This is a genomic window from Micromonospora sp. CNZ303 (genome assembly GCF_004345505.1).
The window spans coordinates 426894-484564 of sequence record NZ_SLVT01000003.1; the positions used below are offsets into that span (position 1 = coordinate 426894).

At 74.1% G+C, this 57671-nt stretch carries 47 protein-coding genes and 1 pseudogene (1 of these 48 only partly in view); 19 read left to right on the forward strand and 29 right to left on the reverse strand.

Annotated elements, in window-relative coordinates; all coding sequences use genetic code 11:
• Positions 1–105: 105 nt before the first annotated feature.
• A complete protein-coding gene (locus EV374_RS08025; RefSeq protein ID WP_132233113.1) occupies positions 106–558 on the reverse strand; it encodes a GNAT family N-acetyltransferase in 453 nt (150 codons plus the stop codon).
• 77 nt (positions 559–635) lie between these two features.
• On the opposite strand from EV374_RS08025, the gene EV374_RS08030 reads away from it, so the two are divergent.
• Complete coding sequence (locus EV374_RS08030) at positions 636–1148, forward strand: potassium channel family protein (protein ID WP_132233115.1); 513 nt, start codon at positions 636–638, stop codon at positions 1146–1148.
• Here EV374_RS08030 and EV374_RS08035 read toward each other — a convergent pair.
• The gene (locus EV374_RS08035) at positions 1075–2664 is read right to left on the reverse strand and encodes an alpha/beta hydrolase (protein WP_132233117.1); all 1590 of its coding nucleotides are present in this window, start codon (positions 2662–2664) and stop codon (positions 1075–1077) included. The two genes, EV374_RS08030 and EV374_RS08035, sit on opposite strands and share 74 nt — an antisense overlap.
• Positions 2665–2697: 33 nt before the next feature.
• Positions 2698–3810, reverse strand: a complete 1113-nt coding sequence (locus EV374_RS08040; protein WP_132233119.1) for an ATP-dependent DNA ligase — start codon at positions 3808–3810, stop codon at positions 2698–2700.
• Between the two features lie 136 nt (positions 3811–3946).
• On the opposite strand from EV374_RS08040, the gene EV374_RS08045 reads away from it, so the two are divergent.
• A complete protein-coding gene (locus EV374_RS08045; RefSeq protein WP_132233121.1) occupies positions 3947–4159 on the forward strand; it encodes a hypothetical protein in 213 nt (70 codons plus the stop codon).
• A 156-nt stretch (positions 4160–4315) separates the two neighbouring features.
• Positions 4316–4738, forward strand: a complete 423-nt coding sequence (locus tag EV374_RS08050; RefSeq protein ID WP_132233123.1) for an SRPBCC family protein — start codon at positions 4316–4318, stop codon at positions 4736–4738.
• Here the strand turns inward: EV374_RS08050 and EV374_RS08055 are convergent.
• Entirely contained in the window at positions 4713–5201 is a 489-nt protein-coding gene (locus tag EV374_RS08055; protein ID WP_486485642.1) for a GNAT family N-acetyltransferase, read from the reverse strand. The two genes, EV374_RS08050 and EV374_RS08055, sit on opposite strands and share 26 nt — an antisense overlap.
• 88 nt (positions 5202–5289) lie before the next feature.
• Here EV374_RS08055 and EV374_RS08060 point away from each other — a divergent pair, with 88 nt between their 5' ends.
• Positions 5290–5793 (forward strand): DUF1990 domain-containing protein, encoded by a 504-nt coding sequence (locus tag EV374_RS08060; RefSeq protein ID WP_486485633.1) that lies wholly within the window; start codon positions 5290–5292, stop codon positions 5791–5793.
• A 33-nt stretch (positions 5794–5826) separates the two neighbouring features.
• On the opposite strand, the gene EV374_RS08065 is transcribed toward EV374_RS08060, so the two are convergent.
• The 10 genes from EV374_RS08065 to EV374_RS08110 all read right to left on the reverse strand — a co-directional run bounded on the left by EV374_RS08065 (position 5827) and on the right by EV374_RS08110 (position 17435).
• Positions 5827–6747, reverse strand: a complete 921-nt coding sequence (locus tag EV374_RS08065) for a DNA glycosylase family protein (protein WP_132233129.1) — start codon at positions 6745–6747, stop codon at positions 5827–5829.
• A 113-nt stretch (positions 6748–6860) separates the two neighbouring features.
• The gene (locus EV374_RS08070) at positions 6861–7496 is read right to left on the reverse strand and encodes a COG4315 family predicted lipoprotein (RefSeq protein WP_132233131.1); all 636 of its coding nucleotides are present in this window, start codon (positions 7494–7496) and stop codon (positions 6861–6863) included.
• A 221-nt stretch (positions 7497–7717) separates the two neighbouring features.
• Positions 7718–8497 (reverse strand): zf-HC2 domain-containing protein, encoded by a 780-nt coding sequence (locus EV374_RS08075; protein WP_132233133.1) that lies wholly within the window; start codon positions 8495–8497, stop codon positions 7718–7720.
• Entirely contained in the window at positions 8494–9189 is a 696-nt protein-coding gene (locus EV374_RS08080; protein ID WP_132233135.1) for a sigma-70 family RNA polymerase sigma factor, read from the reverse strand. The genes EV374_RS08075 and EV374_RS08080 overlap by 4 nt, the downstream gene beginning before the upstream one ends.
• Before the next feature lie 108 nt (positions 9190–9297).
• Positions 9298–10155 carry a fused MFS/spermidine synthase gene (locus tag EV374_RS08085; protein ID WP_132233137.1) on the reverse strand — a complete coding sequence of 286 codons (858 nt, stop codon included), beginning with the start codon at positions 10153–10155 and terminating at the stop codon, positions 9298–9300.
• Positions 10155–11117, reverse strand: a complete 963-nt coding sequence (locus EV374_RS08090; protein ID WP_132233139.1) for a hypothetical protein — start codon at positions 11115–11117, stop codon at positions 10155–10157. Before EV374_RS08090 ends, EV374_RS08085 begins: the two co-directional genes overlap by 1 nt.
• A 37-nt stretch (positions 11118–11154) precedes the next feature.
• Positions 11155–13629 carry an AAA family ATPase gene (locus tag EV374_RS08095; protein WP_132233141.1) on the reverse strand — a complete coding sequence of 825 codons (2475 nt, stop codon included), beginning with the start codon at positions 13627–13629 and terminating at the stop codon, positions 11155–11157.
• The gene (locus tag EV374_RS08100) at positions 13629–14777 is read right to left on the reverse strand and encodes an exonuclease SbcCD subunit D (protein WP_132233143.1); all 1149 of its coding nucleotides are present in this window, start codon (positions 14775–14777) and stop codon (positions 13629–13631) included. Before EV374_RS08100 ends, EV374_RS08095 begins: the two co-directional genes overlap by 1 nt.
• A gap of 12 nt (positions 14778–14789) precedes the next feature.
• On the reverse strand, positions 14790–16544 hold the full coding sequence (locus EV374_RS08105) for an ATP-binding protein (RefSeq protein ID WP_132233145.1): 1755 nt from the start codon (positions 16542–16544) through the stop codon (positions 14790–14792).
• Between the two features lie 138 nt (positions 16545–16682).
• The gene (locus EV374_RS08110; RefSeq protein WP_132233147.1) at positions 16683–17435 is read right to left on the reverse strand and encodes a pyrimidine reductase family protein; all 753 of its coding nucleotides are present in this window, start codon (positions 17433–17435) and stop codon (positions 16683–16685) included.
• A 150-nt stretch (positions 17436–17585) separates the two neighbouring features.
• Between EV374_RS08110 and EV374_RS08115 the strand changes: the two genes are divergently transcribed.
• The 6 genes from EV374_RS08115 (at position 17586) to EV374_RS08140 (ending at position 24429) form a co-directional block, all read left to right on the forward strand.
• Positions 17586–18131: a plasmid pRiA4b ORF-3 family protein gene (locus tag EV374_RS08115; protein ID WP_132233149.1), complete on the forward strand. Its 546-nt coding sequence runs from the start codon at positions 17586–17588 to the stop codon at positions 18129–18131.
• 464 nt (positions 18132–18595) lie between these two features.
• Positions 18596–19888: an ABC transporter substrate-binding protein gene (locus EV374_RS08120; protein WP_132233151.1), complete on the forward strand. Its 1293-nt coding sequence runs from the start codon at positions 18596–18598 to the stop codon at positions 19886–19888.
• Between the two features lie 153 nt (positions 19889–20041).
• Positions 20042–21013 carry a carbohydrate ABC transporter permease gene (locus tag EV374_RS08125; RefSeq protein WP_132233153.1) on the forward strand — a complete coding sequence of 324 codons (972 nt, stop codon included), beginning with the start codon at positions 20042–20044 and terminating at the stop codon, positions 21011–21013.
• Positions 21014–21024: 11 nt separating this feature from the next.
• A complete protein-coding gene (locus tag EV374_RS08130) occupies positions 21025–21867 on the forward strand; it encodes a carbohydrate ABC transporter permease (RefSeq protein ID WP_132233155.1) in 843 nt (280 codons plus the stop codon).
• A complete protein-coding gene (locus EV374_RS08135; protein WP_132233157.1) occupies positions 21864–23297 on the forward strand; it encodes a GH1 family beta-glucosidase in 1434 nt (477 codons plus the stop codon). The genes EV374_RS08130 and EV374_RS08135 overlap by 4 nt, the downstream gene beginning before the upstream one ends.
• Positions 23298–23382: 85 nt before the next feature.
• Complete coding sequence (locus EV374_RS08140; protein ID WP_132233159.1) at positions 23383–24429, forward strand: LacI family DNA-binding transcriptional regulator; 1047 nt, start codon at positions 23383–23385, stop codon at positions 24427–24429.
• Between the two features lie 142 nt (positions 24430–24571).
• Here the strand turns inward: EV374_RS08140 and EV374_RS32445 are convergent, their stop codons facing one another.
• From EV374_RS32445 to EV374_RS08170, 5 genes and pseudogenes are all read right to left on the reverse strand, one after another.
• Complete coding sequence (locus EV374_RS32445) at positions 24572–24736, reverse strand: hypothetical protein (protein ID WP_165947725.1); 165 nt, start codon at positions 24734–24736, stop codon at positions 24572–24574.
• A gap of 937 nt (positions 24737–25673) precedes the next feature.
• The gene (locus EV374_RS08155; protein WP_132233160.1) at positions 25674–31805 is read right to left on the reverse strand and encodes a DNRLRE domain-containing protein; all 6132 of its coding nucleotides are present in this window, start codon (positions 31803–31805) and stop codon (positions 25674–25676) included.
• A 359-nt stretch (positions 31806–32164) separates the two neighbouring features.
• A pseudogene (locus tag EV374_RS33285) lies at positions 32165–32501 on the reverse strand (ISL3 family transposase); the annotation flags it as partial.
• Between the two features lie 88 nt (positions 32502–32589).
• Entirely contained in the window at positions 32590–33804 is a 1215-nt protein-coding gene (locus EV374_RS08165) for an acyl-CoA dehydrogenase family protein (RefSeq protein ID WP_132233162.1), read from the reverse strand.
• Positions 33804–34889 carry a phosphotransferase family protein gene (locus tag EV374_RS08170; RefSeq protein ID WP_132233164.1) on the reverse strand — a complete coding sequence of 362 codons (1086 nt, stop codon included), beginning with the start codon at positions 34887–34889 and terminating at the stop codon, positions 33804–33806. The genes EV374_RS08165 and EV374_RS08170 overlap by 1 nt, the downstream gene beginning before the upstream one ends.
• Positions 34890–35040: 151 nt before the next feature.
• On the opposite strand from EV374_RS08170, the gene EV374_RS08175 reads away from it, so the two are divergent.
• Together EV374_RS08175 and EV374_RS08180 are read left to right on the forward strand one after the other, a co-directional pair.
• Positions 35041–35745: an ACT domain-containing protein gene (locus EV374_RS08175; RefSeq protein WP_132233166.1), complete on the forward strand. Its 705-nt coding sequence runs from the start codon at positions 35041–35043 to the stop codon at positions 35743–35745.
• Between the two features lie 184 nt (positions 35746–35929).
• A complete protein-coding gene (locus EV374_RS08180) occupies positions 35930–36982 on the forward strand; it encodes a GNAT family N-acetyltransferase (protein ID WP_132233168.1) in 1053 nt (350 codons plus the stop codon).
• 130 nt (positions 36983–37112) lie between these two features.
• Here EV374_RS08180 and EV374_RS08185 read toward each other — a convergent pair whose 3' ends face one another.
• A complete protein-coding gene (locus EV374_RS08185) occupies positions 37113–38678 on the reverse strand; it encodes an aldehyde dehydrogenase family protein (protein ID WP_132233170.1) in 1566 nt (521 codons plus the stop codon).
• Positions 38679–39131: 453 nt separating this feature from the next.
• On the opposite strand from EV374_RS08185, the gene EV374_RS08190 reads away from it, so the two are divergent.
• The gene (locus EV374_RS08190; RefSeq protein WP_132233172.1) at positions 39132–42062 is read left to right on the forward strand and encodes a glycoside hydrolase family 9 protein; all 2931 of its coding nucleotides are present in this window, start codon (positions 39132–39134) and stop codon (positions 42060–42062) included.
• 140 nt (positions 42063–42202) lie between these two features.
• Here EV374_RS08190 and EV374_RS08195 read toward each other — a convergent pair whose 3' ends face one another.
• Positions 42203–42994: a PDDEXK family nuclease gene (locus EV374_RS08195; RefSeq protein WP_486485634.1), complete on the reverse strand. Its 792-nt coding sequence runs from the start codon at positions 42992–42994 to the stop codon at positions 42203–42205.
• A 257-nt stretch (positions 42995–43251) separates the two neighbouring features.
• On the opposite strand from EV374_RS08195, the gene EV374_RS08200 reads away from it, so the two are divergent.
• Complete coding sequence (locus tag EV374_RS08200; protein WP_132233174.1) at positions 43252–43776, forward strand: DUF488 domain-containing protein; 525 nt, start codon at positions 43252–43254, stop codon at positions 43774–43776.
• A 25-nt stretch (positions 43777–43801) separates the two neighbouring features.
• Here EV374_RS08200 and EV374_RS08205 read toward each other — a convergent pair whose 3' ends face one another.
• Genes EV374_RS08205 through bioB form a run of 3 tightly spaced genes read right to left on the reverse strand, consistent with a single transcriptional unit; the run spans position 43802 to position 45575 of the window.
• Positions 43802–44308 (reverse strand): GNAT family N-acetyltransferase, encoded by a 507-nt coding sequence (locus EV374_RS08205; RefSeq protein ID WP_132233176.1) that lies wholly within the window; start codon positions 44306–44308, stop codon positions 43802–43804.
• 5 nt (positions 44309–44313) lie between these two features.
• Positions 44314–44553, reverse strand: coding sequence for a biotin synthase auxiliary protein BsaP (gene bsaP / locus EV374_RS08210; protein ID WP_132233260.1), 240 nt, complete (start codon positions 44551–44553; stop codon positions 44314–44316).
• 26 nt (positions 44554–44579) lie between these two features.
• The gene (bioB, locus tag EV374_RS08215; protein ID WP_132233178.1) at positions 44580–45575 is read right to left on the reverse strand and encodes a biotin synthase BioB; all 996 of its coding nucleotides are present in this window, start codon (positions 45573–45575) and stop codon (positions 44580–44582) included.
• 154 nt (positions 45576–45729) lie between these two features.
• Here bioB and EV374_RS08220 point away from each other — a divergent pair, with 154 nt between their 5' ends.
• From EV374_RS08220 to EV374_RS08235, 4 genes are read left to right on the forward strand one after another with little or no spacing between them, the layout of a single operon-like run.
• Complete coding sequence (locus EV374_RS08220) at positions 45730–46866, forward strand: 8-amino-7-oxononanoate synthase (RefSeq protein ID WP_132233262.1); 1137 nt, start codon at positions 45730–45732, stop codon at positions 46864–46866.
• A gap of 14 nt (positions 46867–46880) precedes the next feature.
• A complete protein-coding gene (bioD, locus tag EV374_RS08225; protein ID WP_132233180.1) occupies positions 46881–47609 on the forward strand; it encodes a dethiobiotin synthase in 729 nt (242 codons plus the stop codon).
• Positions 47610–47663: 54 nt separating this feature from the next.
• Positions 47664–49382, forward strand: a complete 1719-nt coding sequence (locus tag EV374_RS08230; RefSeq protein ID WP_486485635.1) for a sensor histidine kinase — start codon at positions 47664–47666, stop codon at positions 49380–49382.
• The gene (locus EV374_RS08235; protein WP_132233182.1) at positions 49379–50056 is read left to right on the forward strand and encodes a response regulator transcription factor; all 678 of its coding nucleotides are present in this window, start codon (positions 49379–49381) and stop codon (positions 50054–50056) included. The genes EV374_RS08230 and EV374_RS08235 overlap by 4 nt, the downstream gene beginning before the upstream one ends.
• Positions 50057–50078: 22 nt before the next feature.
• On the opposite strand, the gene EV374_RS08240 is transcribed toward EV374_RS08235, so the two are convergent.
• The 4 genes from EV374_RS08240 to EV374_RS08255 form a co-directional block, all read right to left on the reverse strand.
• Positions 50079–50831: an ABC-2 transporter permease gene (locus EV374_RS08240; RefSeq protein ID WP_132233184.1), complete on the reverse strand. Its 753-nt coding sequence runs from the start codon at positions 50829–50831 to the stop codon at positions 50079–50081.
• On the reverse strand, positions 50828–51760 hold the full coding sequence (locus tag EV374_RS08245; RefSeq protein WP_132233186.1) for an ATP-binding cassette domain-containing protein: 933 nt from the start codon (positions 51758–51760) through the stop codon (positions 50828–50830). Before EV374_RS08245 ends, EV374_RS08240 begins: the two co-directional genes overlap by 4 nt.
• A gap of 603 nt (positions 51761–52363) precedes the next feature.
• Complete coding sequence (locus EV374_RS08250) at positions 52364–53527, reverse strand: cytochrome P450 (protein WP_132233188.1); 1164 nt, start codon at positions 53525–53527, stop codon at positions 52364–52366.
• Positions 53528–53536: 9 nt separating this feature from the next.
• On the reverse strand, positions 53537–54205 hold the full coding sequence (locus tag EV374_RS08255; RefSeq protein WP_132233190.1) for a class I SAM-dependent methyltransferase: 669 nt from the start codon (positions 54203–54205) through the stop codon (positions 53537–53539).
• Positions 54206–54526: 321 nt separating this feature from the next.
• Between EV374_RS08255 and EV374_RS08260 the strand changes: the two genes are divergently transcribed.
• Positions 54527–55408: a hypothetical protein gene (locus EV374_RS08260; protein ID WP_486485636.1), complete on the forward strand. Its 882-nt coding sequence runs from the start codon at positions 54527–54529 to the stop codon at positions 55406–55408.
• 128 nt (positions 55409–55536) lie between these two features.
• Here the strand turns inward: EV374_RS08260 and EV374_RS08265 are convergent, their stop codons facing one another.
• On the reverse strand, positions 55537–57671 hold the 3' portion of the coding sequence (locus EV374_RS08265) for a M36 family metallopeptidase (RefSeq protein WP_486485637.1). The gene runs 769 nt beyond the window's last position; only the last 2135 of its 2904 coding nucleotides appear in the window; its start codon lies beyond the right edge, outside the window; the stop codon is at positions 55537–55539.

Consider the following 57671-nt stretch of genomic DNA (forward strand, 5'->3'; position numbering starts at 1 on the left):
CGTGGGGCGTGGGGCGTGGGGCGTGGGGCGTGGGGCGTGGGGCGTGGGGCGTGGGGCGTGGGGCGTGGGGCGTGGGGCGTGGGGCGTGGGGCGTGGGGCGTGGGGTCAGAGGGGGAGTTTCATGCCCTCGTGGGTGGGGAGGAAGCCGAGGTTGACGTAGAAGCGGTGGGCGTCGTGGCGGGTCTTGTCGGTGGTGAGCTGGACCAGGGCGCAGCCACGCTGCTTCGCCTGGTCGACCGCCCAAGTGATCATCTGCCGGCCGAGGCCCCGCCCGCGTAGGTCGGAGCGGACCCGGACCGCCTCGATCAGCTGCCGCTCCGCGCCGTGCCGGCCCAGGCCGGGGATGTACGTGAGCTGCATGCAGCCGAGCAGCTCCCCGTCCGCGTCGGCCACGATCAGCTGGTTGCGCGGGTCGGCGTCGATGTCGGCGAACGCCTTCTCGTACGCGGCGTCGACCTCCGTGAAGTCGCGGGTCCTGCCGAGCACGTCGTCGGCGAGCAGGGCGATCACGGCGGGCAGGTCGGCTCGGACGGCCTCGCGGAAGACCACGTCACTCATGCCGCCCAGCGTGGCACAGCGAGCGGAACCGATGGGCGGGCGGCGCTTGCCCGGAACGGGGGGCAACATGACTGTTCATGGACGTCCTGCTGCTGCCGTTCCGGTTGATCTACCGGGGGCTGGTCTGGTTCGCCAACTCGCCCCGTACGTTGATCATTTCCTACCTGTTGATGATCGTGGTGGCCGGCGTGATCTACGGCCACGTGGAGAACCGCAGCCCGGCGGACGCCGTCTGGTGGGCGGTGGTGACCGCGTCCACCGTCGGCTACGGCGACATCTCGCCGGTGAGCTGGCAGGGCCGCACCCTCGCCGCGCTGCTCATCTCCACCATGGTGCTGCTGGTCATCCCGTTGATCACGGCGCACTTCGCCAGCCAGCTCATCGTCGACGACGACGCCTTCGAACACGAGGAGCAGGAACAGCTCAAGGCCGACGTACGCCGGATGCGGGCGCTGCTGGAGGAGATGGCCGCCCGGCAGGGCATCGACCTGCCCGACCTGCCGCCGGAGCGGCCGGTCAGCGGGCCGGGCAGCGCAGCCCCTCCCTGGGCACGGTCAGGTCGATCAGGTAGGCGTCGACCGCCTCGGTGATGCAGGAGGTCTGCGGGTACGCGGTGTGCCCCTCGCCCTCCCAGGTGAGCACCCGGCCCACGCCCAGCATCGCGGCCAGCGCCGGGGTCTGCTCGTAGGGCGTCGCGGGGTCGCCGGTGGTGCCCACCACCAGGATCGGCGGCGCCCCGTCGGCCCGGCCCGTCGGGTACGGGTCGCGACCGCCGGGCCACTCGGCGCAGGAGAGCAGGCCGACGGCCAGGGCCGGCCCGAACAGCGGGTACTTCGCCCGCCACTGCGACTGGAGCTGCCGGATCCGCTCCCGGCTCGGCTTCTCCTCCTCGTCGGCGCAGTTGACCGCCAGGTTGGCGTCGAACATGTTCGAGTAGTGCCCGTCGGCGTCCCGGTCGGCGTACGCGTCGGCGAGGCGGAACACGTCGCCCGGGTCGCCGCCCTCCAGCTTGTCGATGGCGACGGCCAGCTCCTGCCACCCCGACTCGGTGTAGAGCGAGGAGATGATCGCGTAGAAGACCCAGCCCGCGGTGGCCTCCCGGCCGTCGTCCCCGCGTACGGGGGACACCCGCGCCTTGTCGATCGCCGAGGTGACCGCGGCCCGGGCGTCCGGGGCGATCGGGCAGCGCCCGGCGTTGGCCGCGCACCACGTGGTGAAGTTGCCGAAGGCCCGCTCGAAGCCCTTGGCCTGGCCCTCCGAGCCGGCGATCAGGCCCTGTCGCGGGTCGACCGCGCCGTCGAGGACCAGCGCCCGCACCCGCTGCGGGTAGAGCTGGGCGTAGGTGGCCCCGAGCAGGGTGCCGTAGGAGTAGCCGAGGTAGGTCAGCTTGTCGTCGCCGACGGCGGCGCGGACCGCGTCCATGTCCCGGGCGGCCTGCTCGGTGCCGTAGAGCGGCAGCTGGTCGCCGTAGCGGTCGCCGCAGCCGCGCCCGATCTTCCGGCTGAGCGCGACGAAGCCGTCGAACGCCTCCTGGCTCTCCGGGTCGGGGTCGTAGCCGAAGCTGGCGTCCAGCTCGGCGTCGGGGATGCACTTGACCGGGCTGGAGCGGGACACCCCGCGCGGGTCGAAGCCGACGATGTCGAACCGGTCGGTGATCGAGGCGGGCAGGCCGCCGAAACCCGGGCCGAAGGAGAGGTAGACGGCGGTGTCCACGCCGGAGCCGCCGGGCCCACCCGGGTTGATCACCAGCGAGCCGATCCGGTCGCGCTGCTTCGTCGACCGGGCCCGCAGCAGCGCGATCTCGAAGGTCTGCCCGGCGCCCGGCCCGGCGCTCGCCCCGCCACCCGCGCCCGTGCCCCAGTCGCGCGGCACCTTGATCCGCGCGCACTCGTAGCGCATGCCCGGCGCCCCGCGCCCGACCAGCTCCTCGGCCACCTCCGGGCAGGCCCGCCAGGTGGGCGCCGTGCCGGGGGCGGCGGCCTCGCCGCCGGCCTCCGTCCGGGGCGCGATCGCCGGAAGGGTGCAGCCGGCGGCGACCAGCGCGGCGGCGGCCAGCCCGGCGAGGGTGAGCCGGAACCGGCGGATCCGGTCGGGGGTGCGGGTCACGAGCGAGCCTCCGTGATCGAGTCGACGGCCAGGCTACGCCGGACCGGCGGCGGACCCCACGGTCACCGTGGGATCGCCGCGCAGCACCTGGTCCACATCGAACCGTACGGGCCGGTCGAGCTGGTCGTAGCGGCAGGATTGCGGTTCGCGGTCGGGCCGCCAGCGGACGAACCGGGCGGTGTGCCGGAACCGGTCGCCCTCCATGGCGTCGTAGCCGACCTCGACCACCAGCTCCGGGCGCAGCGGCTCCCACTCGAGGTTGCGGGCGCCCGTCCAGCGGCTCACCCCGCCGGGGAGGCGCTGGCCGCGCTCGTGGTCGCCGTGCACCCACGGGTGGTCGGCGCCGACGTCACGGTAGGGCTCCAGCTCCTCCAGCAGCTCCGCGCGGCGGGCCATCGTGAACGACGCGCTCACCCCGACGTGGTGCAGGACCCCGTCGTCGTCGTGGAGGCCGAGCAGGAGCGAGCCGACCACCGGGCCGGACTTGTGCCAGCGGAAGCCGGCCACCACCACGTCGGCCGTGCGGGCGTGCTTGACCTTGAACATGAGCCGCTTGCCCGGCTCGTAGGGCAGGTCGGCCGGCTTGGCGATCAGGCCGTCCAGGCCGGCGCCCTCGAAGACGTCGAACCAGCGGTGCGCGGTGTCGACGTCGGTGGTGACCTGCGTGACGTGCACCGGCGGCCGGACCCCGGCCAGCGCCGCCTCCAGCCGGGCCCGGCGCCGCGGATAGGGCTCGTCGAGCAGCGTCTCGTCGTCGAGGGCGAGCAGGTCGAAGGCGACGAAGTCGGCCGGCGTCGTCTCGGCCAGCAGCCTCACCCGGGAGGCGGCCGGGTGGACGCGCTGGGCCAGCAGCTCGAAGTCCAGCCGGGGCTGCCCGCCCGGGCCGTCGCGCCGGATCACGATCAGCTCGCCGTCGACCGCGCACCGCTCGGGCAGCTGGCGGCGGGCCTGCTCGACCACCTCGGGGAAGTAGCGCGTCATCGACTTGCCGCCCCGGCTGGACAGCTCCACCTCGTCGCCGTCGCGGAACACGATGCACCGGAAGCCGTCCCACTTCGGCTCGTAGGTCATCCCCGGCGCGGTGGGGACCCGCGGGACGCTCTTGGCCAGCATCGGCTCGACCGGCGGACTGATCGGCAGCTTCACGGCGACCAGTCAACCAGACCGCACCGACAGTCGTGAGGCAGATCACGTCCGCGCGGCGGGTGGCGTGTCCGGCCGCGCGCCGCTCGTACCGCACCGGGCGAATGATGAAAGCGCAGGTCAGAGCTACCTTCGCGGGGTGTCGGAGTGGGTTTGCGGGTGCTGCGGGCGGTGGCGGGTGAGCGTCGAGCTGATCCGGGGGCGCTACCGGTACCGGCTGGTGCGCCGCTATCCCCGCCAGTTCGGCGGGGGCAAGGACGTGCTCGGCGAGGCCGGCTCGGTGGCGGAGCTGGAGGAACTGCTGCGCCGGCGTACCCCCCTCGGGCTGGCCGACCTGCGCGAGGCCGCCTGACCCGGCGGCGGCCGAGCCCGGCGGACGCCGCCGGCCCGGCACCCCCGCGTGCCGGCGGACACGGACCGGCCGGCGGGCGCCTCGTCACGATCCCGGGCGCGGCGTCGTCGAGACTGGCAGCGGCGCCGCCGGGCGCCGACACGGGGAGGGGGCGCGATGCGGTTCGAGGCCGGTACGGAGGTGGCCGCCGAGGCGGAACGGGTCTGGGCGGTGCTGGTCGACGTCGAGCGGTGGCCGGAGTGGACGCCCTCGGTGCGTCGGGCGCTCCGGGGGGAGGTGGGACCGCTCGCGGTGGGCGCCACCGCCCGGCTCGCGCAGCCGAAGCTGCGACCGGCGGTGTGGCGGGTCACCGAGCTGACCGAGGGCCGGTCGTTCTCCTGGGTCTCGGGCAGCCCGGGGGTGCGCACGCTCGGCGGGCACCGGGTGCTGCCGCTGCCCGACGGGCGCAGCCGCGTCGAGCTGACCCTCACGCAGTCCGGGCCGCTCGCCGGGCCCGTCGGCTGGCTCTACGGCGACCTGATGCGCCGCTACCTGCGGATGGAGGCCGACGGGCTCAGGCGCCGCTGCGAGCGGGACTGACCGCCTTCTCCAACTGGGCGAGCCGGATGCCGTTCGCGTCCGGTCGGTGTCCGACCACCTGGTAGCCGTGCCGGTGGTAGAACCGCAGGTTCTGCTCGGTGTCCGCGCCCGTGAAGAGCGCGAAGCGGCGCACCCGGGCGGCGCAGGCCGTCTCCACCGCGCGCAACAGCCGCCCGCCGACGCCCCGGCCGTGCTGGTCCGGGGCCACGGAGAGCCGGCCGATGTGCGCGGTGTCGCCGTCGACGTGCGCCCGCACGGAGCCGACCAGCCGGTCGCCGAGCCGGGCGGTGAGCACCGTCGCCGGGCCCGCCAGCGCGGCCCGCACCTCGTCCAGGGTCTCGGTCAGCGGGGGCAGGAACGGGTCGGCGTAGCGCTGCGCCTCGGTGACGTACGCGGCGCGCTGCACGGTGAGGATCTCGCCGGCGTCCGTGAGGTCGGCGGGGGCGATGCGCGGCTCGATGATCACTCCGACAGCCAACCACAGGCCGTCGGGCGGGTCGCCCGCGCCGCCCGTACGCTGGCGGTGTCCCGTCGAGCCGTGGGGGTGCGCCGTGCCGGCACTGACCTATCCGCACGTCGGCGCCACCGAGACCGGCGAGCTGCCGGCCGGCTGGCGGCACGTGCGGCACCGGGTCCGGCTGCCCGACTCCTGCTTCCCGGCGGCCGGGGACGCCGTGCTCGGCTGGCGCCTGCACCGGGCGGCCGGCATCCGGATCGACGCCGCCGCCGAGCGCGCCGCGCCCGGGGTCCGGGTGGTCTCCGGGCTGGGCGTCGGCCCGCTGCGGCTGGCCGCGCCCTGCGAGGTGGTCTGGGCCGTCGACGACGGGCGGCGGGCCGGCTTCGGGTACGGCACGCTGCCCGGGCACCCGGCGCGCGGCGAGGAGGCGTTCGTGGTCAGCCGCGACGCCGCCGGCCGCGTCTGGTTCGAGGTGGTCGCGTTCAGCCGGCCGGACCGCTGGGTCATGCGCGCCGCGGGGCCGGCCGGTCGGGCCTTCCAGCGGGCGTACGCCTGGTGGCTCGGCCGCACCCTGCGCCGCCTCTGCACCCGACCCTGACCCGCACCGTCGTCACCCGTCGCGGGACCCCGGTCAGAACCGGGCGAAGGAGCGGATCGGCATCCGCGGACCGTACTTCGGCGCCTGGACGCCACCGGCCGCCAGCAGCACGCAGACCCGCCCCCGATGCCCCCGGAACGGCTCCAGCAGGGCCAGCATCCGGGCGTCGTCGCCGCGCGGCTCGCCCGCGAGGGCCCAGGCCACCGTGTTCGGCACGTGGAAGTCGCCGACGCTGACGGCGTCCGGGTCCCCGTACGCGATGCGCACCACCTCGGCGGCGGTCCACGGGCCGATGCCGGCGACGGCGGTGAGCCGGCGGGTGGCCTCGGCGGAGTCCGCGCAGCGCTCCAGCCGGTCGGCGACGGCCGCCACGCGGCGCAGCGTCTCGGCCCGGCGCTGCTCCACGCCGAACGGGTGGAACACCCAGTACGGGGTGGCCGCCACCGCCGCCGGCTCGGGCGGCAGCAGCAGCGGCTGCATCGGCCCGGGCGCGGCCTCGCCGAAGTGCCGCACCGTCGCCGCGTACGCCCGGTAGGCCTCCTTGCCGGTCACCTTCTGCTCGAAGACCGCCCGCAGCAGTTGGCGGAAGACCTGCCCGGTGGCGGGCATGCGCAGCCCCCGGTGCTGGGCCGCGAGCCGCGCCACCACGGGGTGGGCGGCGGCGAGCGCCCCGAACCCGCTCACGTCGTCGCGGAGCCCGGCGACCGCGTCGGCCCACTGCACCACCCGGTCGGCACCCGGGCCGTAGCCCTCGGCGAGCAGGGCGCCGCCGGCCGGCCGCAGGGCTAGGGTGGCCGGACCGTCCGGGGTGCGGGCGGCCCACCAGAACGTGCCGGCCGCGACGCGCGCGCAGGGGTCGTACGGGCTGAAGGTCAGGGCCCGGACCGACGCGGCCAGCCGGTATCCGGCGGGCGGGTGCAGCTCCCGACGCGCGGTGGGTCCGGTCCCGGTCACCCGCACATGCTGTCACGTCCCCGCCCCGTGACCGGCGACACCGCCGGGCGCACGCTCGGCCCGGTGCCGTCGCCGGTCCCGGGGCGGCGACCGGCCGCGCCGGGACCGTGACGTCAGTACGAGTAGTCCGAGTCGCCCTGCCCGGCCTTGTCGTCGGCCGGCGGGGCGACAGGCTTCGGGGTGCCCGGCGGCAGGCAACTCAGGTTCTTCCTGCCGTCCGGCGCGACCACGAACCAGGTGCCCCCGACGCCCTGGCCCTTCCACTGGCCGGGCTTCTTGTCCCCGACGTAGCGGTAGAGCGGCCAGCCGCCGAGGGTGATCTGCCGGGTGCCGTCCTGGCGGGTGACGGTGCCGACCTTGTCGTCGGAGACGCCGTTGAGCTCCGGGTCGCCGTCGGTCAGCGCCGGAGGCCACAACCGGGCGCACTTGTCGACGCAGTTCGACGAGGGCGGGTCGTTGGTGTCCTTGTCGAAGCGGTAGAGGATCCACCCGTCCTGGTCGGTGACCACGCTGCCCATCCGGGCGACCTTCCGGCCGTTGAGCTCCTCGGTCAGGTCCGCGTCGGCGGGCGGCGCGTCGGCGGCCGGGGACGGCGGGACCGAGGGCTCGGCCGCCGCGGTGGGTTCGGCGGCGGTCACGGCGACCGGGTTGGCCGCGCCCGGGTTCGCCCCCTCGTAACCGGCGGGAGCGCAGGCCGTCAACGCGACCATCGCGCTCGCCACGATGACGGTTCGCTTCATCTGTGCCACGTGCCCTCCTCGTTGATGCGGTTCACCGGTCAATACGGATAGAGAGTTGTCAAGGTTGAATGCGAAAGCGTGGTCGATGTCACGGGAATCCGTTGAACCGAAGGGGTCAGAAATCCGTTTCCCGCGACGAGTGCGGTTTCCGCCAACAGCATTCGTGGAAACGGCACGCGGAATCGGCACCGGTCGTCTAGGGCTGACCGGCGCCGATTCCGCGACGGGCGCTACATCTGCACCGTGACCAGCGGGCTCGCCACCCCGCCGGCGTCCACCGACTGCACCTGGAACTGCTTGATGTCGTCGAGCCGCGTCGACGTCGACGCCGACAGGCTCAGCTTTTCGGGGCGCGCGCTGGTGCCGTACCCGGTGCCGGGCACCGACCAGGTGGAGACCACCTCGGTGCTGTTGTTCCTCCGCACCACGACGAGCCGGCACGTCCGGGGCCCGGGCAGCTTGGCGAGGATGAAGTCCACGCCCGTGCCGAAGTCCTTCGACACGACGAAGAAGCTCGCCTCGACGCCGGTGGTCGGGTCGACGACGTTGACGGGATCGCCCTCCGGCAGCGTCCCGCCGATGTCCGGGTCGTTCGGATCGCTGGAGCGGCTGGCCGTCGGCGGGGCGACCTGCGCGGTGGCGGTCGGCTCGGCCACCACCTCGGGGGCACTGTCGCCGGCGATGCTGGCGAAGCCGAGCCCGGTCGCCCCACCGAGGACCAGCACCGCCGCCGCCGTGGCGAGCAACTGCCGGAACCGGTTGCGCCGCCGGTGGGCGCGGACCGCGACCAGCGTCCGGTCCAGCAGGGCCGGGTCGGTGCGGGTCTGCTCCAGCGCGGCCATCGTCTCGCCGTCGATGTCGGAGAGCAGGCCCACGACCGGCACCATCGTCTCCAACTCGGCGGCGCACGCCCAGCAGGTGGCGAGGTGCTCCTCGAACCGTTCCGTGTCGCGCTCGTCCAGCACGCCGAGCGCGTACGCCGCGACGTCCATGTGGTCCGCCCGGCTCATTCCGTCACCCCCCGTTCCTGCAGAGCCGTGCGCAGCGCGCGCAGCGCGTAGTAGACCCGCGACTTGGCGGTGCCGAGCGGAAGGCCCAGCTCCTCGGCCGCCTCCGGCACCGTCCGACCCCGGAAGTACGTGGCCACCAGGATCTCCCGGTGCGACTGGCTCAGCGTACGCAGCGCGTCCGCCACCGTCATCGTGCGCAGCACCCGGTCGGTGCTGTCCGCCTCCGCGAACGCCGTGAGGTCCCGGTCGTACGTCTCGGCGGGCCGGGCCTGCACGCTGCGGTGCTCGTCGATGGCGATCCGCCGGGCCACCGTGACCAGCCACGGCCGCAGCGAGCCCTGCCCCTGCACGCCCAGCCGGTGCGCGTTGCGCCAGGCCCGCAGCAGCGTCTCCTGGACGATGTCCTCCGCCCGCTGCCGGTCGCCGCCCGTGAGCCGCATGACGAATGCCAGCAGCGGCCCGGCGTGCTCGGCGTAGAGCAGCCGGATCAGTCGGTCCGAGTGACCCGCCTCGGTGGAGGGTGCCGCCTGGTGGCGCCCCGGGGCGGAGTTCGGCGTCACCGGCCCATTCTGGCGAGGCGCCTGGCGGGCGTCGACCCCGCGTGCCGCCGCGTCCGGCCGGGACTGGGACCGCGCGGACATCCAGTCCGGTCGCGCCCTGTCGCCGTGCCAACCGGCCGCCACCGCGTGCATGCAGACCTCCGGGTGTCCGATGACATCGACCGCCTCCCACGGGCACGGCCGCCCGTTGGTACGCAGCGCCCACGCCAACGGATCAACGGCACGCGGAAAAGATTCCGCTCAGCGGCGCACGGAGAAGATCCCGGGCGGCGGCGGGGTCGAGTCGGTGGCGTCGGCGTCGCGGACGACCGGCGCCCCGCCCGCGAAGCGGTCGAGTTCCCCGCCGGCCAGCACCCGGCCGGGGAACCAGTCCCCGGCGGCGCGCCGGGTCAGCTCCGGCACCGGCGGCTCGACCCGGCCGGCCACCAGCACCAGGTTGCCGTAGCGCCGCCCGCGCAGCACCGCCGCGTCGCCGACGAGGCAGGCCCGGGGCAGCACCGACCGGAGGGTGGCGACCTGCGCCCGGGCGTGGCGCAGCGGCGGGCCGTCGGCGACGTTTGCCAGGTGGAAGCCGGTGGGCCGCAGCACCCGGGCCACCTCGGCGGCGTACTCCACCGAGGTCAGGTGGGCCGGGGTGCGGGCACCGGCGAAGACGTCGGCCACCACGACGTCGTAGCTGGCGTCCCGGCTGGCGGCGAGCACCGCGCGGGCGTCGGCCACCCGCACCTTGAGTCGGGGATCCGGCTGCCACGGCAGGGCCTGGCGGACCAGCTCCACCAGCGCGCCGTCCACCTCGACCACCCGCTGGGTGGAGCCGGGCCGGGTGGCCGACACGTAGCGGGGCAGGGTCAGCGCGCCGCCGCCGAGGTGCAACACCCGCAGCGGCGCGCCGGCCGGCGCCACCAGGTCGATCGCGGCGGCGAGCCGCCGGACGTACTCGAACTCCAGGTGCGTGGGGTCGGACAGGTCCACGTGCGACTGCGGGGCGCCGTCCAGCAGCAGGGTCCACGATCCCGGCCGGTCCGGATCGGGCACCAGCTCGGCCTGGCCGGTGTCCACCCGCGCGGCCACCGTGTCGGCCGCCCGCTTGCGTCCCATCAGCGCCGTCCCCGGGCGGCGGCGGTGAGCACCCGGTGCAGCAGCCGCGCGTCGCCGAGCAGCGCCCGCAGCCGGCGCTCCAGGCCGGCGATCGGGATCAGGTTCTGTGGCGCCCGCGGGTCCTTGTAGGGGGTGGAGGCGAAGCGGGGCAGCGTGACCAGCGACAGGTCGGCCAGCCCCACCGCCTCGTCGACGCTGAGCTCGGCGGAGCACTCCATCCGGACGATGCCCGCCCACGGCGCGCCGAGGGCCACCGGCAGCCGCAGATACCACGACCAGCCGCCCCAGGCCGTGCCGAGCTTGAACACCGGGGAGCGCTCACCGGCCGCCAGCTGAGTGACCACGGCGGTCAGCCGGGCGTCCAGGTACTGACTGTGCTGGGTCTTGATGTAGCCGACCGTGCGCGGCAGCTGCCGCCGGTTGCGCAGCGGGCCGTCGACCACCAGCAGGTCGCCGTCGGTGCGGGCCGCCCCCGAGACCTCCACCTCGAGCGCGGTCAGCGGCCCCTGCACGGCGGCCGGGAGCTTGTTCAGCTCGCCCGTGCCGCTGACCCGGTGCACCGGGTAGCGGACGCTGCCGGCCACCACGTCCACCGCCGAGGGGCTGGCCGTGAACAGCCCCCGGCCGACCCGCGCGCCGGCCAGCTGCGCCGCGCCGCGCTCCAGGTCGCAGCGGACCACCCCGGCGGCGTACGACGCGGCCAGGCCCGGGAAGGAGGCCCCGTCGTCCTCGGCCGTCCACACGCTCGCGTCGATCCGGCGCACCCCGTCGACGAGCAGCACCACGTCGGGGGCCCGTACGCCGGGACGCGGCCCGATCGCCCGCCAGTCCACCGCCGGCAGTTCGGCGTCCGCGTCGACCTGGGCGCTGCTCGGCGCCGCGGGACCGCCGCCGCCCGCCGCCTCGAACGAGGCGCCGTAGGCCGGGTCCCACGCGTCGACGAAGAACCGGGGATCGGTCACCGCAGCGGACCTCCCGTCGCGCGCGCCGGGGCCCCGCTCACCGGCCGGTCCGCTCGACGCGCGCCGACCGGGCGTCCTTGCTGACCTCGAAACGGACGGGGATGCGTTCGGCCAGGGCCGGCACGTGGGTGACCACCCCGACCATCCGGTCGCCCCGGGCGGCCAGGCTCTCCAGCGTGGCGGCCACCGTGTCGAGGGTGGCCGCGTCGAGCGTGCCGAAGCCCTCGTCCAGCACGATCGACTCCAGGCTCGCCGCGGTCGTGGACAAGCCGGCGAGCTGCTCCGACAACGCCAGCGCCAGCGCCAGCGACGCCTGGAAGGTCTCGCCGCCCGACAGGGTGCGCACGCCCCGGCGCAGCCCCGCGTCGTGGTGGTCCACCACGAAGAACTCGCCCTTGTCGTGCACCAGGTCGTACTGCCCGCCGGAAAGCTCCCGCAGGATGCCCGAGGCGCCGTCGACCAGCAGGTCCAACGCCTCGGCGAGCAGCCACCGCTCGAAGTTGTTGGCCCGCAGGTGCCCCGCGAGGGCCCGCGCCACCTGCGCCTCGCGCTCGTAGCCGGCCCGCTGCTCGCGCAGGTCACCCGCCTGCTCCCGGCGCCGCTCCAGCTCGCGCAGGTCGGCCTCGGCCCGCTGGAGGGCGCGGTCGGTGGCGCGTAGCGGATCGTCGGTGGGCGGCAGCCCGGCGACGGCGAGGACGCCCGCGATGCGTTCGCCGACGCCGGCGGCCACCGCCTCGGCCTGCGCCACCGCCGCGGCCCGCCCGGCCCGCTCCGCGCGGCGGCGCGCCGCCTCCTCGCCGGCCCATCCGGTGAGGGCGGCCCACGCGGCGCCCAGGTCCTCCCGGTCCGCCGTCGGCGGCCCGAACCGGGCCAGCCCGTCGCGGGTCGCGTCGAACGCCCGCCAGGTCGCCCGCAGCCGCTCCTCGGCGGCGTCCACCGCCGCCCGCGCCCGCCGGGCGGCGTCCCGGCCGCCCCGCACCGCCGCCGCCGACTCCTCCAGCGCCCGGCGCAGCCGCGCGTGGTCGTCCAGCTCGCGGCGCAGCACCGCCGGCTCGGCGGCCCCGGCCAGCTGGTCGTCCAGCTCGGCCAGCCGGGCCTGCACCTGGTCCTGCCGGGCCCGCGCGCGCAGCAGCACCCGCTCCAGCTCCCGGGCCGCGCCGTCGCGCTCCTGCACCACGGACTGGGCGGCCTTGCTGGCGGCCCGCGCCGCCCGTCCCGCCGCCGTCGCGGCGGCCACCGCCGAGTCGGCCGGCACCGCCGGCACCGACGCGACGGTCTGCTCGCAGACCGGGCAGGCGGCCCCGGCGCGCAGGTGCGCGCGCAGCGCCACCGCCTGGTCGGTCGCCTTCGCCTCCTCGTGGGCGCGGAAGGCCGCCTCCAGCTCCGCCTCGGCCCGCTCGGCCGCCGCCCGCGCCTCGGCCAGCGCCGCCACCGCCGCGCCGTGCTCGGCCTGCGCCCCGGTCACCGCCGTGCGGACCGCCTCCGCCTCGCCGGCCAGCTTCTCCCGATCGGTGTACGCCCGCAGCAGCAGCCGCAGCGCGCTCTCGTCGCCGGCGGCGGCCAGCTCGCCGCGCAGCTTCTCCTCCCGCTCCTCGGCCAGCGACACGGCCGTCGCCGCCTCGTCCGCCCCGGCCCGCGCCGCCGCGACCGCCCGGGCCACCTCCGCCACCCCGTCCGGCGCGCGCACGGCGGCCAGCACCGCCAGGTCGGCGTCGAGCGCCGCCAGGGCCGCGCCCGCCTCCCGCGCCGTCGCCCGGGCGGCCTCCAGCTCCGGTACGGCGCCCGCCACCGCCCCGGCCAGCTCCCGCATCCGGTCGACCTGCCCGGTCGCCGCCTCCAGCGCGTCGTCGTCGACGCCGGTGAGCCCGGCGAGCGCCTGGTCGACCGCCTCCAGCTTCGCCTCGGCCTGCGCGGCCCGCGCGGTCGCCCGCTTCTGCACGTCCTCGTAGACCCCGAGGCCGAGCAGGTTGACCAGGATCTGCTGCCGGGTGGCCGGCTTGGCGTGCAGGAAGTCGGCGAACTGCCCCTGCGGCAGCACCACGCAGCTGGTGAACTGCTCGTACGGCAGCCCGACCGCCTCCAGCACCGCCTGCTCCATCTCGGCGGGGGTGCCGGCCACCACCTCGCCGAGGTCGTCGGGGCTCAGCCCGGTGTCGAGCTTGGTCACGTCGAAACCGGCCGGCATCAGCTGCAACCCGGCGTTGGCCGTCTTGACGTTGCCCCGGCCGTCCCGGCGGACCACCCGGGTCGCCACGTAGCGGGAACCGGCGGACTCGAAGACCAGCCGCACCCGCGCCTCGGTGGCCGACGGCGCCAGGGCGTTGCCCAGCCCTCGCGCCCCGCCCCAGCGGGGCACCGTGCCGTAGAGGGCGAAGCAGATGGCGTCCAGCACCGTCGACTTGCCGGAGCCGGTCGGCCCCACCAGCGCGAAGAAGTCGGCGTCGGTGAAGTCGATCGTGGTCTCGTCGCGGAAGACGGTGAAGCCTGCCATGTCCAGCCGCATCGGCCGCATCAGTGCTCGACCTCCTCGAAGAGCTCGTCGAAGAGCTCCCGCACCCCGTCGTCGGTGTGCCCCCGGCTGTCCAGGTAGTCGGCGAAGAGCTGCCGGGGCGAGCGGCCCGCCCGCTGCGCCACCCGCGTGCCGCTGCCCGGGGCGGGCAGCAGCTCCGGGTCGATCCGGATCTCCAGGGCCTGCGGGAGCAGCTCCTGGACCTCCTCGCGGAGCCCGGCGCGCGGCTGCTCCCGGACGTACACGCGCAGCCAGGCGTCCGGCACCTGCATCTCGGCGAGCTGGGCCAGGGTGCCCCGGACCGTCCGCAGCGTGGTGGCGGCGGTCACCGGCACCTCGCGGACCTGCGCCGCCGTGGTCGCGGTGACCTCGACGACGGTCACCGACGGCACGTTCTCCTGCTCGCCGAAGTCGACCGCCAGCGGGCTGCCGCTGTAGCGGATCGGGCAGGGGCCCTGCACCCGCTGCGAGCGGTGCAGGTGGCCCAGCGCCACGTAGTGCGCCGTCCCCGGGAACACCGTCGCCGGCACCGCGTAGCCCAGCACGGTGTGCGCGTCGCGCTCCCCGCCGCCCGTGGTCGCGCCCACCACGGTCAGATGGGCGGTGACCAGGTGCACCCGGTCCGGCTCGGTGAAGCTCTCGGTCAGCCGGCCCAGCACCCGGCCCAGGTGGTCGGCGTACGTCTGGGTGCTCTCGGCGGCGGTCAGTTCGTACATCTCCACGGCGCGGATGGCGTAGCGCTGGGAGAGGAACGGCAGCGCGGCCAACCGCCAGCGCTCACCGCCGGCGGTGGTGCCGTCGACGACGTGCTCGTCCGGGTTGTCCCGGACCCCGCCGCGCAGGGTGATCCCGGCGGCCTCGGCCCAGGGGCGCAGCGCGTCGAGGGCCTGGCCGTTGTCGTGGTTGCCGCCGATGGCCACCACGTCGGCGCCGGTGCGGCGCAGCGCGGTCAGGGCCCGGGTGACCAGCCGGGTGGCCTCGGGCGTCGGGGCGGCGGTGTCGTAGAGGTCACCGGCGACGATGGCCAGGTCGGGTGACTCGGCGCGGGCGACGTCGATCACGCCGGCCAGGACCCGCTTGTGCTCCTCGGCCCGCGACTGCCCCTTGAGGACCTTGCCGACGTGCCAGTCGGAGGTGTGCAGGATCTTCACGGGTGTGTCCCCCTAGAACGGGATGTCGTCGTCGGAGGTGCCGCCACCGGAGCCGACGACGGCGAACGGGTCGACGGACTGGGTGATCGACCGGAGCGTCTCGGACGGGGCGCGGCCGGCCTCGGAGACCCGGGTGGCCCAGGCCGGGAACGGGAACTCCAGGCAGAGCGGCACCGGGATGTCGGGCTGGTTGACGAACATCGTGCCCGGCTTGGCCAGCAGCGCGCGCTGCCGCTGGGCGGGCGGCAGGAAGCCGTACTCCGGGCGGGACGCCTCGGCCGGGTCGAGCCGGCCCACCACCCGGATCGCCGAGTTGGTGACGATCCGCCGCTCCACCTCGCTCGCCGTCTGCTGGGCGCCGACCAGGATCACCCCGAGCGAGCGGCCCCGCTCGGCGATGTCGAGCAGCACCTCCTTGATGGGGGAGGAGCCCTCGCGGGGGGCGTACTTGTTGAGCTCGTCGAGGACCACGAAGAGCAGCGGCTTGGCGGTGCCGGCCTTCTCCTTGCGCTCGAACTCGCTCTTGAGCGTCACGCCGACCACGAACCGCTGCGCGCGGTCCGGCAGGTTGTGCAGGTCCACCACGGTGACCTGGGCGCTCTCGGCGGTGTTGATCGAGTGCGGGCGGCGGGTGGCCAGGTCGCCCCGGATCAGCCGGGACAGGTCCTTCTTGCTGCCGATCAACCGCCGGGCGAACGCGTTGACCGTGCCCAGGCCGACGGCGCTGCCGGCCCAGTCGGAGCGGGTCTCGTCGTCGTTGAGCTGCTCGACGACGTGGTCGACCAGGTCGGCGTACGAGCCGAGCCGTATCCCGTCGATGCTGATGCCGCCGTCGGCGGGCTGCGCGTGCCGGGCCAGGTGGGCGGTGACCGAGTGCACCACCATCGTGTACTGCTGGCGTTCGTCGTCGGCGTCGGCGAACACGTAGGGCAGCAGGCGGTCGGCGCAGAACTCGCTCAGCGTCCAGTAGAAGCTGTCCACCCCGGTGAGGCGGCTGCTCACGTCGGGCGTGCCGGAGGAGTCGCCCACCCGGGGCGGGGCGTAGACCCGCACGTCCGGGAACGCGCCGGCGGCCAGGCCGAGCTTCGCGTACGCGGCGCGGGTGGGGTCGTCCAGCCGGGTGTTGGGATGGTCGAGGAAGAGCAGGTCCTCGCCCTTGACGTTGAAGATGAGCGCCTTGGCGTTGACGGCGTCGCCGCCCAGCACCCCCGAGCGGAAGACCGAGTAGAGCAGGAAGGTGGCGAAGCTCGTCTTCGTGGCGACCCCGGAGATGCCGGAGATCGACACGTGCGCGCCCCGGCTGCCGTCGAGGAAGTCGGCGTTGAGGTAGACCGGCACCCCGTCGCGGCCCATGCCCATCGGGATGCGCCGCTCCATCCGGTCGAAGTGCAGCGCCCGGGCCCGGGCGTCACCCTCGGCGCGGTGCACCACCGCACCGGGCGACGGCGGCACGTAGAGCTCCGGGTCGACGCGGGTCGTGGTGATCTCGGCGGCCTCCTGCACCTGCGCGGGCAGCGTGCCGTCGGCGATGGCGAAGACGTCGGAGTCGAACTGGGCGCCCTCGTGCCGGGCGCGGACCTGGGTGACCACCCCGGCGATCGTCACCGGCTCGCGGTCCGGCAGCTCCCGCCGGGTCACCACGACGTCGTCGAGCTGGAGGTAGCTGTCGGGGGAGACCGCGGTCCAGAACTGCAGGGGGGTGGCGTCGGCAGTGCCCAGCACCCGGCCGACCACCTCGCCCGGGCCGTCGAACCCGTCGTCAGTCATCGGGCAACTCCGGTCGGCTGGTCGTCGCGGTCGGGGCACACGCCCTGCATCCTGCCCGAGGAGTACGACACGTTGCCACGCGACGCGGCGGACGCCACCCCGCCATCGGCGCCCGTCAACCGCAGGGTGCCCGCCCGGTCACGGTCGGTCGCGGGCGTAGCGGAGCATGAGCACCCCGTCGGCGGCGGCGAGCACGTGGCGCAGCGGCAGGTGGCGTACGTCGCTGGCGTCGCCGGCGGTGATCCGCCCCGGGCCCGCCCCGGCCAGCAGCGGGGCGACGGTGAGGCAGACCTCGTCCACGAGGTCGGCGGCGGTGAGCGCGCCGAACAGTTGCGGGCCGCCCTCGCAGAGCACCTGGCCGAGGCCGCGGCGGCGCAGCTCGGCCAGGCCCGCCGCGAGGTCGACGCGGTCGTCGCCGCAGCGCACCACGTCGGCGACCCCGGTCAGGCCGGGCGGTGCCACGGCGTCGGCCCGGGTGAGCACCACGGGCCGCACCGGCGCGTCGGCGAACGCGGCCTGCGCCGGGTCGAGGTCGAGCGAGCCGGAGACGACGACCAGCGTCGGGTACTCGGCGAGGCCGTGCTCGCGGCGCCACGCCCGGCGCCGCTCGTTGAGGCGTACCGCCCGGTAGCCCTCGTGCCGCAGCGTGCCGGCGGCCACGAGCAGGGCGTCGCAGAGCATGCGCAGCAGCCCGAAGACGCGCTTGTCCGCCTCGCCGGAGAGCCCGGCGGAGTAGCCGTCGACGGAGACGCCGCCGTCCACGCTGGTCACGAAGTTCATCCGCAGGTGGGGGCGGTCGGAGCGGCCGTAGAGCGCGGTGAGCGCGGCGTCGTCCAGCGGTCGCGCCGTCGGCTGCGGCCAGAGCGCCGAAATCGGGATTCCGACGTTCATTCGCCGGCCGGACCGGTGACCGGAGGGGTGGGTCGGGGGGTACGGTGCTGGCAGTCGCACCAGTTGCGCCCCGGGCAGTCGTCGTGCCGCCTGGCCCGGCACGCTCGGCAGATCATGCCCGCAGCCTATGCCGAGGAAGGATGGGACAGCATGCCGCGTCAGATCTTCCAGCTGAAGATTTCCCTGGCCGGGATCCGGCCGCCCGTCTGGCGCAGGGTGCTCGTCCCCGGCGGCTACACCCTCGACCGGCTGCACCGGGTGGTCCAGCACGCCATGGGCTGGCGGGACTGCCACCTGCACTCGTTCGAGATCGAGGGCCGCCAGTACGGCGAGCCCGATCCCGACGGCGAGCTGGCCCTGCGCGACGAGTTGGACGTCCGCCTCGACGCGGTGCTCGGCAAGGGCAGCCGCTTCCACTACACGTACGACTTCGGCGACTGGTGGGAGCACGACCTGGTGGTGGAGGACGCCTGCACGGCCGATCCGGACGAGCGGTACCCGTCCTGCCTGGACGGCGAGCGGGCGTGCCCGCCCGAGGACGTCGGCGGCCCCGCCGGCTACCAGGCGCTGCTGGCCGCGCTGGCGGACCCGGCTCACCCCGGGCACCCGGAGGCGCGGGACCGGGTGGGCGACCGGTTCGACCCGGCCGCCTTCGACGCGGGCCGGGCCGGCATCCTGCTGCGCCGCTTCTGCTGAGCCCCTGCGCCGCCCTCGCCGCGCAACCCCCCGCCGCTGAACCGCTTCGGCTGCGGCGCGTGCCCGCCGCTTCGGCTGAGTCGTGCCGGCCGCCTCGGCTGCGGCCGCGTTCCGGTCGCACGCAGGGTGCGCGACGGGCTGCTCAACGTGTCCGTCCCCCGCGCGCGGGCGTGCTGAACCGCTTCAACGGGGCGGGTGCGCAGGTGGCGCCGCCCGGCGCGTCGGCCCGCGACGTGCGTCAGTCGGGGCGTACGCACGCGCGGTAACGATCTGGGAACGCTCCCATGGGCCTATTGACACCCCCGACACTCGCCGGCAATCTCATGGGAGCGCTCCCGCGAACGTGGCACGACTCACCCGCGCCCCGCTCCGGACGTCGACCGCCGGCCCCGACCGGTGTCGACTGCGCGCACGGCACCCCCCACCACACCCAGTCAGCCTCACCACCGAAAGAGGGGTCTCCGATGAGCCTCACCACGCGGCGCACCCGCATGGCGGCTGCCGCCCTGGCCGCGATAACCGCCATCGGCGGTCTCGCGGCCTGCGGCAAGGACGACGACGCACCAGCGGCCGGCGAGAAGCCCGCCAAGCTGGTCGTCGACACGTTCGGCGAGTTCGGTTACGACGAGATCATCAAGCAGTACGAGAAGGACACCGGCATCAAGGTCGAGCTGCGCAAGACCGCCCAGCTCGGCGAGTACCGGCCGAAGATCGTCCGGGCGCTGGCCACCGGCAAGGGCGCGGCCGACGTGGTCGCCCTGGAAGAGGGCATCCTCAACGAGTTCAAGGCCAACCCGGCCAACTGGGCCGACCTCGCTCCGCTGGTCGCCGACCACAGCAAGGACTACCTGCCCTGGAAGTGGGAGCTGGGCAAGGCGCCGGACGGCCGGCTGATCGGCCTGCCGACCGACGTCGGCAGCCTCGCCGTCTGCTACCGCCGCGACCTCTTCCAGGCGGCCAAGCTGCCGACCGAGCGGGACCAGGTCGCGGCCCTCTGGCCGGACTGGAACGCCTTCATCGAGACCGGCAAGAAGTACCGCACCGCCACCGGCAAGGGCCTGCTCGACTCGGTCACCACCGCCGCCAGCGCGGTGATGTTCCAGCAGGGTGGCGACCTGTTCTACGACAAGGACGACAACGTCATCGCGGACAAGAGCGCGGCGGTGAAGACCTCCTGGGACACCGCGGTCGCGATGGCCGACGCCAACATCACCGCCGAGACGGCCACCTGGTCGCCGGAGTGGTCGGCCGGCTTCAAGCAGGGCACCTTCGCGGCGACCTTCTGCCCGTCGTGGATGCTCGGCATCGTGGCGGACAACTCCGGCCCCGAGAACAAGGGCAAGTGGGACGTCGCCCCGGTGCCCGGCGGCGCCGGCAACTGGGGTGGCTCCTGGCTCGGCGTGCCGACCCAGAGCAAGTACCCGAAGGAGGCGGCGAAGCTCGCCGAGTACCTGACCAACGCGCAGAGCCAGGTGGCGGCGTTCAAGCTCAAGGGCCCGCTGCCGACCAACCTCGAGGCGCTGAAGAACCAGGAGTTCCTCGGCTACACCAACGAGTACTTCAACAACGCGCCGACCGGCAAGATCTTCGGTGACAGCGTCGCCAAGATCCAGCCGCTGCACCTCGGCCCGAAGCACCAGGCGGTGAAGGAGAACGCGTTCGAGCCGGCGCTGCGCTCGTACGAGCAGGGGCAGGCCACGAAGGACAAGGCCTGGGAGCAGTTCGCGAAGGACGCCAAGACGCAGGGCGCCTTCTGACCCACCTCGTCGCCAGGTGGCGTCCGGGTCGACACCCGGGCGCCACCGGCGCCGTCCCGCTTCCCTCCCGGACGCCACCGGCGCCGTCCCGTTCCGCGTAACAGCGCCTGAGCGTCGGCGCGCGCCCGCGCCGACGCCGGGAAAGGACCCCGCATGAGCCTTTCGGCCACGACGGCGCCGCCGTCGCCCGCAGCACCGCCACCCCGCCCGTCGTCGCGGCACCGGTCCCGGTCGCACTCGCTGACCCGGCTGGACCTGAAGTACTCGCCGTACCTGTACATCGCGCCGTTCTTCGTGGTCTTCGGCATCTTCGGGCTCTACCCGATGCTGCGGACCGCCTGGATGTCCCTGCACGACTGGAACCTGATCGGGGACCACACCTTCATCGGGTTCGACAACTACGTCGCCCTGGTCAAGGACGAGTACTTCTGGAACGCCACCCTCAACACCTTCGGCATCTTCCTGCTGTCGACCATCCCGCAGTTGCTGCTCGCCCTGTTCCTGGCGAACCTGCTCAACCGCACGTTCCTGCGCGCGCGCACGTTCTTCCGGCTGGCGATCTTCATGCCGAACGTGGTCTCGGTGGCCGCCGTCGCGATCGTCTTCGGCATGCTCTTCCAACGCGACTTCGGCGTGATCAACTGGCTGCTGAGCTTCGTCGGCATCGACGCGGTCGACTGGGACGCCGAGCGCTGGAGTTCGTGGAGCGCCATCGCCTCCATGGTCAACTGGCGGTGGACCGGCTACAACACCCTGATCCTGCTCGCGGGCATGCAGGCCATCCCGCGCGACCTGTACGAGGCGGCGGCGCTCGACGGCGCCAGCCAGTGGAAGCAGTTCTGGCGGATCACCCTGCCGATGCTCACGCCGACCTTCGTCTTCGTGGTGATCCTCTCCACGATCGGCGGGCTCCAGCTCTTCACCGAGCCGCTCGTCTTCGCCAACGGCAACATCATCGGCGGCGACCAGCGCGAGTTCCAGACCCTGGCCATGTACATGTACGAGCTGGGCATCGAGAACCTCAACACCGCCGGCTACGGCGCCGCGGTCGCCTGGGCGATGTTCCTGATGATCGCCCTCGTCTCGGGGATCAACTTCCTGCTCGTCCGCCGCACGGTGAAGTGAGGAACGCCCAGATGAACTCGGCATCCCGGCGCCTGTGGCGCACCAGCCCGCTGACCTACGTCGCGCTCGTCCTGGCGACGCTCTTCTCGATCTACCCGTTCTACTACATGGTGGTCATCGCCACCCGCAGCCTCGACTCGATCAACGACGTCCCGCCGCCGGTCACGCCGGCCGGGTCGTTCGGCGACAACTTCGGCCGCGTTCTCGACAACGAGGCGGCCAACTTCCTCACCGGCCTGCTCAACTCGGTGATCGTCTCCGGCATCGTGACGGTCTCCGTGGTGATCACCGGCTCGCTGGCCGGCTTCGCCTTCGCCAAGCTGCGCTTCCGGGGCCGCAACGCCCTGCTGCTGACGATCATCGTCACCATGATGATCCCGACGCAGCTCGGCCTCATCCCGCTCTGGGGCATGATCCAGGACCTCAACTGGTTCGACACCCTCTACGCGGTGACCGTGCCGTTCCTGGTCAGCGCGTTCGGCGTGTTCATGATGCGGCAGTACGCCACCCAGGCCATCTCCGACGAGCTGATCGAGGCGGGCCGGGTGGACGGGGCGAGCACCTTCCGCATCTACTGGAGCATCGTGCTGCCTGCGCTGCGGCCCGCCGCCGCCGTGCTCGGCCTGCTGACGTTCATGGAGACCTGGAACTCGTTTTTGTGGCCGTACGCGGTGCTGACCTCCGAGAACCCGACGCTCCAGGTCTCGCTGGCCTTCCTGTCGTACGCCTACTACACCGACTACTCGCAGGTGTTCGCCGCCACGGCGGTCGGCACTCTACCGTTGGTGATCGTGTTCATCGTGTTCGGCCGCCAGATCGTGGGCGGCATCATGGAAGGTGCCGTCAAGTCGTGAGCAACCCCGCCAGCCCACCTGCCGTCGGCGTCGTCGACGACCGTCCGCCGCTGACCTTCCCGCCCGGCTTCCTCTGGGGCGCGGCCACCGCCGCGTACCAGATCGAGGGCGCGGCGGCCGAGGGTGGCCGGACCCCGTCGATCTGGGACACCTTCAGCCACACCCCGGGGCGGGTGGTCGAGGGGCACACCGGTGACGTGGCCTGCGACCACTACCACCGGCTGGGCTCCGACGTCGCGCTGATGGCCGAGCTGGGGCTGAAGTCGTACCGGTTCTCGGTCTCCTGGCCGCGGGTGCAGCCGGGCGGCACCGGCCCGGCCAACGCCGAGGGGCTCGACTTCTACCGGCGGCTCGTCGACGAACTGCTGGGGCACGGGATCGAGCCGTGGCTGACCCTCTACCACTGGGACCTGCCGCAGCCGCTGGAGGACGTCGGCGGCTGGCCGGCCCGGGACACCGCCGCGCGGTTCGCCGACTACGCCACGCTGGTCGCCGACGCGCTCGGCGACCGGGTGCGCTACTGGACCACGCTGAACGAGCCGTGGTGCTCGGCGTTCCTCGGCTACGGCTCCGGGGTGCACGCGCCGGGCCGCTCGGACGGCGCGGACGCCGTACGGGCCGGGCACCACCTGATGCTCGGCCACGGCCTCGCGGTGCAGGCGCTGCGCGCGGCCCGGCCGACCGCCGAGGTCGGGGTGACGGTCAACCTCTACCCGGTCACCCCGGCCAGCGAGGCGCCCGCCGACGTCGACGCCGCGCGGCGCATCGACGGGCTGGCCAACCGCTTCTTCCTGGACCCGCTGCTGCGCGGGTCCTACCCGGCGGACCTGATGGCCGACCTCGCCAAGGTCACCGACTTCGGGCACGTGCGCGACGGGGACCTGGCGACCATCTCCACCCCGCTGGACGTGGTCGGCGTCAACTACTACAGCCGCCACGTCGTCGCCGCGCCGGACCCCGACGCCGAGCCGGAGCCGTACTGGCGGGCGCCGTCGTGCTGGCCGGGCAGCGAGGACGTCCGGTTCGTCACCCGGGGCGTGCCGGTGACCGACATGAACTGGGAGATCGACGCCCCCGGCCTGGTGGAGACGCTGCGCCGGGTGCACGAGGAGTACACCGACCTGCCGCTCTACGTCACCGAGAACGGCTCGGCCTTCGTGGACGAGGTGGTCGACGGGCAGGTCGACGACGCCGACCGGCTGGCGTACTTCGACGCCCACCTGCGCGCCGCGCACGAGGCGATCGAGGCCGGGGTGCCCCTGCGCGGGTACTTCGCCTGGTCGCTGATGGATAATTTCGAGTGGGCCTGGGGCTACACCAAGCGGTTCGGGATGGTCCACGTCGACTACGACACCCAGGTCCGCATCCCCAAGTCCAGCGCCAGGTGGTACGCCGAGGTGATCCGACGCAACGGTCTGGCCGCACAATAGGCCAGGGCCAGCCATCAACGGGCGGCCCCGGCGCCACCCCGTACGGGGTGGCGCCGGGGCCGGTCCGCCGTCGGAGGAGCAGACAATGACAACGCAGCGCACCCGGTCGCTCGGGCGCCCGACCCTCGACGCCGTCGCCGCCCGCGCCGGCGTCGGTCGCGGGACGGTCTCCCGGGTGGTCAACGGCTCACCCCAGGTGAGCCCCGAGGCGCGCGCCGCGGTGCAGCAGGCCATCGCCGAGCTGGGGTACGTGCCGAACCGGGCCGCCCGTGCCCTGGTGACCCAACGCACCGACTCGATCGCCCTGGTGGTGTCGGAATCCGGCGACCGGGTCTTCACCGAGCCGTTCTTCGCCGGCATCGTCCGGGGCGTCAGCTCGGGGCTGCTGGAGACCCCGTTGCAGCTCTGGCTGGCCATGGTGCAGTCGCCGATCGAGCGGGAGCGGGTCGAGCACCACCTGACCAACCAGCACGTCGACGGGGTCCTGCTGCTGTCGCTGCACGACTCCGACCCGCTGCCCACCCTGCTGGAGGAGCGCGGCCTGCCCACCGTGCTCGGCGGTCGCCCGGCCCGGATGCTGCAACCCGGCGCGCAGCCCGCGTACTACGTCGACGTGGACAACGTGGGCGGCGCCCGGCGGGCGGTCGAACACCTGGCCGGCCGGGGGCGGCGGCGCATCGCCACCATCGCCGGCCCGCAGGACATGGGCGCCGGCCTGGGCCGGCTGACCGGCTACAAGGAGGCCGTCAGGGCCGCCGGGGGCGGGGTCGACCCCGCCATGATCGCGTACGGCGACTTCAGCGAGGGCAGCGGGGCGGCCGGGATGCGTCGGCTGCTGGAGGACTGCCCCGACCTCGACGCCGTCTTCGTCGCCTCCGACCTGATGGCGTTCGGGGCGCTGCGCGCGCTGCGCGAGGCGGGCCGGCGGGTGCCGGAGGACGTCGCGGTGATCGGCTTCGACGATGCCCCGATCTCCCGGCAGGCCGAGCCGCCGCTGACCACGGTCTTCCAGCCGGTGGAGGAGATGGGCCGCCAGATGGCCCGCCTGCTGGTCAGCCGCATCCGCGGCGACGACCTCCCGTCCCCCCACATCCTCCTCGACACCCAGCTGATCGAACGTGCCTCCGCCTAATACTGCAACTTCGGAGCGCCTGTCTGCACTGGTAGTGGGATCTGTTGGCTCCGGCTCGGATGTTCGGCGCCAGATCGACCGGGTGCAGGGTCTGTACGGGCGGTAGCGATGTGGCGAGGAGAAGGCTTTGAGGAGTCGGCGGTCATCGCGATGATCTCCGGGGCAGCGTCAGGCTGCTGCGCGTGACGGCGAGGATGGTCAGGACGGCCAAGGCGAGCATGGCCAGGGTGATGAACCGGTGCCAGCCGGTCCAGCCGCGGATCCAGCAGTGGTCGAGGCCGACCCTGACTCTTGCGGTCTGGCGCAACTCCTCGATGCTTTAGCGGGAGCCGGCCACCCGGACCAGGGTGTGCAGCGGCATTTGCCGGGGCGACCAGCACAGGTAGAGGGACAGCTCGTCGGGGTGCGGTTGCGGCGGAGGAAGAGCCAATGAACCGGGCACCACCCGCGACGCCTTCTTCGACCCTTCCAGCGAGGAACTGGTGGCGAACCTGCTCCTCGCGGGCGCCGTAGCCGGTAGGGACATCCTCGCCGCGTACCGGTGGGCCGTCAGTCCCCGGACGACGAGCCGGCGGAGCTGCTGCGCGAGCGCGGCTACGACCTGCCCGCCGACGCGGTCGCCGGGGTGGTCAACATGCCCGACAAGACCGGGGCGGCATCCCCGCCAAACACACCGAACCCCAGCCGCTACCGGTTGAGTCGGCGCCCCCGGAGGTACTCGCACAACTTCCCGACGCTAACGGCGGCTGATTCCAGGGCATCGCCACCGGCCGGGGCGATCATGTCGAGACGAGCGACGGAGATCGCTGACGGAGCGCACTGGCGGCAGGTCCAGCTGTGGTGACGCGGTGGGTGGTCGGCGGTGGCCCCGGGCATGGGAACCATCCCACCGCCACTTCGCCTGCTTCCAGGTGTTAACCCGGTCGGCCGTGTCGTACGTTCACGACCGTCTCGCCCGAACCGCCAGGCTGATGCCGCCGAGCGGGGCCCGCAGCCATAAGCTGCGGACCCCGCTGACTGGAAAGCACGCTCGAAGCGGCGTTGCCCGTCGCGCTCAGGGCAGATCGATCAAAGCCGAGTGCCACCTTCGCGCTTTCTGGTCCCGGCGTATATCAGCCACGGAAGCAGAGCAGTTGATCCAATGAACAGGCTGGTGTCCAGAGGAAGTTTCCCTGCTACCCACAAAAGCGGAGAGAGCGCCCAGAGCAGGAAGCCAGCTACGGCCAGGCTCCAACCCGTCCTACTCACCAATATCTGCTCTTTGCGAAGTGGCATCCCGCCTCGATTCCGTAGCCAACCCAACCCGCTCTGGCACCCCAGCGGGCGATTCGCCAGCCCCACCTCGCCGCTGCGGCGCCGCCAGCTGCGCCGGCCCAGATAAAGGAAGGCCCGCTGGTGTAGGCCTTGCAACCTCTTCTAATGTCGCGGCGCATACTACGCCCGACATGGTCATGGTAGTTGTTGCGGCCACAATTACTACCTGATGTGCCCGACCTGCATCCCCACCTTGACCGGGCGCTTCGGTAGGAACTGCGCCAACCATTTCGGTAGGCATTATACGTGTTCCGCGCCTTCTTGTATTTCCGGCATACCCATCGCCAGTCGCTGCACCATCGCTTGCCATCAAGATCGAACTTGTTTGCCGGGTCGGCACAGGTGTACTCGTACCGGTTGCAGCTTCCGCCGTAGATCGGATCGACCTGGAGGAAGCGGCCGGTGACCGTGTTGTAGAGGCGTACGCCCATCAGGATGATGCCCGACGGGGTGTCAGCGGCCCGCTGCTTGGCACCGAGCCAGCCGTAGCGCTGCGTTCCGATGTCCCCGGGGTTGCGCGGCGTGCCGTACTCGTCGGCCTCGTTCGTGCGGGACAGGCCCTCGTCGTCGGCGTGGATCGTGGCGACCAGGTCGCCGTGCAGGTTGGTGATCTGCCAGTCGACCTGTGCGCTTTCGCTGTCGAAGATGCCAGCCATCGCCGACAGACCCGACACCGGCCGGGTAAATCGGTCAACCGTCTCCTGGGTCCACGACGGGCTGTCCTCGTCGCCGTCGTAGTGGTGCACCGACTGCAGGGCGGTGCCGCTGGCGTTGTCGGTCCACGAGCGGACTCGCTCACCGGTGACGTCCAGGACGTAGTCCGTCGTCCGTGTGCCCTGGGTGATCGTGTCCACCAGGTCCGTCGTGTGGTAGGCGATGGTCACGTTCCCGCCCGACGACATGGCCGTGTCGATCGCCGGCACCGTCGTCGTGCGGCCGAGGGCGTCGTACACGTAGCCGGTGGTGTTGACCCGGTCGGCCGTGTCGTACGTCCAGGTTCGCGACGACGACGCAGTCGTCGTCTGGCACGCACCGTCGGTACCCGGGCCGTAGGCGCTGGTCGTGGTGCGGTTCGCCGAGGCGCTGAAACCGTACGACCGGGTGGTGCACTGGCCGCCGATGACGTCCCGGATCGAGGTGAGCCGGCCGGCCTGGTCGTAGCTGTAACTCTGCTCCGACAGACTGGACGACCGCTCCCGCCACTGGCCGTGCGCCGACTCGACCACCGACTCGGCGTAGAGGGTGCATTCCGGCGTCGTTGCGCAACCAGGCTTGGTGTAGGTCAGCCCGATCTGCGTGCCGGTCTCGTCGGTCTCCGTGGTGACCTGCACCCCGTTCGGCCACGTCTCCGACCTCAGGGTGCCGTCGACGTCGTAGCTGCCCGAGAACGTCCCGCCCTGCGAGTCGTTGACCGAGGTCAGCAGGCCTCGCCGCTCGGTGCCGCCGTCGTAGGTGTAGGTCCGGGTGGCCTTGCCGTCGTTGCTGGTGGCCACCCGGCCGAGCAGGTCGTACGTGGTGGTGGAGGTGGTCCCGTCCGCGTCGGTGTAGGACGTCTGCCGGCCCAGGCCGTCGTAGCCCTTCACCACCTGCGCGGTGGCCAGCCCACCGACCACCGACTGCACGCGCAGCAACCGCCCGGTCGCCTGCTCGTAGACGTTGCGGCTGATCGGCACCGCGGTGCCGAGCCCCGACGCCGCCACGCTGGTCTCGTACGCCCGGCCAGCACTGTCGTACGTCGTGGTGGTCGTGCGCAGCGTCCCGGTGCTGGTCTTCTCCGTGACCACCCGTGCCTGGTTGTGCATGTCGTAGGTGGTCACCGTCACCGGCAGCTCCGGCCCGCTGGCGGCCTGCCCGCCCGGCTGCACCCGGCAGGGCAGGTTCGCCCATTCCGGCCGCAGGTCACACTCGGCGTACCCGGAACCGGAGGTGGCCCGGTAGTAGATCGTCTTCCGGGTCGCCGGCGTGGTGGTGCTGGTGCCACCGGCTGGCGCGGTCGTCGAGGTGACCAGCCCGGTGATCGGGTCGTACGCCGTGCGGGTGGTCTGGGCGAGACCAGCCGGATCCACCGTCACCACAGTCGGCTGGCGCAAACCCCAGTCGTACGCAGTGGTGGTGGTCCGGATGTCCTGATCGCTCTCGACGCCGCCCGTGTCCCAGATACGGACGCCGACGTCCTGTTTGGTGATCAGGTTGTACGGGCCGCCGGTGGTAGGCGCCCCCTGATCGTAGGTGTTCATGGTGTGCTGGCGTCCACGCACCACGATGCCGGTGGGCAGCATGACGTCGTGCTCCGGCTCCTGGGTGCTGGTGAGTCGCTGCCCGTCGGGAGAGTAGACGTTCAACGTGGAGCGGGCGCGGGCCAGCATGCTCTCCGCCGTCGCGTCGTCGGTGGAGCTGGCTTCGAGCGCGCGCGCCCGGTTACCGGCGGTCAGGGTCCGCACCGTGTTGCCCCACTGGTCGTACCAGGTGGCGCTGATGTGTCCGCCCGGAGTGGCGGTGTTGACCTCCCGGGCGTTGGCGTCCAGATAGGTGACGGTGGCCCGCTCGTACGAGGAGGGCAGCGTGCCGGTGGACGGGTTACCGGTGGGCACCTGGCTGGCTGGGAAGACGGCCGTGGCGTCGGTCGGTGCCTCGGTCTGCGCCCACCGGTTCGTCTGCGCCGGGGACAGGTCGTAGGCCGCGCCCGTACCCGACACCGGCACCTTGTAGACCACCGTCTGGGTGGCGGTTCCGGCGGTCAGCGCCGAGCGGGTCACCTTGTGCAGTCGGCCCGCTCCCGGGTCACCGGGAATGGTGGTGTAGCTGAGCTGCCACGGCTCCTCCGCGACCGGCTTGATGACGCTGAGGACGCCGTCCTCGGTGTAGTCGTAGGTCTCCCGGAGCTGCCGCGTGGTGCCGGCGTCGTTCCAGTCGAGCCTCGGATCCCACACCGCCCGCAGCCGGCCCGCGTTGTCGTAGACGTAGCGGGCCATCGGCACCGTCCGCATCGCCGGAGTCGCCAGGTCCGGGTCCCACGCGGTGAAGGAGATCTCCTTCACGCGTCCCACGCGGTCGCCCCACTGGGCTTCGGCGGTGCCGGTCGCCGTGGTGGTCGTGGCGTAGGTGAGCGTCAGCGCCCGGCAGCCCCGAGTGAGGGTGGCGCAGTTCACCCCGTCGGCGACGGGTGCCAGCATCCGGGTCGGCCGGACCACCTCCTTGCCGTCAACGGTGGCCTTCTCCCAGCTCAACGTGGTCGTCTGGTTGCTGCCCGGTACGGTCACCGACGTCGGGAAGTACTTCCCCGCAGCGGTCCCGGTGACCCGGGTGAACAGCACCGTGTTGCCGTCCTCGTCGGTCAGCGCGTACGAGTCGCCGGTGGCGTTGTAGGTCAGCTTGACGAACTCCATCCCGATCTCGGGATCGAAGACGGTGGCGGTGCGCTTGGTGAAGCCGATCGTGTCGCCCTCCGGCAGACCGACCTGCACCAGCGAGCCGTACACGGTCAGCGACGTGTAGGGCGACTCGGCCTCCTCGACCACGGCGCCGGACACCCAGCCGGGCCCGAACATGTTCGCCGCGTCCGTCTCGGCCGCCCGCCGCGTGTTGTACGAGCGGGTGATGGTCAGGTCGCTGCCGAACGAGTCGACGGAGACGTCGGTGTCGGACACCGTGTAGTTGCCGGTGATGAGGTTGACCGAGCCCGGTCCGATCTCCTCCGCCGCCGCCGACGCCTGGTCCCGGTCGAAGCTGAACTTGACCGTACTGGCGGTACCGCCGGTTCCGCCGGTGAAGGTGCCTCGCACCTGCAGGGGGCCATTGCGGGGGATCGACTCGGTGTCAGCGGCGGCCAAGGTGGCCTCGACGTCCCAGTTCAGCTTCGGGAACGCCCCGCCGCCACTGGTCGCCAGCGGCCAGGTGACGGCACCACCGCCCGCCGCAACAGTCACGTGGCCGGTCGGGATGGTGGCCCACGCGTCGGCGTCACCGCGCCGCCACTGGTAGGTGACACCCGTGACCGTCGACTGCCCCACCCCGGTGATCGCGACCTTCGCCGCCGTGATGTCACCCTCCTTCGGCGAGGTCACCGCGCCGGAGCCGACATTGAACGTGTACGTCCGGATCGCCGACTGGTTACCCGCCCGGTCCCGCGAGCGCACGTACAGCGTCTGCGGCCCGTCCGCGGTGGGAGTGATCGAGACGGTGGCAGCACCGCCGAGGCTGGCCGCGTTGACCGTCTGGTTCGGCGGGTTGACGTTCAAGCCGTACTCGTAGGCCGACACGTCGGCCACACCCGAGGCGCCGAGGGTGAAGCTACCGGCGGTTCCCGCCGCTCCGGCCCACTGACCCGCCGGGTAAGTCGTCGACGACACCGTCGGCATCGCCGACGGAGCCGTGGTGTCCACGATCATCGCGCAGTAACTCGACCAGGCGCCGTTGGCGAGGCCGTCGTTGCCACGCACCCGCCACGAGTAGGTGCCGCCCTCGTTGAAGGCTCCGGCCGGCACCGACGTCGCGAGCCAGGACCCCGATGCGCCGGGACCGACCGTCGTGCCGCCGATCCGCGTACCACCGCCGGTCAGCCACTCGAACTCGGCCCGCACCTGCGAGCCCTCGGCATCGCTGATCTGCGCCCGCAACTGCGGCGTCTTCGTGTTGACATAGGGGGTGCTGGACCCTGTTGCGCAGGGCAGCGACGGCACCGTCGCCCGCGCCGTCACCGTCGGCAGGGACTGATAGGTCAACTTGACGTACGGGGCGTTCGCGCCCTCCGACGAGTGGAACCTCTTCCATCCGTAGCTGTCCGTCTCCGACGTCGCCCGCAGACCGATGGTCACCGTGCAACACGTCGCACCGGTGGCGTGATCGACGAACGCACCCGTCGCGGACGAGTTCACCCAGCCGCCAGCGCAACCGCTGTTGTAGCCCCTCGTCTGCGAGCTGTAACCGAGCAGCCCTCGCCACTCCGGCTGGTTGGTCCACCGCGTCGCCGTGCCAGCCGCCAACGTCTTCCACGTCTCCCACTGCCGCGCGCTGCACGAGTACGAGTAGTGGTTCCACAAGTAGATCGTCGCGGCTTGGACGTGCTTGCCCTGCAGCCAGGTCAGGTCACCGAAACGCACGAACGACCGGGCCTTCAACGCCCCACCGTTGGACGTGCCCAGCTTCAGCTCCGTCGCCGCCGACTGATCCGAGGTGTAGTCAGTCTGCACGAACGCGTCGAAGTTCGGGCTCAGATTCACCGCCGGATCGATGGTGACTGGAAAGACCGTCTTCGGGTCGGTCAACCACTCCTCGTCCGGAGTCAGGGTCAACGCCAACCGGCCAGCCTTCGCCGCGCCCAGCTTCTTGCCGACCTTGGCCACCCGTACCCGCTCACCCGACGGCTGGTCGATCTGCGCGTCCCACATCAGCGGCTCCGGAGAGACCCCGACAGTGGCGCCGCGCTTGTCGCGGATCTCGAACCCGCCCCGCCCGTCCTCGACGACGCTCAGGCCCACGCCACGCAGAGGCAACGACACGTTACGCACCTGGGCCGCCGCCGCCCGGTCCTTGACGACCAGGAACTGCTCGAACCCGGTACGGGTCGACTCCACCACCAGATCGACACCCGGACGCACCTCCGCGTACGTCGCCCGAGTCCCCTCGACCGTCGGCACCGGCAGCGCACCGGACCAACCCAGCGACACCCGCTCGTCCGAGCTTCCCACGGTCACCAGGTCGTGCTCGCCGGAGCTCGCGGGGCCGGACAACCGCAGCCCGGCCGGGTGCGACCTGGCCGCCACCGAGCCGTCAGGCTGCGGCGCGAGAGTAAAGTCGACTGCCGTCCATGCCTGCGTTCGTTCGTTGCGGATGCGAACGGGACCGGCGTGGACCTCCGCCTCCACCCGGCCTTCCGGCAACGCCCAGAACTCCGACGTCTCCGACGTCATCCCCGTGATGCGAACCCGCTTGCCCGTCAACCGGGCCGTCGCCACCGCAGCCGCCTCATCCGGCCGCTCCAACACCTGCGGACCCGGCGCCGCCTGCTGAACGGGCGCCGGTGGAGCGGCCTCTGCCGGCTCGACCCGCACCCAGTCCGCCATCGTAGCGACCAACACCGCGGACATCCCGACCGCCGTCACACGGCCCAGCCGGCCGCGCGACAACCGGGGAATTCCCGATCTGCTCCCCCATAACGTCCTACCTGGTTCCACTGACCCCTCCTTCGGAAAGTAGCGATCAGGTAACAGGATGCAATTGCGACGATCATCGGCCGATCGGCCGTCGATCCAAGCCGAACGATGGTTGCGCCCTCTGTGGAAGTTCCACGGGGGACAGCGAACGTTCCCTGGCCTGCGCAGACGCGAGCAGAGGCAGGCAGGCAGTGAAGTAAATCACTGCGTCGATTCACGTCGCATGAGGTGGGTCGGTATTGCGGTGGGCGGGTGAGGCGTCCGGGTCAGCTGATCCGGGCGTAGCGTTTGACGGTGTTGAGGCCAGGGCTGAGCGGCGGGCGCGTTCCAGCAGGCCGACGCCTCTCGAGCAGGTCGTGGACCTGCTGCCACCGCTGCCGGGTGGTCACGGCTCGCGTGCCCTCCTCGGGCGGCGGGCCACCTTCAACCCATCGGCAAGGGCGCGGCGACCGCTTCGACGTGGGCGCGGGCGGAGTCCCGACATGCCACCTCGACGCCGGGATGCTCACGCAGCAATCTCTGCGGCGTTGTGGCCTTGCGACCCATCCCAGGCACCTGGGGCACCCGCCGCTCGGGCAGCGGTGTCCGCAGCAGCGCCCGCAGGGCCCGGGCTGATCCTGTAGTTGTCGTGACCCCGCCCGGCGTGTCATGACAACAACTTTGAGTTCGACGAGTCCGGCGAGGGTGGGCTGGGTCAGTTCGACCAGCGGCGCAGTTCGCGCTTCGCCAGCGAGGAGCGGTGGACCTCGTCGGGGCCGTCGGCCAGGCGCAGGGTGCGCGACTGCGCCCAGAGGGCGGCAAGCGGGGTGTCCTGGCTGACGCCGGCCCCGCCGTACGCCTGGATGGCCTTGTCGATCACCCACTCGGCCATGGCGGGAGTGGCGATCTTGATGGCCTGGATCTCGGTGTGCGCGCCCTTGTTGCCGACCGTGTCCATCAACCAGGCGGTCTTGAGCACCAGCAGCCGGGCCTGCTCGATGCGCACCCGGGACTCGGCGATCCACTCGCGCACCACGCCCTGCTCGGCGAGCGGCCGGCCGAACGCGACCCGCTCGAGTGCCCGCCGGCAGAGCAGCTCCAGGGCCCGTTCCGCCATGCCGATCAGCCGCATGCAGTGGTGGATCCGGCCGGGACCGAGGCGGGCCTGGGCGATCGCGAAGCCGGCGCCCTCCGCCCCGACCAGGTTCTCCACCGGTACGCGGACGTCGGTGAAGTCGACCTCAGCGTGGCCGCCGTGCGAGGCGTCGCTGTAGCCGAACACCGTCATGCCCCGGCGCACCGTGACGCCGGGAGTGTCCCGGGGCACCAGGATCATGCTCTGCTGGCGGTGCCGGTCGGCCTCCGGGTCGGTCTTGCCCATCACGATGAAGATCTCGCAGCGCGGGTCCATCGCCCCCGACGACCACCACTTGCGCCCGTTGATGACGTAGTGGTCGCCGTCGCGGGTGATCCGGGTGGCGATGTTGGTCGCGTCCGAGGACGCCACCTCCGGCTCGGTCATGCAGAACGCGGAGCGGATCTCGCCCTCCAGCAGTGGGCGCAGCCAGCGCTCCTGCTGCTGCGGCGAGCCGAACTCGGCGAGCAGCTCCATGTTGCCGGTGTCGGGCGCGGCGCAGTTGAGCGCCTCCGGGGCCAGGTGCGGGCTGCGCCCGGTCAGCTCGGCCAGCGGGGCGTACTGGAGGTTGGTCAGGCCGGCGCCGTGGCGCGGGTCGGGGAGGAAGAGGTTCCACAGGCCGCGCTTGCGCGCCTCGGCCTTCAGCTCGGCCATCACCGGGGGCCGGGCCCACGGGTCGCCGGCGGCGGCCACCTGCGCGGCGTGCACCGGCTCGGCCGGGTACACGTGCTCGTCCAGGAACGCGGTCAGCTCGGCCCGCAGCTGCTCGGTGCGGGTGTCGTAGGCGAAGTCCATCAACGCTCCCTGGCGGCGGTCAGCCCGTGTTCGACCAGCGGTGCCACCATGTCGCCGATCCGGTCGAAGCCCTCGCCGAGCGTCTGCCCGAGCGTGTGCCGGTAGTGGATGCCCTCGCAGATCACCGCGAGCTTGAAGCAGCCGAGCGCGACGTGCCAGTGCAGCGGCCCGACGTCGACGTCGCCGCGCCCGGCGTACCGCTCGATCAGCTCCGTCCCGGTGGGGAACCCGGCGCGCGGCCCGAGCCCGTCGGCGACCGGGTTGCCGGCGGCCGATTCGCTGCCGCCGAGCACGTCCCAGTAGGTCAGCAGCAGCCCGAGGTCGGCCAGCGGGTCGCCGAGGGTGGCCATCTCCCAGTCGAGCACGGCCCGTACGGCCACCGGGTCGACGGTGGCGAGCAGGTTGTCCAGCCGGTAGTCGCCGTGCACGATCCGGCCGGCGTTGGCGCCCTCCGGCACGGTGCCGGCGAGCAGGTCCCGCAGCTCCTCGATGCCGGGCAGCGGCCGGCTGCGGGACCGGTCGAGCTGGCCGGCCCACCGGCGGACCTGCCGCGCGAGGTAGCCCTCCGGGCGGCCGAAGTCGCCCAGCCCGACCGAGGCGGGCTCGACCGCGTGCAGCGCGGCGAGGGTGTCCATCATCGCCAGCGCCAGCTCGCGCCGCTGGTCATCCGTGAGCGGGTCGGTCTGGGCGCGGGTGCGCAACACCTCGCCGTGCACCCGCTCCATCAGGTAGAAGGGCGCGCCGATCACCTCGACGTCCTCGCAGAGCAGCAGCGCGGCGGGCACCGGCACGTCGGTCGGCGCCAGCGCGGAGATCACCCGGTACTCCCGGGCCATGTCGTGCGCGGTGGCCAGCACGTGCCCGAGCGGCGGGCGGCGCAGCACGACCTCGTGCCCGCCGGCGTGCAACAGGTAGGTCAGGTTGGACTTGCCGCCGGCGATCAGCCGGGCCCGCAGCGGACCGTCAGCCAGCTCGGGCCGGTGCCGGGCCAGGTGGGCGGCGAGCCGGTCGAGATCCAGCCCGCGAGGGGAGGCGGCGGCGGGGCTGCCGCCCGGCCCGTGCGCGTCGACGGCCGGCTCGGTCATCCGATTAGTTGATGGCAGCTCCGCCATGTTGTCAAGGCCAGAGTTGACCCTCGGGACATGCCGCGGCAACAGGGGCGAAACGGCCACGGGCCAGGCTGGGGCCCAGCCTGCCGGCCAGCGGTGCCGGCCCGCCGAGCGGAGGGGTTCAGACATGTTGCTGCGAGTTCGGGTCACCCTGCCGGACCGTCCGGGCACGCTCGGCCAGGTGGCGCGCACCATGGGCGTGTCCGGCGCCGACATCGTCCAGGTGGTCGTCCTGGAGCGGCTCGGCGGGCGGGCGGTGGACGACTTCACCGTGGTCTGGCCGGGCGCGGCGCGGGTCGAGCGGCTACTCGCCGGGCTGGCGGCGATCCCCGGCGTCCGGGTGGACGGGGTGTGGCGGGCCATCGGCGCGCCCACCACCTCCGGGCAGGACGCCGAGCTGCTGGCCCAGGTCGCGGCCAACCCGGTCGACGGCGTCGCCACGCTGGTCGACGCCGTTCCCGGCCTCCTCGCCGCCGACTGGGCGGTCGCCGCCGTGGTGCCGCTGGACTGGGCCGCCCGGACCGGCGCCGCCGGGGAGGCGACCGTCGGGTACGCGAGCTGGCGCGCGCCCGTACCGCCGCCGCTGCCGGAGGTGACTCCGCTGCGGGCCCGGGCGATCAGCACGCCCGGCGACGCGCACGTCGCGGTCGCGCCGTTCGGCCGGGCCGGCCTGGTGCTGGTGGTGGCCCGGGAGTGCGCCGGTACGCCGGCCGCGGCGGCGTTCCACGCCACGGAGGTGGACCGGCTGGCGCAGCTCGTCCGGGCCGCCGCGGTGATCCTCGGCGACCGGCTCGACCTGGTCGGGGCGCCGCCGGTGGCCGCGAAGCCCTGAGTCGGCCTTTCACGTCTCTGCGCCGGCCCGGCTTGGACGTCTGCGCCGGCCCGGCGGGGGCCTCTGAGCCGGCCCGGCGGCCGGCACTGTGGCGCAGGTCGCGCGACGGAAGCGGAGCCGTCACCCCCGGGCAACCGGCCCGCAACAGCCACCGACGAGGGTCGTAGGCGGAAGGGAGCGAACCATGACGCTGTGGCGGATCCGGGCGACCGTGGACGACCGGCCGGGCTACCTGTCGGTGCTCACGGCCAGCCTGGCGTTGCGGGGGGTCAACATCCTCGCCGTGCAGGTGCACACCACCGAGCGGGGTGCGGTCGACGACTTCCTGGTCGACGCGCCGGACACGCTCGACGAGGCCGGCCTCGTCGCCGCCGTCGAGCGGGGGCGGGGCCGGGACTGCTGGGTGGCGCGCAGCGAGGCGCGCGGACTCGCCGATCAGCCCACCCGGGCGCTCGGCCTGGCCACCCGCCTGGTGCGGGATCCCGACGCGGCCGGGGAGGCGCTGCGCGCCCTGCTCGGCGCGGACACGGTCACCTGGCGACCGTCGCCCGCCGGCGCCGGCTGCGGGATCGCCGACACGACCATGCTGCTGGAGGATCCGGCCGGCGGGTCGTTCGCGCTGCGCCGCGCCGCGCCGGGCTTCACCCCGGCCGAGTACGCCCGCGCGCAGGCCCTGGTCGAGCTGTCGGCCGCCGTCGCGCGCCGAGCCGCCGAGCAGGTCACCCTGGTCCTGCCCGACGGCGCCGAGGCGACCGTACGGCCGGCCGTCGCCGACGACCTGCCCGGCGTGGTCGAGTTGCACGAGGGCTGCTCGGCGCAGAGCCGGCACCGGCGTTACCTCGGCGGAACGGGGACGCCGGCCCCGGACCGGCTGCGCCGGCTGCTGGAGCCGGCCCGGGGCGTGACCCTGCTCGCCACGGCGGGCGGCGACGCCGGGGAGGCGGAGTCGGTCGTGGCGATGGCGAACCTGCTCGCCGAGGGCGACGAGGCCGAGGTGGCGCTGCTGGTCCGCGACGACTGGCAGCGGCGGGGCCTCGGCTCGGCCCTGCTGCGCCGACTGGTCCGGCACGCCGAGCAGGCCGGCTACGTGGCCCTGGTGCTGCACGTCCACGCCGAGAACGCCCCGATGCTGCGCACCGTGCGGCGGCTCGGCCGGCCCGCGCCGGCCGAGCGGGACGGCGGCCTGGTGACCCTCACCGTTCCGCTGGTCGAGGGCGCGTCCGCCCGGCACGGCTGAGGCGTCGCCTGCGGGCACGGGAGCTGCCCGGCGGCGCGGCGGGCGGGCGGATGCCGGCTGGTCGCGCCGTGGGTGTCAGGAAGGGCACCCTGCAATCGCCATGCGTTAACAGGGTGCCCTTCCTTGCACCTCAGGTCGTCGGGTAGCTGTTGTAGTCGGGGAAGTTGCCGTAGAGGCGGCCGTCGCCGCCCTGGGTCACCGCGTGCACCAGCAGGTCGCCACCGACGAAGGCGCCCTTCCAGGACGCGCCCCGGCCGCCGAACGGCTCGTCCCGGTCGCCCCGGGAGCGCGGCTTGTTGATGCCCACCTTGAACGCCTGGAGGTCGACCGCGAGCTTGCCGGCCAGCTCCTCGTCGTCGCAGGCCAGCGAGGCGACCAGCGCGCCGTTCGAGGCGTTCATCGCGGCCAGCAGCTCGTCGGTGGTGTCCACCACGACGATGGTGTCGACCGGGCCGAACGGCTCGGCGTGCATGAGCCGGGACCGGCCGGGCGGGGCCAGCAGCACGGCCGGCGCCACGTACGCGGAGGTGTCCTGCCCGTCGAGGAACGGCGCGCCGGTGAGCTTGCCCCGGTGCAGCGGTACGGCGCCGCCGCGTACCGCCTCGTCGACCTTGCGGCGCAGCTCGTCGGCCTTGGCGGCGCTGATCAGCGGGCCGAAGTCCAGCTCGGGCAGCGGGTCGCCGGCGGTCCAGTCGTCGCCGACGGCGAGCGGGTGCCCGAACCGGACGGAGCGGACGACCGGCAGGTACATGTCGAGGAACTCGTCGACGAGGTCCCGCTGGACCACGAAGCGCGGGTACGCGGTGCAGCGCTGCTTGCCGTACTCGAAGCCCTTCTTGAGGTGCCCGGCGAGCAGGTCCCACTGGGAGAAGTTCCAGATGCCCCAGGCGTTGAGGCCCTCCTGCTCGATGAAGTGCCGCTTGTCGGAGTCGAGCAGCGCGGCGGCGACCTTGCCGCCGTTGGAGCGCCCGCCGACGAACGCCACCGCGCCGATCTCCGGCGCCCGGACGAGCACCTCGGACAGCTCCTCGCCGCCGCCGGAGACCAGGGTGGCGGGCAGCCCGGCCCGGCGCATCAGCGCGTGCGCGACGGTGAGGCAGACCGCCCCGCCCTGCGAGGGGGTCTTGGCGATGACCGCGTTGCCGGCGAGCAGCTGCACCAGCTCGGCGTGCACGAGCACGCTCATCGGGTAGTTCCACGACGCGATGTTGCTGACCGGCCCCGGCAGCGGCTCCCGGCCGTCGGCGAGCATCCGGTCGATCTCGTCGACGTACCAGCGGACGCCGTCGAGCGCCCGGTCCACGTCGGCGCAGGCCAGCCGCCACGGCTTGCCGATCTCCCAGACCAGCAGGAGGGCGAGCAGGTCGCGGTGGGCGGTGAGTGCGTCCAGGGCGTCGGTGACCCGGGCCTTGCGGTCGGCGAGCGGGGTGTCGGCCCAGGCGCGGTGCGCGGCGGCGGCGTGCGCGACCGCGGCGCGGGCGGACTCCGCGTCGAGGCGGGCCAGGTTGACCAGCACGGTGTTGTCCACCGGCGTACGGACGGGGCTGGGGGTGCCCACCGCGTGCCAGTCGCCGCGGACGAGGTTGTGCAGGGTGGTGACACCGTCGACCGGGGAGCCGAACGCCTCGGGCGCGGCGGCCACCGCGCGGGCGAGGGTGTCGGACCAGGCGGTGCCGTCGGCGAGTCGTAGAGCCATCGCGATCTCCTCAGGTTGGCCGGGGGAGCGGCAACGTCGATGGCACCGCTGGTGTGGGCGTACTGTCGCGCGCCGGAAAGGGGCGGGCAACAGTACGTTCGTATGCCGGAACGCCCGGCCCGTCGCCCGCCCGGCCGCGACGCGCGTCTTCGCCCGCCCGTCCCGGCGATGACCTGCCCGTACGCCATGATTTGATCCATCAATATCGATGGTGTGACGTACGTCCGGTGTGCAGGTAAGGGCTTTCCTGTCACCGCCCCTGCGCGGGTGCGCCGCGAGCGCGCCGCGGGCGTCTTCACAAACCGGCGACCGCCGCATTACATTGTCGGTCATCCATGGGAGCGCTCCCGGGCCCGTGGCCGCACCCCCCACCACCTTCGCCGGCACGCTCCGACCACCATCCCGCGCGCCGTCCCCGGTGCCGCCGGCGACGCCACCGACAGGAGCCCCGTCATGCGTCACCCGAGACGTCCGCGCCGGCCGGGCGAGCAGCCCTGGCTGCCCCGCCTGCTGGCCGCCGGCAGCGCCCTCGCCGCCGGCCTCGCCCTCGCCGTCACCGCCCCGGCGTCCGCCTCCGCCGCGACGCCCGCCGCCGGGGGCGCCACGCGGCCCGCGCCAGTCGCCGCCGCAGCGCCCGCCGCCGCCTTCAACTACGCCGAGGCGTTGCAGAAGTCGCTCTACTTCTACGAGGCGCAGCAGTCCGGCCCGCTGCCGGACTGGAACCGGGTCTCCTGGCGCGGCGACTCCGCGCTCACCGACGGCGCCGACGTCGGGCTCGACCTCACCGGCGGCTGGTACGACGCCGGCGACCACGTCAAGTTCGGCTTCCCGATGGCGTTCAGCGCCACCATGCTCGCCTGGGGCGCCGTCGAGTACCGCGCCGGCTACGTCGCCTCCGGCCAGCTGCCGCACCTGCTCAACAACCTGCGCTTCGTCAACGACTACTTCATCAAGGCGCACCCGGCCCCCAACGTCCTCTACGGACAGGTCGGCAAGGGCGACGACGACCACAAGTGGTGGGGCCCGGCCGAGGTGATGCAGATGGCGCGGCCCGCGTACAAGATCGACGCGAGCTGCGGCGGCGCGGACCTGGCGGGGGAGACGGCGGCGGCGATGGCCGCGTCGTCGATGGTCTTCCGGCCCACCGACGCCGCCTACGCCGACAAGCTGCTCGGGCACGCCAGGCAGCTCCACACGTTCGCCGACACGGTGCGCAAGAGCTACCACGAGTGCATCACCGACGCGACCAGCTTCTACCGCTCCTGGAGCGGCTGGCAGGACGAGCTGGTCTGGTCGGCGATCTGGCTGCACCGGGCCACCGGCGAGGCCGCCTACCTCGCCAAGGCCGAGAGCGAGTACGACAAGCTCGGCACCGAGAACCAGAGCACCACCCGCTCCTACAAGTGGACCATCGCCTGGGACAACAAGCAGTTCGGGGCGTACGTGCTGCTGGCCAACCTGACCGGCAAGCAGAAGTACGTCGACGACGCCAACCGCTGGCTCGACTACTGGACCGTCGGCGTCAACGGGCAGCGGGTGCCGTACTCGCCCGGCGGGATGGCCGTGCTCGACTCGTGGGGCGCGCTGCGCTACGCGGCGAACACGTCCTTCGCGGCCCTCGTCTACAGCGACAAGACCACCGACGCCACCCGCAAGGCCCGCTACAAGGACTTCGCCGTCCGGCAGATCAACTACGCGCTCGGTGACAACCCGCGCGCCTCCAGCTACGTCATCGGGTTCGGGGCCAACTCCCCGAAGAACCCGCACCACCGCACCGCGCACGGCTCCTGGTGGGACAGCCAGACGGTGCCCGTCGAGACCCGGCACACCCTCTACGGCGCGCTGGTCGGCGGCCCGTCGGCGGCCAACGACGCGTACACCGACAACCGGTCGGACTACGTGATGAACGAGGTCGCCACCGACTACAACGCCGGCTTCAGCTCCGCGCTGGCCCGGCTCGCCCAGGAGTACGGCGGCACCCCGCTCGCCGGCTTCCCCCGCGCCGAGACGCCGGACATCGACGAGCTGACCGTGGAGACCACGGTGATGCAGGCCGAGCCGCGCGCCACCGGCCTCAAGACCATGATCTACAACAAGTCGGCGTTCCCGGCCCGCGCCCTGACCGACGGCAAGTTCCGCTACTACTTCCGCCCCGACGGCACCGGCCCCGTCACGGTCACCCCCGGCTACACCCAGGGCTGCCCGTCGCCGGCTACGGCCAAGCAGTTCTCCGGCGACATCTGGTACGTCGAGGTGGACTGCACCGGGCACACCATCGCGCCCGCCGGGCAGTCGCAGCACCGGATGGAGGTGCAGTTCAAGATCGGCGTACCCGAGGGCGGCACCTGGGACCCGACGAACGACCCGTCGTACCAGGCGACGGCCGGGCCGAACCGGAAGGTCACCCTCTACTCCGGCGGCACCCGGATCTGGGGCGAGGAGCCCGGGCCGGCCACCCCGGACACCACCGCGCCGACCACCCCCGGCACCCCCGTCGCCTCGGCCGTCACCGCGACCGGGCTGACCCTGACCTGGCCCGCGTCCACCGACGCCGGCGGCAGCGGGCTGGCCGGCTACGAGGTCACCCAGGCACAGGTCGGCAGCGACGCGCTCGTCCTGCTCAATTCGACCACGAACACCCTGGCCGTGACCCGGCTGCTGCCCGAGCGGACGTACCGCTTCACGGTGCGGGCCCGCGACGGCGCCGGCAACCGCTCGACCGCCTCGCCCGTGGCCGAGGTGACCACGCCCGCTGCCCCGGCCCCCGACACCGTCGCGCCGACCCGCCCCGGCACCCCGACCGCCTCGGCGGTCACCGCCACCGGGCTCACCCTGAACTGGGCCGCGTCGACCGACAACGTCGGCGTCACCGGGTACCGGGTCTACCGCGAGGCCGGCGCGACGGACGCGCTGGTCGGCTCGCCCACCGGCACCACCGTGGCGGTGACCGGGCTGACGGCCGCGACCGCGTACCAGTTCTACGTGGTGGCCGTGGACGCGGCCGGCAACGCCTCGACGGCGTCCGCGCCGGTCGCCGTCACCACCGCCGACCCGCCCGCGTCCGGCGGCTGCGCCGTGACCTGGACGACCAGCGGCTGGGACAGCGGCTTCACCGCGAACGTCACCCTCACCAACACGGGCACCACCGCGATCGACGGCTGGACGCTCGCCTTCACCTTCCCTCACGCCGGCCAGAAGGTCGGCCAGGGCTGGTCGGCGACGTGGACCCAGACCGGCGCCGCGGTCACCGCCACCAGCCTCTCCTACAACGGCCGGCTCGCGCCGGGCGCGTCGACCAGCTTCGGCTTCAACGGCACCCACACCGGATCGAACCCGAAGCCCACCGCCTTCACCCTCAACGGCACCCCCTGCACCATCTCCTGACGCACCACCCCTCCGATGCCGCTGTCCGCGCCACCACCGATGGCGCGGACACCACAGGCGGGCTGGCGCGGACGTAACCGTCCGCGCCAACCGGAATCTTGGACAGTTGCCGTTCCCCGTGAACGGCAACTGCCCAAGATTCACGCCTCGGGGCGCCAGCCGGCCGCCGTCAGGGCGCGGCGGAGGGAGTCGGCCACCTCGTCGGGGCGGGCGCGGATCAGCCACGCCGGGAAGCGCAGGATGCGGTCCCCCGAGGTCCAGACGTCGTTCTGGCGACGCATGTCGGCCGCCCAGTGCCGCACGTCCATGTGGTGCGCGCCGTCGATCTCGACGTGCAACCCCCACTCCCGCCAGTACGCGTCGAGCCACCGCGTCCGCCCGGAGGCGTCGACGCGCCGCTGCTGAAGGTGAGGCGCGGGCAGGCCGTGGCGGCGGCAGAGCCGGACGAAATCGATCTCCGAGAGCGCCTCCGCACCACCCGCGATGTCCGCCGCGGTCTGCCGGATCAACGCCCGCCGACGGGCCCTGGGCAGCTCGTCCAACACCGCCGACAACTCCGCCGGCGTGACCCGGCGCTGCTGACAGCCGGCCGCCAGCGCCGCCTGCGCCTGGTCGACGGTGCGGGCCCAGCCGGCCGCGTCCACCAGCGCCCGGGCCGTGGTGGTCCGCGGCGGTCGGGCGAGCTGGAGATGCGCCGGTGGCAGCTTCGACGTGCGGTGCACGACGACCGCCGGCATGTCGGCCGGCAGCCGGCCCAGCACGGTGCGCCCCGCCCGCCGGTGCGCGGGCACGAGCACGTGCAGCGGCTCGCGCCGCAGCCCTCGTACGCCCGCCTCGGCGGCAGCCGTCGGGCCTGCCAGGACAGCACCGGAGCCCGCGGCGAGGACCGCCACCCACAGTTGCTGGTCCCGGGTCAGCCGGCCGTTGCCCATCAGCACGACGCCCCGGCAGATCGCGCCACCGCCCGGAGCGCACGCGTCCGCGTACGGTGCCCTCGGTCAGCGAACGGATCGCCTGGGCGGTGGTGACGACGCCGGCCTGCTCGAACGCCAGCCAGTCGAGCGCGTCGGCCCCGTCGGCCGGAAGGTCGGGGTGCACCCGTCGCAGCCTCGCCGCCGGCCGCCCCGCCCGCCGCCCCGCGCGGAGATCCCGGGCGGTAGCCGCCCGCGATTCGGGGCATTCCCTCCTCGTGGAGTTGTTGACGGTGGGGCACGGGGCGGCGGATCGGGAGCGGCTGGGCGAGCTGCTGGCCGGTGCCGGCGTCGCGCTCGTCGTGGACGTGCGGCGGTTCCCGGCGAGCCGGACCAACCCCGACGTACGCCGGGAGGAACTGGCCCGCTGGCTGCCGACGGCCGGCGTGGACTACCGCTGGGAGCAGCGCCTCGGCGGCCGGCGGCACACCCCGGCCGGCACCGACGAGCCGGACACCTGGTGGACTGTCGCCGCCTTCCGGGCGTACGCGGCGTACACCCGTACCGCCGACTTCCGGGCGGCGCTGGAGGCGGTGCTGGCGGACGCGGCGGCCCGGACCACGGCGGTGATGTGCAGCGAGAGCGTCTGGTGGCGCTGCCACCGGCGGCTCATCGCCGACGTCGCCGTGCTGGGGCGCGGCGTGCCGGTGTCCCACCTGATGCCCGACGGCCGGCTCACCCCGCACCGCCCCGCCGAGGGCGCCCGCCGGCTGCCCGACGGCGACCTGGTCTGGGACGGCTGACCGACGGGCCGGACGGGCGTCCGGCTCAGTCGGCCAGTTCGTCGGCGAGCAGGTCCATCAGCAGCCCGTCGTGCCAGCGCCCGTCCTCGCCGCGTTCGTAGCGGCGCAGCACCCCGACGGGGCGGAAGCCGACCTTGGCGTATGCCCGGACGGCCGCCGTGTTCGCCGCCGCCGGGTCGATGGTGAACCGGTGGTGGCCGTGCTCGTCGATCAGGTGCCGGACCAGGGTGCGGATCGCGTCCCCGCCGAGCCCGGCACCGCGTACCGCCGGGTCGAGGAAGACGTCCATGCTGGCGTGCCGGTAGTCGGGGTCGTCCTCGGCGTACCACTGGATCGCGCCGACCACCCGGCCGTCGTGCTCGATCGCGTACACCGTCAGGGCCTCGTCGGCGAGGTCGGCCCGGACGGCGGCGGCGAGGTCGTCGCCGCCGCGCCACCAGCGCCGGACCTCCGGGGTGGCCCGGATCGCGGCGAGCGCCGGCACGTCCCCGGCGCCCGCCGGCCGCAGGGTCACCGCCCGGCCGCGCAGCATCCCCCTCAGCCCCGGATCTCGCCGTGCTCGACGCAGACCGCCGCCCAGCCGACCGGCAGCACCTGCACCTTCATCCGGCGGCGGCAGTGCGCGCAGAAGCGCGGCGGCTCCAGCTCCCGGGCCGCCGCGCACCCGTCGTGCGACCCGGCCGCCACGGCCTCGCCGCAGCGGTCGCACCAGGCGGCCGTCGCCCCGCCGGCCGCCGTCGCCGCGTCACCCGCCGGCACCGCGTCGGTCGCCGGCATCGCGTCGCTCGTCGTCACCGGGGCGCTCACAGCGTCGCGGAGAGCGCCTTGACCGGCATCTTCAGGTCGTCGAGCAGCTCCAGGTCGGCCGTCGCCGGCCGGCCCAGGGTGGTCAGGTAGTTGCCGACGATCACCGCGTTGATGCCGCCGAGCAGGCCGTCGCGGGTGCCCAGGTCGCCGAGAGTGATCTCCCGGCCACCTGCGTACCTCAGGATGGTGCGCGGCATGGCCAGCCGGAAGGCGGCGATGGCGCGCAGCGCGTCCTTGCCCTCCACCACCGGCCGGTCGCCCAGCGGGGTGCCGGGGCGGGGGTTGAGGAAGTTCAGCGGCACCTCGTGCGGGTCCAGCTCGGCGAGCTGCGCGGCGAACTCGGCCCGCTGCTCCACCGTCTCGCCGAGGCCGAGGATGCCGCCGCAGCAGACCTCCATGCCGGACTCGCGGACCATCCGCAGGGTCTCCCAGCGCTCCTCCCAGGAGTGCGTGGTGACCACGTTGGGGAAGTAGGAGCGGCAGGTCTCCAGGTTGTGGTTGTAGCGGTGCACGCCCATGTCGACCAGCTCGTCGACCTGCTCCTTGCTGAGCATGCCCAGCGACGCGGCGACCTGGATGTCGACCTCGGCCTTGATCGCGGCGACGCCCTCGCGCATCTGCTTCATCAGCCGGGCGTCCGGGCCGCGCACGGCCGCCACGATGCAGAACTCCGTCGCCCCGGTCGCCGCGGTCTGCTTCGCCGCCTCGACCAGCGACGGGATGTCCAGCCAGACCGACCGGACCGGGGAGGTGAACAGGCCCGACTGCGAGCAGAAGTGGCAGTCCTCCGGGCACCCGCCGGTCTTCAGCGAGACGATCCCCTCGACCTCCACCTCGGGCCCGCACCAGCGCATCCGCACCTCGTGGGCGAGCTGGAGGGCGGCGGGCAGCTGCTCGTCGGGCAGGTTCAGCACGGCGAGGACGCCGGCCTCGTCGAGACCGACGCCGTTCTCCAGCACCTGGGTTCGGGCCTGGTCGAGGATCTCTGGCATGGCTCGTACCCTACAAGGCCACCTGGCCGGGATGAACGGCCCGCGTGTCGGCACCGGGCGCAGGGGTGGGCACGCCGGGCGCTGGCCGGCGGGTGGTAATTTCGCCCGGCGGAAGCGGCCGACGGCGGCCGGCCGGGCGGCGTTGGGGGTGACGGTGGCGGACTGGCTGGCGGCGCTCGACCGCCGCGCCGAGCTGCGCGCGAAGGCGGGGCTGACCCGCCGGCTGCGACCGCGGGCCGCCGGCGACGCCGTGGTCGACCTGGCCGGTAACGACTACCTCGGCCTGGCCACCCACCCCGAGGTCACCGCCGCGGCGGCGCGGGCGCTGTCGGCGTACGGGCTGGGGGCCACCGGGTCGCGGCTGGTGCGCGGCTCCACCGACGCCCACCACGCGCTCGAGGACGCCCTCGCCGACTGGCTCGGCGCCGAACGGGCACTCGTCTTCTCCTCCGGCTACCTGGCCAACCTCGGGGCGGTCCGGGCGCTGGTGCGGCCCCGTACGCTGCTCGTCTCCGACGCCCACAACCACGCCTCCCTGATCGACGGCTGCCGGATCTCGGGCGCGGAGACCGTGGTGACCCCGCACGCGGACGTCGCGGCGGTGGCCGCCGCGCTCGCCGCCGCGCCCGGCCGGCCGGCGGTGGTCGTCACCGAGTCGGTCTTCTCCGTCGACGGCGACCTCGCCCCGCTGGCCCGGCTGCACGCCGTCGCCCGGGAGCACGGCGCGCTGCTGCTGGTCGACGACGCGCACGCCCTCGGAGTGACCGGCCCGGCCGGCGCCGGGGGCGTCGCCGCCGCCGGCCTCGCCGGCCAGCCCGACGTGGTGGTCACGGCCACCCTCTCCAAGGCGCTCGGCGGCGCGGGCGGGGTGGTCGCCGGGCCGGCGGAGTTCGTCCGGCACGTGATCGAGACCGGCCGGACCTTCATCTTCGACACCGCGCTGCCCCCGGCCGTGGCCGCCGGCGTGCACGCCGCCGTCGGGCTGGCCCGCGCCGGCGACGACCTGCGCGCGGAACTGGCCGAGCGGGCCGCCCTGGTCGTCCGCCGGTTGGGCGCCGCCGGGCTGGCGGTCTCCGCCCCCGACGGCGCGGTCGTCTCGGTCACCGCCCCCGGCCCCGAGGCGGCGAGCGCCTGGGCGGCCGACTGCCGCGACCGGGGAGTCGCCGTCGGCTGTTTCCGGCCCCCGTCCACGCCGGACGGCCGGTCCCGGCTGCGGCTGACCATCGGCGCCGGCGTCCCCCGGGCGGACTTCGAGCGGGCCCTGGAGACCATCGTGGAGTGTGCCCCTTGAGCCGGGGTGGGGACATGACCGGGCCGTGGCGCGGGCCGGTACTGGTGACCGGCACCGACACCGACGTCGGCAAGACGGTGGTCACCGCGGCGATCGCGGCCGCCGCGCAGGCGGCCGGCCTGCGGGTCGCGGTGGTCAAGCCCGCCCAGACGGGTACGGCCGGCGGCGAGCCGGGCGACGTCGACGCGGTCAACCGGCTGGCCGCCCCGCTGACCGGCCGGACCCTGGCCAGCTTCCCCGACCCGCTCGCCCCGCTGGCGGCGGCCCGGGTCGCCCAGCTGGAGCCGCTGGAGCTGGACACCGCCGTCGACGCGGTCCGCGAGGAGGCCGACAAGCACGACCTGGTGCTCGTCGAGGGCGCGGGCGGCCTGCTCGTACCGATGGGGCTGCGGCCGGAGGGCCGCTCCTGGACGGTGGCGGACCTGGCGGTGGCGCTGGGCTGCCCGGCCGTGGTGGTGACCCGGGCCGGTCTGGGCACCCTGAACCACACGGCGCTGACGCTGGAGGCGCTGGAGCGCCGGGGGGTGCCGGCCGGTGTGGTGGTCGGCGCGTGGCCGGCCGCGCCGGAGCTGGTGCACTGGGCCAACCTGACCGACCTGGTGCCGAACCTGCTGGGCGCCCTGCCGGCCGGGACCGGGGCGATGGATCCGGGGGTCTTCCGCCGGTCCGCGTCCGGCTGGCTCACCCCCGCCCTGTACGGGGTGCTCGACGACTGGCGCGCGTGGGCCGAGGAGATCAGCTGAGCACCTGACCTTCGTCGGTGCCGGCGCAGGTCGGGCGTGGGTAGCCTGACCGCCGTGGGGAACTGGTGGTCCGTCCGGGTGGGCGGCGCGGTGCGGTCCCGGGAGGTCGTCCGGCGGCGGCTCGGCGACCTGCTCCTGTGGGTGACGACCGCTGCCCCGATCGCGTACGCGCTTGTCACCCCGCCGCACGCGGGGCCGGCCACCGCCCGGCTGGCCGGCGCGCTGCTGCTGCTCACGGTGGCGGTCGCGGTGAGCCGGCGCTGGCCGGTGGTCGCCCTGGTCGTCGTGGTGCTCGGCTCGCTGCTGGACGGCAACTTCCTCTTCGCGATCCCGGTGTTCAGTTATCTGACCGGTCGCCGCAGCGCCACCGCCCGTACGGCCGCCGTCGCCTTCGCCGTGCTCGCGGCCGGCGGCACCGTGCTCAACCTGGGGCTGCTCGGCACCGGCGCGGCCACCTGGTTCCTGCTCGCCTCGGTGCTGCTCTTCGCCGGGGTGTTCCCGTGGCTCGTGGGGCGGTACCGGCGGCAGCAGGCCGCCCTGACGGAGGCCGGCCGCCGGCACACCGAGGCGCGGGAGCGCGAGCGACGGGGCACCGCGGAGCGGGTCCGGCTGCGGGAACGGGCCCGCATCGCCCAGGAGATGCACGACTCGCTCGGGCACGACCTGAGTCTGATCGCCCTGCGTGCCGCCGCGCTGGAGGTCGCGGGTGACCTCACGCCCCGGCACCGGGCCGCCGCCGGGGAACTGCGGGCCAGTGTCGCCGCCGCCACCGAGCGGCTGCACGGGATCATCGGGGTGCTCCGGGAGCCGGACGGCGCGGCGACCACCCGGCCGGCCGACGAGAGCGTCACCGAGCTGGTCGACGGGGCCCGGGAGGCGGGCATGGCGGTGCGCCTGGACGGCGCTGACGCCCTGACGCGGCTGCCCCCGATGGCCGCGCACGCCGTGCACCGGGTGGTCCGCGAGGCGCTGACCAACGCCGCCCGGTACGCCCCCGGCGCGGCGGTCACCGTCGTGCTGGGCGGCGACGGCGACCGGATCGAGGTGGCCGTCGTCAACGATCCGCCACCGGCGGGCCCGCTGCCGGGCCCGCCGTCCACCGGTTCCGGCCTGCTCGCCCTCGCCGAGCGGGTCCGGCTCGCCGGCGGCGTCCTGACGACCGGCCACCAGGACGGTGGCGGCTTCGCCGTCCGTGCCCGCCTGCCGGCGACGGCCCGGGCGGGCGCCGACGCCCTCCCGTCAGGTGGCGGCGACTCCGGCCCTGGCCCTGGCCCCGGCCCCGGCAGCGGCCGGCGGTCGGCGGGTGGCTGGCCGGCGGACGGCTGGCCGGCGGGCGAGGCGGGCGAGGCGGGGTTTCCGGTCGCCCCGGGTGCGGGCGCCGACGCGTCGGACGGCGGGTCGCCGGGGGAGCGGCCGGGCGAGTGGCCGGGCGAGGCCGAGCGGCGGCTGCGCGACGCCCGCCGGCGGGTCCGGCTCAGCCTGCTGACGGCGCTCGGCGCCCCGGCGGGCCTCGCGCTGGTCCTCTCCCTCGTCTACTACCCGGTCGCCACCGCCGGTACGGTCCTCGACGACGGGGCCTTCGCGCGGATGCCCGTGGGCGCGCAGCGCGCCGAGCTGACCGGGCTGCCCCGACGGCAGTCGGCCCCGCCCGCCGGGACGGCGCGTCCCGGCTGCGAGCACTACACCGACGGCAACTTCCCCCTGGCCCAGCCGACGTGGCGGCTCTGCTTCGTCGAGGGCCGGCTGGTCAGCAAGGAGCGGATCGACGGATGAACGCCGACACGGCCGGCCCGGTGCGGGTCGTCCTCGCCGACGACGAGGCGATGATCCGGGCGGGTGTCCGGGCCATCCTGGCCACCGATCCGGGCATCGAGGTGGTGGCCGAGGCCGGGGACGGCCGGGCCGCGGTGGAACTCGTCCGGGCGCACCGGCCCCGGGTGGCGCTGCTGGACATCCGGATGCCGAGGCTGGACGGGCTCTCCGCCGCCGCCGAGATCCGCCGGCTCGTGCCGGAGACGGCGACGCTCATGCTGACCACGTTCGGCGAGGACGACCACGTCGCCCGGGCGCTCGGGCACGGGGCGAGCGGATTCCTGCTCAAGGCCGGCGACCCACGCGAGTTGATCGCCGGGGTGTACGCCGTCGCCGACGGTGGCGCGTACCTCTCACCGCGGGTGGCCCGCCGGGTCATCGAGCTGGGCGGCGACCGGCTGGCCCGCCGGCCGGTGGCCCGGGACCGGCTGGCGGGGCTGACCGAGCGGGAGCGGGAGGTGCTCGCGCTGGTCGGGGCGGGGCTGTCCAACGCCGAGATCGCCCGCCGGCTGCACCTGGTCGAGGGGACCGTGAAGAGCTACCTGACGAGCGTCTTCACCCGCCTCGAGGTGCGCAACCGGGTGCAGGCGGCGATCCTCGCGTACGAGGCGGGGCTGGTCGAGCCGACCGGCTGACCCGCCCCGCCCCGGTCCGGCCCTACGCGTCGCGGCGGCGCAGCGCGGCGCGGCCCAGCAGCAGCGCCGCGCCGGCCCAGCCGGCGAGCAGGAGCAACCCGACCGGCGCGGGATAAGGGTCGGTGTCCCCGGCCAGGAAGTGCCCGCCGGCGACCCCCGGGAAGGCGTCCGCGATCCGGTTGAGCACGGCGATGTCCGGTTCCTGCAACGACAGCGGGACGATCATCAGCGTGGCGACGAGTACGGTCAGGGTGAGCACCGCGCTGCGCAGGGCCGCGCCGAGCCCGAGGGCCAGCACGCCGACCAGCGCCAGGTAGGTCGCCACCGCCAGGACGTCGCCGACGGTGCCGCCCGCCGGCGCGGCGCCCCAGCGGCCGAGCACCGGCCGTGCCACCAGGGCGCCGACCGCGCCGAGCAGCAGCCCGAGCGCGAACGTCACCGCCCCGGTCACCACGGCCTTGGCCAGCAGTACCCGGCCGCGCGACGGCGTGCACTGCAAGGTGGTACGGATCGTGCCGCTGGTGAACTCGCTGGTGATCACGAGCAGGCCCAGCGCCAGCACGGCGTACTGGGTGAGCTCGACCGCGCCGATCACGACGCTGCCGACGGTGACGATCCCGGCGTCGTCGGCCGGGTCGTCGTTGGTGTTCGCGTTGGCGGCGTAGATGGCCAGCTGACCGGCGGTGGCGGCCATCAGCAGCACCCCGGCCAGCAGCGACCACCAGGTGGAACGCACGGACCACACCTTGGTCCACTCGGCGGAGATCGTGTTCATCGTGCCTCGCTCCGGGTCGGGGTGCCGGCGTACTCGACGCTGTCGGCGGTCAGTTCCATGAAGGCCTGTTCCAGGGACGCCCCGTGCGGGCTGAGCTCGTGCAGCCGCACTCCCAGCTCGTACGCCAGGTCGCCGATCCGCTCGACGGTGGCGCCGGTGACGGTCAGCTCGTCCGGGCCGGCCGGCTCGACGGTGGCCCCGGCGGCGGTGAGCCGCCCGGCGAGCGCGGCGAGGCCGGCCGGCTGCGGGCTGCGTACGCGCACGGCCACCGCGCTGCCGGCGATGACCTCGTCGATCGGGGCGTCGGCGAGCAGGCGGCCCCGGCCGATCACCACCAGCCGGTCGGCGGTGAGCTGCATCTCGGTCATCAGGTGGCTGGAGACGAAGACCGTCCGGCCCTCGTCGGCCAGGGCGCGCATCAGCTGCCGGACCCAGCGCACCCCGTCCGGGTCGAGGCCGTTGACCGGCTCGTCGAACATCAGCACCGGCGGGTCGCCGAGCAGCGCCCCGGCGATGCCGAGCCGCTGGCCCATGCCGAGGGAGAGGGTGCGGCCGGGCTTGGCGGCGGCACGGGCGTCCAGCCCCACCGTGGCGAGCACCTCGTCCACCCGGCGGTCCGGTAGCCCGTTGCTGCGGGCCATCGCGAGCAGGTGCGCCCGACCCGAGCGGGCGGGGTGGACGGCCCGGGCGTCGAGCAGCGCGCCGACCTCACGCAGCGGTCGCCGCAGCTCCCGGTACGCCCGCCCGCGCACGAGCGCCTGCCCGGCGGTGGGCCGGTCCAGCCCGAGGATCATCCGCATGGTGGTGGACTTGCCCGCGCCGTTCGGGCCGAGGAACCCGGTGACCCGCCCCGGTCCGATGTCGACGGTCAGGGCGTCGACGGCGGTCGTGCCCCCGAACCGCTTCGTCAACCCACGTAATGTGATCATGCGCCGACGCTAGGTCCGGCGCCGCTTGCGGCACCGCGCCCGAACGACACCCTCCGGCACTGACTTTCGTCAGGTCTCCCGTCACCCCGCCCCCCCGCGCCCCGCCCCCCCGCGCCCCGCCCCCCGCTCCCCGCTCCCCGCGCCCCGCTCCCCGCGCCCCGCGGTCTGCGGGCGGCGGGCGGCGGGCGGCGATGGCGGTCGCCCGACGCTGTCGAGCTGCCCGCATCGACGGGGCAGGCGCTCCGCTGCCCGGATCAGAGCCGCCTGCGGTCTTGGCGACCCTGCTGACTGGGGCAGCGGGCTCACACCGGTTCCCCTTACCGGCGAACGGAAGCGTCGACGCGGGGGACGTCTCGGCGTGGCGAACGGCAGCGTCGACGCGGGGAGACGCCTCGGCGTGGGGGCGCTCCAGGGGTCATCGGGCTGGTCGCACAGATGGGGCAGCTCGACAGCGTGTTCGTCGCCCGTCGCCGTCGGCTGTGCGGGCCGGTGGCCACGTCCGGCGGGAGTGGGCGTGCCCGTAGCCCGTCGTCCCGGGACGGTGCCGGTCGCCCCGGACGGCGCCCGGCCGGCCGCTGGGGACGCGACGTGGTCGGGAGGCGTTCAGCGTTGGCGGACGACGAACGCGTCGGGCATCCGGAAGGTCAGGTTGTCCGGGCACCACGGCTCGCGGAGCACGCTGACGCCGTCCAGCAGCGGGGCGGTCTCCGCGACCACCACGGCCGCCTCCATCCGGGCCAACTGGTCGCCGACGCAGCGGTGCGCGCCCGCCCCGAAGGCCAGGTGCCGGCGGGAGCCGCGTTGCCCGGGCCGGAACTCGTCCGGCGCGTCGACGGTGGCCGGGTCGCGGCCGGCGCGGGCCAGCCAGAGCACGATGCTGGTACCCGCCGGCACCGCCGTACCGCCCAGCGTGGTGTCCACCGTCGCCACCCGTCGCCACGTCACGATGGGCGGCTCCAGCCGCAGCCCCTCCTCGACGACGTCGGCGACCGCGATGGTGCCGTCGCGCAGGCCGGCCAGCACGGCCGGCTCGCCGGTCAGCCGGTGCAGCAGCAGGGTGAGGAACTGCGAGGTGGTCTCCTGGCCGGCCACCAGCAGGAAGAACAGCGCGCCCACCACCACGTCGGGCGGGTGCCCGGCGGCCCGCAGCGACCCGGCCAGCCCGCCCCCGGTCGCGGCGAACTCCCGCAGCACCCGGTGGAAGCGGCCCACCTCGGCGGCGAGGGCCTGCTGCCGGTCGGCGTCCAGGGGCGCCCAGAACAGTTCCAGTGCGGCGCGGGCGAACTCCTTCACCGCGCCGACCGGCGCGTCCGGCAGCTCGACCAGCCGGGCCAGCACCAGCAGCGGCAGGTCGGCGGCGAGCCGGGCGTACAGGTCCACCGGCCCGCCGGCGTCCAGGGTGGCGGCGATCCCGCCGACGCGCTCCCGGACCAGGTCGGTCAGCCAGGGCCGCTGCGCGGCGACCCGCGTCGGGTGCAGGGCGTCGGCGACGATCGCCCGGATCGCCGGGTGGCTGGCGCCACCGTTGTTCGCCAGGGTCGGCGGCAGCCGGAACCGGTGCCGGGCCAGCACCCGCAGCGCGGCCACCGGGATCGGGGTCACCGCGTCCAGCGCGTTGTCCGGCCGGTACGTCGCCGGATCGGTGAGCACCTCACGGACCAGGGCGTGCCGGGTCACGACCAGGTGCGTGACCCCCACGTGGTCGCGTACCCGGGCCACGTCCGGCCAGTGCGCGTCGGCGGTCTGCGCCCAGCTCCGGAACAGCACGCCGACACGCTAGCGGCCCGCCCCCGGCAGCCCCGCCCGCAACTGCCACACCGTGGTGCGCTTCACCCGTACGCTCTCCAGCGTCTCGGGCACCGGCACGTCGTAGACGGCCAGCTCGTCGAAGCGGTCGTGAGGCAGGAAGGCCCGGCCGGGGTCGCCGACCAGCACCCGGGCCCCGGCGCGGGCGGCCCGGAGCAGGAAGCGCAGCACCCGGTTGGCCATCGCCTGGCTGTAGAACACGTCCCCGGCGAGCACCACCTCGGCCCCGCCGGCGTCGCCGTCGAGGACGTCGCCGAGTTCGGCGTCGACGCGTACCCCGTTGGCCTCGGCGTTGACCGCGACGGCCGCGACGGCCAGCTCGTCGATCTCCACGGCGCGCACGGCGGCGGCGCCCGCCCGCGCGGCGGCGATGGCGACCAGGCCGGAGCCCGCGGCGAGGTCCAGCACCCGGCGGCCGGCGACCAGTTCCGGGTGGTCGGTGACGTACCGGGCCAACGCCTGCCCGCCGGCCCAGGCGAAGGCCCAGAACGGCGGCGGCTGCGCGCTGCGGAACTCGCCCTCCGTCAGCTCCCACAGGCCGATGGCGTCGTCCGCCTGGTGCAGCCGCACCTCGGGAACGAAGGCGACCGGGGAGAGGCTGGCGTGCAGGCGGACGAAGGCGGCGGAGAGGTCGGACACGCCGGCGATTGTCCCCCGCCGCCCGAACCCGCCGCCCGGCGCCACCCCGGATCGCCCCCGACCGGCGGCCGGTCGAGGGCCGCCGACCGGCCGCCGCCAGCCGGTCGCCCCCGCGCGGTCGCCTCCGGCCGGTCGCCTCCGGCCGGTCGCCGCCGCGGGGTCGTCGGGCCCGGCGTGTCGTGGGGAGGGGGTGACCGGTTCACCACCCTCGGTGAAAGCGACCCCCGCGCTTGGCGACCGGTGCGAACACGCCCGTCTACCGGCCGGCCGGCGGCGCTGGCAGCGTTGCGGGTTGGCGGCGACCGACGGGAGGTGGGAACGGTGGCGACCGTGTGGCGGTACGCGCTACGGGCCGGGGTGGTGCTCGGCTGCCTGACCGGGGCGGCTCTGCCCGCGCCCGCGCAGGCGGCCTTCGTCACCGAGTTGAGCGGCCTGCCGGACGAGTTCACCGCCGGGGGCCGGGTGGAGACCGTCTCCGCCGTGGTCTCCCGCGACGACGGCGGCTGCGTCAAGGTCCGCTGGTCGATGGTGCTGCGGGTGCGCGGGATGCGGCTCGACCAGGTCAGGATGGACCGGGTCGAGGAGACCGGCTCGTTCCCGCTGGACATCCGCGCCGACGGGGACGTGGCCCGGCTGACCGACCGCCGGCTCGACCCGGGCACGCTCTGCCCCGGGCGGACGGTCACCGCCCGCTACCGGTTGGCCTTCGCCGGTGACGTCACCCGGGGGCGGATCACCCTCGCGGCGGAGGCGTACGACGCGAACCTGCGGCTGCTGTCCCGACAGACGGCGACGCGGTCGGTGGTCGGGTCGACCGCCCGGACGGCTGCGCCCGGAGAGCCGGAGCCTCGCCCCGCCCCGGCGGACCCGACCGGCCCGGCCGGGGAGACCGGGGGAGCGGCGGAGCCGGAGGCGGCGCCCGCCTCCGACGAGCCGGCGACCGACGACCTGTCGACCGACGAGCCGGTGGCCGCCGGGGCGCCGGCGGCGGCCGGCGCGGGGCGGCCGGTGGCGGGGGCCGGCGGTTTCGGGGCCGTGCAGGCCGCGTTCCTGCTCGGTGGGCTGCTGCTCTCGCTCGGCCTCGGCCTGCTGCTGCGGCTGCGTCACCTGACCCGGGCGGTCGGCGCGGACGACGACGTCGGGCCGGACCGGCGCCGGGAACGGGCCGCCGTGCCCGATCGGTGGCGGGCGGCGCGCCGCTGACCGGGGGCCACAGGTACGGCTGTCCGGCGGAGTCACGGGGACGTGTCTCCGGCGGCGGTCCGCCCGGGTCGACGGCCGGAGGTGGTCCGTCGGGGCCGGCCGGCGCGCCGGCCGGCCCCGACGGTGGGTCACTTCGAGAACGCCTGGAACTCGGCGATGCGCACCTGGGTACGCGCCGGGCTGGCCGTCGCGCAGTCGGTGGTGGTCGCCGGGTCGTCGTCCTGCTCACCGGCGTAGGCGGGGCCGCCGGTGCACTGGCTGGCCAGCACCTCCAACCGCAGGTGGGTGGCCAGCGTGGTCGGCACCGCGAACTCCCGCAGGTTGATGTCCGGCACGTACGCCCGGTACGCCCCGCCCGGGAACGCGTCGGGCGCGCTGGTGTGGATCCGCCGCCAGTTCGCCGGATCCGCGCAGTCGGTCGTCTTCGCGTTGCACGCCGACACCGCGAACGAGCGCAACGCGCTGAGCGCGTTCTGGCTGCCCGCGTCGGCGTCGCCGGCGATCGCCGGGCGCAGCATGGCGCTGACGTTCACCCGCTTCACGACCTGCGGCGCGTCCCCGGGCAGCGCCACGGTCACCTGCCGCCCGGCGACCCCGTCCAGGGAGGCCCAGTTGGTGGCCTCGGTGTCGTCGGCGATGCGGTCCAGGTTGACCCCGTCGCCGGTGACCGTCGCGCCGGACGCCGTGGACGCCAGGTTCCGGCTCATCCGCAGGTCGACGTACCCCTCCTTGCCGGCCTTGGCGACCACGGTCAGCCGCTGGTGGCCGAAGCCGGGCGCGACGGCGAGCAGCTGGTACGTGCCGGGCACCAGCTCGACGGTGTCCGGCAGGGCGTTGGCCGGGTCGGTGTCGGCCACGGGCACCGCCCGCGCCTCGTACGCCCCGACGTACACCCGGATGGGGGCGTCGGCGCTGTCGCCCTTCGGGCGCAGGGTGAGCACGGCGTTGTCGGCGCCCGGAGCGGCGAAGCTCGGCGTCGGGTCCGTGTCGGCGGCGCCGTTGGTGGCGGCGTCGCGGCCCATCCCGGAGCGGGCGAACTCGGCCCAGAGCAGGTCCTGGTTGGCGCCGCCGAAGCGCAGCAGGTCGGCGGTGAGCATGTTGTCCCGCATGTCGAGCATGCTCACCTGGCTGGCGGCCTGGAGCAGGAACGAGTCGAAGACCAGCTGCGACCAGCGCCGGTTGCCCGGGCACTGCTCCACCGCCACCGTGCCGCGCGCGCAATCGAGCTGCCGCTGCGGGGTGCCGACCCCGTAGCGCTTCATCATCGCGGCGCGCACCCGGAAGTTGGTGGCGCTCCAGATCTCGCCGTCGGCGTGCACGGCCGGACCGCCGGTGTTGTAGCCGACGTCGGAGTAGTTCAGCGGGCTGCGGCTGAAGTCGTGGTTGCGGATGCCGCTGACCAGGTTGCCGGTGACGTAGCCGCCGGTGACGTAGGGCGTCTCGCCGGGGGCGCGCAGCCCGTGCTGGAACAGGTACTCGGCGGCGAGCAGGTCGCTCCACGACTCGCCCATCGAGCCGCCCTGGTGCCCGCTGATGCCGCTGTCCGGGCCGGCGATCATGCGGTTGGTGATGGCGTGGGTGTACTCGTGGCCGATCACCGTCATGTCGTAGTCGCCGTCCACGCAGGGCGGGTACGGCCCGCCGGCCTGCGGCTGCCACAGGTACATGTTGGTGGTCGGCGGCAGGCCGTCGCGCGGCGTGCCCTGGTTGGCGTTGTTCCGGTTGCCGCTGAGCGCACCCTGCTGGGCGCGGCCCTGCTCGGCGTCGCCGCCCAGGCCCTGCGGGGTCAGGTTCACCGCCTGGAGGTTCCAGGTGGCCTCGGTGAAGCCCAGGTGCCAGGCCCAGTCGTGCATCCGGTTGTGCATGGCGAACAGGTTGGCGATCGCGGCGTCGCCGTCGTTGCGCTGCGCCGAGGTGAACACCTCCGGGTTGCAGCGGGCCTGGTGCCACTGGTCGGTGAACCGGTACTCGTAGCGGCGCTGGAGGCTGGGCGTGGCCGGTACGGCCGGCGTGCCGCCGCCCCAGGACAGCACGGTGTTGGCGGAGTTGCCGCGGGCGGTGCCGGTCGGCGTGCCGGTGGCCGCGTCGACGTCCCAGGGCTGGCCGGTCGCCGGGTCGCGGAAGGCCGCCTGGCAGCCCGGCGCGGGGTCGCCGCACCAGCGCACCCGGGGGTCCTGCCCGGGGCCGAGGTCGCGCGGCGGGGTGGCCGGGAAGACCGCCCAGCTCGGGTTGTCCGAGTCGAAGTCGACGAGGTCCTCGCGGA

Bases quoted from the DNA above. Each gene is read 5' to 3' on its own strand.
- EV374_RS08025 (WP_132233113.1), bottom strand. From the start codon at position 558: ATGAGTGACGTGGTCTTCCGCGAGGCCGTCCGAGCCGACCTGCCCGCC.
- EV374_RS08030 (WP_132233115.1), top strand. From the start codon at position 636: ATGGACGTCCTGCTGCTGCCGTTCCGGTTGATCTACCGGGGGCTGGTC.
- EV374_RS08050 (WP_132233123.1), top strand. From the start codon at position 4,316: ATGCGGTTCGAGGCCGGTACGGAGGTGGCCGCCGAGGCGGAACGGGTC.
- EV374_RS08075 (WP_132233133.1), bottom strand. From the start codon at position 8,497: ATGAGCCGGGCGGACCACATGGACGTCGCGGCGTACGCGCTCGGCGTG.
- EV374_RS08080 (WP_132233135.1), bottom strand. From the start codon at position 9,189: ATGCACGCGGTGGCGGCCGGTTGGCACGGCGACAGGGCGCGACCGGAC.
- EV374_RS08085 (WP_132233137.1), bottom strand. From the start codon at position 10,155: ATGGGACGCAAGCGGGCGGCCGACACGGTGGCCGCGCGGGTGGACACC.
- EV374_RS08095 (WP_132233141.1), bottom strand. From the start codon at position 13,629: ATGCGGCCGATGCGGCTGGACATGGCAGGCTTCACCGTCTTCCGCGAC.
- EV374_RS08105 (WP_132233145.1), bottom strand. From the start codon at position 16,544: ATGACTGACGACGGGTTCGACGGCCCGGGCGAGGTGGTCGGCCGGGTG.
- EV374_RS08110 (WP_132233147.1), bottom strand. From the start codon at position 17,435: ATGAACGTCGGAATCCCGATTTCGGCGCTCTGGCCGCAGCCGACGGCG.
- EV374_RS08115 (WP_132233149.1), top strand. From the start codon at position 17,586: ATGCCGCGTCAGATCTTCCAGCTGAAGATTTCCCTGGCCGGGATCCGG.
- EV374_RS08120 (WP_132233151.1), top strand. From the start codon at position 18,596: ATGAGCCTCACCACGCGGCGCACCCGCATGGCGGCTGCCGCCCTGGCC.
- EV374_RS08125 (WP_132233153.1), top strand. From the start codon at position 20,042: ATGAGCCTTTCGGCCACGACGGCGCCGCCGTCGCCCGCAGCACCGCCA.
- EV374_RS08130 (WP_132233155.1), top strand. From the start codon at position 21,025: ATGAACTCGGCATCCCGGCGCCTGTGGCGCACCAGCCCGCTGACCTAC.
- EV374_RS08140 (WP_132233159.1), top strand. From the start codon at position 23,383: ATGACAACGCAGCGCACCCGGTCGCTCGGGCGCCCGACCCTCGACGCC.
- EV374_RS08155 (WP_132233160.1), bottom strand. From the start codon at position 31,805: ATGGCGGACTGGGTGCGGGTCGAGCCGGCAGAGGCCGCTCCACCGGCG.
- EV374_RS08165 (WP_132233162.1), bottom strand. From the start codon at position 33,804: ATGGACTTCGCCTACGACACCCGCACCGAGCAGCTGCGGGCCGAGCTG.
- EV374_RS08170 (WP_132233164.1), bottom strand. From the start codon at position 34,889: ATGACCGAGCCGGCCGTCGACGCGCACGGGCCGGGCGGCAGCCCCGCC.
- EV374_RS08175 (WP_132233166.1), top strand. From the start codon at position 35,041: ATGTTGCTGCGAGTTCGGGTCACCCTGCCGGACCGTCCGGGCACGCTC.
- EV374_RS08180 (WP_132233168.1), top strand. From the start codon at position 35,930: ATGACGCTGTGGCGGATCCGGGCGACCGTGGACGACCGGCCGGGCTAC.
- EV374_RS08185 (WP_132233170.1), bottom strand. From the start codon at position 38,678: ATGGCTCTACGACTCGCCGACGGCACCGCCTGGTCCGACACCCTCGCC.
- EV374_RS08190 (WP_132233172.1), top strand. From the start codon at position 39,132: ATGCGTCACCCGAGACGTCCGCGCCGGCCGGGCGAGCAGCCCTGGCTG.
- EV374_RS08195 (WP_486485634.1), bottom strand. From the start codon at position 42,994: ATGGGCAACGGCCGGCTGACCCGGGACCAGCAACTGTGGGTGGCGGTC.
- EV374_RS08205 (WP_132233176.1), bottom strand. From the start codon at position 44,308: ATGCTGCGCGGCCGGGCGGTGACCCTGCGGCCGGCGGGCGCCGGGGAC.
- bsaP (WP_132233260.1), bottom strand. From the start codon at position 44,553: ATGCCGGCGACCGACGCGGTGCCGGCGGGTGACGCGGCGACGGCGGCC.
- bioB (WP_132233178.1), bottom strand. From the start codon at position 45,575: ATGCCAGAGATCCTCGACCAGGCCCGAACCCAGGTGCTGGAGAACGGC.
- bioD (WP_132233180.1), top strand. From the start codon at position 46,881: ATGACCGGGCCGTGGCGCGGGCCGGTACTGGTGACCGGCACCGACACC.
- EV374_RS08235 (WP_132233182.1), top strand. From the start codon at position 49,379: ATGAACGCCGACACGGCCGGCCCGGTGCGGGTCGTCCTCGCCGACGAC.
- EV374_RS08240 (WP_132233184.1), bottom strand. From the start codon at position 50,831: ATGAACACGATCTCCGCCGAGTGGACCAAGGTGTGGTCCGTGCGTTCC.
- EV374_RS08245 (WP_132233186.1), bottom strand. From the start codon at position 51,760: ATGATCACATTACGTGGGTTGACGAAGCGGTTCGGGGGCACGACCGCC.